The sequence below is a fragment of the Megasphaera massiliensis genome, assembly GCF_000455225.1.
Lineage (GTDB): Bacteria > Bacillota > Negativicutes > Veillonellales > Megasphaeraceae > Megasphaera > Megasphaera massiliensis.
Map to the genome: position 1 here is coordinate 34,023 of NZ_HF954558.1, position 45,480 is coordinate 79,502.

Below are 45,480 nucleotides of genomic sequence, written 5' to 3' on the forward strand. Positions count from 1 at the left end.
GAAAGGCCGTGGGATTTTTTTATGACTGAAGAATGAAATTACAAAAGAGACTGAGATTTTAAGCCTTTGCCAGAAATACCCTCAGCGCTTCTTGGGCAAATACAGCGTATCCTTCGGCATTGGGATGAACGCCGTCAGCATAGAGATTTGTCCCGGATGTTCCTTCGCCATCCTGCAAAGCCTGATAAAAGTCGATAGCCGCGCAGCCCGTATTGGCACTATAATCCAAAAGCCACTGACGGTAGCGGCGGAGTATCTCATTGTGCCGATTCACATCGCCGGCATCCTGCCAGCCATAGTAGGCACTTTCCGGCTTCGTCAAAGGAGGAATGCCGATATACACCGGTTCCTCCTGGGATTTTAACAGCGAAACCATACTTTCTATATTGCGGCAGACGGAGGAAAAGTCCTTATCGAGGAGGATATCGTTGGACCCTCCCATGATGAAGAAGGCATCGTAGCCGACGATGTCGATCTGGTGCAGGCGAAAGACCATGCCGGCCGTCGTGTCGCCGCATTGTCCCCGGTTATCGATCTGAATCCTGCCGTCTGCAGCCACTAAGGTCGTCCACCGCTCTCCCGGAAGCACATCGTACCCATAGGTCAAACTATCGCCTAAACAGAGGATTTTCATGACCGGATCCCCTTTTGAACGGCTGCTACGGCCGTTTCTGCCGAAAGCCACGGCGCATCGAAGCGGCAGCCGGCTTTTTCAAGGTCCATCTGGCAGGTGAACATCTTGGGGATAGCACTGGCATAAATATTGTGGTCGTACATATAGCGCAGCGTCGTTTCGACGTCAGCATCGCTGAGGATGTGGCCGTGGTCGATGAGAACCAGTCGGTTAGCGTAAGGCAGAGCCGCTTCCAGCGTATGTTCGACGACGACAATCGTATGGCCGTAGGTTACATTCAAATCGTGAATCAATTCATAGAACTCGTGGGTCCCTTCCGGGTCCAAGGCCGACGTCGGTTCATCAAAGACCAGGATGTCGGGGTTAGTCGCCAAGACGTCGGCAATGACCAGACGCTGACGCTGGCCGCCGGACAGCTTGGTCAGGGGACGCTGGCGATAAGGCAGCATGTGGACTTTTTCCAGTGCTTCCGTGACGGCCTGATCGATTTTATCCGGAGCAACGCCCTGGTTTTCCAGGCTGAAGGCGATTTCTTCTTCAACGGTCATGGCGACCAACTGGCTGTCGTAATCATCGAGCATGGCTCCAACGCGGGTCGCGAGTTTTGAAATCGTCGTCTGCGTCGTCGCCTGTCCGTTGACATAGACCATGCCCTTCATGACACCGCCGAAATAATGAGGAATGGCGCCGGTCATGGCCATGCACAGCGAGCTCTTGCCGCTGCCGCTTTCGCCGGTAATGACCAGGAAGTCGCCTTCACGGACCGTCAGATTGACATCATCGAGGACCGGCGTCTTCTGTTTATTATAGATATAAGAAAGGTGTTCCATAGAAATGAGGCCTTCTTGAGCGGGCTTCAAGTCATACATGCTGTGATCGGAAGCCACTTCCTGTTCTTCGAGAGAATCGAGGATGCCTCGCGATACGAAGAGGCGCAGGGCCGGAAAATACATAATCGGCGTGACGATGGCATTCAAGGCACCGATGACGACGACTAAGGGCAGCATGGCTGTAAAATAGACGACGTTCGGAAGATCCATGACGAATTTTAAAATAGTGACGAAGGCACCGCCGCTCATGCAGGTAGCGGCAAAGCCGGTCAGGACAGGCAAGCAGGAATGGCCTTTCACTTTGATGAAGGCCAGGTTCTTGACGATAAAGGCACAGGTAAGGGCCCCGACGGGTTCACTGATAAGGTTGCCATAGGGAAAGCCCGATTTCGACGTCAGAACATTTACCAAGGCAGCGACAAGACCGATGCCGAGAGCCTGTTTATAACTGGGCTTGGTCAAACAAATGGCGACGCAGTAGGTAGCAATCGTCCAGTTCGGCGTAACGCCGCCGACGCTTGGCGATACGAGGTGCAAGATCGTACCGATAGCCAGCATCAGCGTCGTAATGGTAATCCAACGGAACTGACCGCCCTGACGGTGATGAAATTCTAATTTAGAAATATCTGCTACTTGTTTCATCGAGTTCCCCTCCTATACCATACCCTGCATCCGCAAGTAAACGATACCGCAGCTCAAGGCCAACATGACAAAAATAACGATGTAATCGCGTCCTTTGGGCTGAACGTTGCTCATAAAACTGTGTTCATGACTGCCAAAGCCGCGCAGTTCCAAGCTGAGAGCCATCGTTTCCGACCGGCCCAGGGACTTCAGCATGAGCGGCTGGACGACACTCATGTAGTTGATGACTTTCTTAAAAACATTGCCCTTCGTCGAAAGGCCCCGGCAGGCCTGGGCTTCCTGAACGGCCTGACTTTCGGCGATGAAGTCCGGCACGAAGCGCAGGGCCGCCGTAAACATGAAGGCGTATTCATAAGGGATCTTAATCTGCTTGACCAAGGCTGCCGTCAAATCCTGGAGGCGCGTCGTCGTCAGCAAGATGATGAAAACGATGGTCATGGCCAGCATGCGAAGGCCCGTGACGTAAGCCGATTCCATCGATCCGCCGCCTAGGAGCTGTACGACCGCCAAGAAGACGGCGAAAATGATCAGGCTGAATACGGCCTTGACATTGCGGGATAAGCTGCCGCACATGCCTAATAGAATGAGTTCAAGGACGACCAAACCGACTAAAGGAAGGGGCGTATGCATGACCAGAGCCCAAAAAGAAAAGGCAAAGGTACCGATTAATTTCGTAACGGGAACAAATTTTTTCATCATCATTTCGTACCTCCTATTCTTTCCAGCATGGCTGCCGTAAACTCTTTCATCGATTTACAATAAGGAAAATCCGGTGCCGCCATAGACAAGGCGACGGCGTCGGGCCGGCTCAGGCCCAAGTCATACAGGTCAGGGCGTTTCGTAAACAGTTCTTCCGGCGTCCCGTCAAAGGCCTTGGTATGATTGCCGATGACGATGACCCGTTGACAGTATTCTGCAAAAATATCCATATCATGACTGATGATGAGGATGGTCATGCCCTTTTGATGAAGTTCGCTCAAAAGTTCCATGAGCTGCTCCTTATCTTCGCTGTCCTGACCGCTCGTCGGTTCATCGAGGATGAGATACTGAGTATGCATGGCAATGGCCGAGGCGATGGCAACCCGCTGTTTTTCACCGCGATTGAGGTTGGGCGGATACGATTCGGCAAGCTCCGTCAGCTGCGTCGCCTTCAAGGCTTCCTCAACAGCTTCTTGGATTTCGGACTCACTCATGCCCAGCTGCTTTGGTCCATAGGCCACTTCTTCCCGAACCGTCGGCCGAAACATCTGTCGTTCCGGCCGCTGGAATACATAACCGATAAAATGGCTGCGAACGGAAGCATCGTCACCGTTTATGACCTTGCCGTTATATACGATTTCACCGGAAACGGGCTTTTCAAGACCCATGAGCAGGCGGGTCACCGTCGTTTTCCCGCAGCCGTTGCGGCCGCCGAGGCCGATGAACTCACCTTCACTGATTTGCACATTTACACCTTCCAATACGGGAACACCGCTACCGTAATTGAAACTGACATCCTTCATTTCCAGCATCTTTCTCTCCCCTTCTCTTTGAAGACAATAAAAAAACCTTTCCATCCCTATAAAGGGACGAAAGGTTCAGATTCTTCCGCGGTACCACCCAAATTGACTCAGTAAGTCCAGCTCTACATGTACGGCCTCACGGCGATACACGTTTCTTTGATAGCGGTGGAAATACACCGTCGCACCCTACTGGTCACCGTTCAGGCCGCATCTCCCGAATCCATTCTATCCGCCGGTCTGCGCCGAACTTCCACTGCCATCGGCTCGCTGTAGCTGCCACAATCGGATATACTCGTTTCGTTCATCGACAACATTTATGATTTGCTTTAGATTATATAATGGCAGTGGACTCTTGTCAAGATAGAAGAACCTCAAAACAGGTTCCTCGTTTAAAATATAATTTTTTCGCACCGTATCATTTCAAATTGACACTGATTATCGAGTATTTTCATATTGACAAATTGCCCATTCATGGTAAACTATTACACAAGACAATTGAAACGACATTTATCCAGAGCGGCGGAGGGACTGGCCCTATGAAGCCCGGCAACCGATAACACGGTGCTAATTCCTGCGGAAACTATTCCGAGAGATAAAGAACCAAGACCAAGCCTCTTTCTCTTTCGGGAAGAGGCTTTTTTCATGGATAATGGCGAAGCAAAAAGGTCTGACTATTCTATTAACAGGAGGTATAACTCATGAAAAACTTCAAAAAACTTTCCGTTCTCGCCGCTGCGGCCCTGATGGCCGTTGCATTCTTAGCCGCCGGCTGCGGCAGTGATTCCCAGACGACGGCTTCGTCCGACAAGAATGTCACCGTCACCGTCGGCGCAACCCCCGTTCCCCACGCGGAAATCCTCAACGAAATCAAACCGCTCTTGGCCAAAGAAGGGGTCGACCTCAAGGTCGTCGAATTCACGGACTACGTCAAACCGAACCTGGCTTTGAATGATAAGGAACTGGATGCCAACTTCTTCCAGCACACGCCGTACCTCGATAAATTCAACAGCGAACACGGTACCAAATTAAAAGCCATCGCCAAGATCCATGTCGAACCCATGGGCATTTACTCCCGCAAAATTAAAGATCTGAAAGATCTCGCTAACGGTGCAAAAGTCGCCATCCCTAACGACCCGACCAACGGCGGCCGCGCCCTCCTCATCCTTCAGAGCGCCGGTCTCATCACCCTTAAAGACGGCGGCAACATCACCTCCACCGTCCAGGATGTCGTAAAGAACGATAAAAACCTCCAGTTCGTCGAACTCGAAGCTGCTCAGATTCCCCGCTCCATCGACGACGTCGACATCGCCCTCATCAACACCAACTTCGCTATGGAAGCCGGCCTCAATCCTTTGAAGGACGCCCTCTTCCTGGAACCGAAGGATTCGCCTTACGCTAACGTCCTCGTCGTCCGTGACGGCGACGAAAACCGTCCGGAAATCCAGAAGCTCGTCAAAGCCCTCCAGTCTCCGGAAGTCAAGAAATTCATCGAAGACAAGTACCAAGGCGCTATCTTACCGAGTTTCTAATAGACAGGCAACAAAATCTTCAATATAATAAAGATATAGAAAAGAGGCTGCCTCTATGGGGCAGCCCTTTATCTTCTTATGATCTGAGGGGGAAATTAATGTATGCATACTCATGAGCTTTTTGCAAAAAAGACGGTCTTTTCATTCGAAGTTTTCCCGCCAAAGCGAGATACGCCCATCGAAACCGTCTACCCGACGCTCGATGAACTGAGCAAGATCCATCCGGACTTCATCAGCGTGACCTGTGGAGCCGGCGGCAACGGCGGCAACCGCACGACGGAAGTCGCAACATATATAAAAAACCTGGGCTGTGAAACAGTAGCCCACATGCCCTGCATCTATCTGACCGAAGAAGATGCACTTAAAACATTGCAGGAGCTGAAGGCTCGAGGCATCGAAAACATCCTGGCCCTTCGCGGCGACGAAACGCCGGGAAGAGAACGAACGCACCGCTTCGAACACGCCAGCGACCTCATCGCCTTTATTAAAGAAAAGGCTCCGGAGTTCAACATCATCGGTGCCTGCTATCCCGAAGGCCATGCTGAGGCCAAGACCGTCGCCGCCGACATCCGCAACTTAAAGACCAAGGTCGATGCCGGGGCCAGCGAACTGATTTCTCAGATGTTTTTTGACAATGCCGTATTTTACCGCTTCCTAGAACGCTGTGAAATCGCCGGCATCAAGGTTCCCATCGAAGCCGGCATCATGCCCGTCACCAATAAGCGCCAAATCGAAAACATGATTGCCATGTGCGGCGCCACCCTGCCCATCAAATTCCAGCGTGCCATTGCCAAATACGGCGATAAACCAGACGCCATGTACGATATCGGCATCACCTATGCCATCGACCAAATCGCCGACCTTCTGGCCAACGGCGTCGACGGTATCCACGTCTATACCATGAACAATCCGGACATCGCCAAACGGATCTCCGATGCCGTCAAAAACCTCTTGTAAGATAATCAATCAAAAACACGATTTCTCCTGCTAAAGGAAGAAATCGTGTTTTTTCATGTACAAGCTTATTCTTTTAGGACGTAACCATAGGCGTGGATGCAGCCGTCATCTTCTTTTTCCAAATAGACGCCTTGAATTTCCGAGGCAAACCCGGGCAGTTCGTTCAAACCTTCTTCGAGGGCCTTGAAATACTGAACAGCCGTCTTTGACCAGCGTTCACCCGGGACGACACAGAGGACGCCCGGCGGATACGGAAGGGCCCCTTCAAGGGCGATGCGGCCTTCGATGTTGTCGAGGGATACCAATTCGCCCTGCCCGCGGACGAAGGCATGATGAGCTTCTTGGGGACTCATGACGTATTCCGGGAAGTATTCCCGACGGAACAATTTTTTCTGTAAATCTTTTACATGATGGGATTTATAAAAATCGTGCATTTCCTGGCAAAGGCGTCGTATCGTATAGCCGGCATAGCGTTCAGGATGGGAATTGTAGACGCCGAGGAGGACTTCCTGCATGGGGACGTCGTGGTCGACGAAGCGTTCGAAGCGGACCAATTGGGATACGAGGAGGCGCATCTTGTTCTTATTTTCTGCCGGTGTCAAAAGGAACAAGATCGAGTTCAAGTCGCATTTTTCCGGGATGACGCCATTTCCCCGAAGGTACGTCGCCAGAATATTGGCATGGATTCCGAAATCTTCATATTCTCCCGATTCAGCATCGATCCCGGGTGTCGTAAGTAAGAGCTTGCACGGGTCGACCAGGTACTGCCCCGGTCCATAGCCTTCAAAGGCATGCCACGTGGCTCCGGGCTCAAAGGTAAAGTACGCCAAGTCATGTGTCATCTCATCCGTATCCCCCTCCTGCCAGGGCTTTCCGTGAACGGCAGGTGCGACGAAGGGCCGGATATAATGGCAGCGGCGCAGGATATCTTTTCGGGCATCGATGCCCAGTTTCACGCAGTCCAGCCACATCTTTCGGCCGGCGGCACCGGCGTGGATTTTGGCGTTGACGGCAATGGTAGCAAACATGGGATAAAAAGGACTCGTCGAGGCATTGGCCATAAAGGAATTGTTAAAGACCTTATGGTTACAGTACCGAGCCTGGTTGTGGATGTGATTATCCTTTTTATGGATTTGCGAAGCCTGAGAAAAACCGGCCTGCTGTTTATGTACCGACTGGACGACGAGGATGCCCGGATCGTCGTCATGCAAGTCGAGGAGGAGGGGCGAGCAGTCCTTGAGCATGGGAATGAACTGTTCATAGCCGGCCCAAGCCGAATCAAAGAGGATATAATCACAGAGGTGGCCGATGCGGTCGACGACGTACCGGGCGTTGTACAGCGTGCCGTCATAGGTATCGAGTTGGATGACGGCCAAGCGGAAGGGCCGTTTGGATTTTGCCTTTTCGGGGTTCCGTTCGGCTGCCAGCTGGCGCAGATATCCTTCATCAAAGCAGTGGTCATCGATGCCGCCGATGAAGCCATAAGGGTTTCTGGCAGTCTCCAAATAGACCGGCTCGGCACCGGCCTGAATGAGGGCCCCGATGGCAACGGACTTGTGGTTATTGCGATCGTAAAGGACTAAGTCACCCGGTGCCAATAAGGCGTTGGCGACGACCTTATTGGCCGACGACGAGCCGTTTAGGACGAAATAGGTCTTATCGGCGTGGAAGACTTCGGCCGCAAAATCCTGGGCTTCCAGGGCCGGCCCTTCATGGATAAGAAGGTCGCCTAAGGTAACGTCAGCATTACAAATATCGGACTGGAAAATATGGGGGCCGTAAAAATCGTAGAGGTAGCGGCCGGCAGGATGCTTTTTGAAAAATAAGCCGTCTTGGTGGCCCGGGCAGTCAAAGGGTGTATTCTTTTCACTGACATAGTCGACGAGGTCGGCAAAAAACGGCGGCAGCACCGTCTGTTCATAGCGTCCGGCCAAGCGTTCAGCAGCGGCGATGCAGCGGCTCTTATTGACCATTTCTTCCGTAAGGACGACGTCGACCTTGTCGATATAAGGCTCCGGCAGCTTTTCGCCGCCAGGCATGATAACCATGATGGGGATTCCGAATCCCGTTTCATTAATGGTATCGATATAATCAAAATCCTGATCCGACAGGACGGCTACGGCCACATCGGTAAAATCCGTCTCTTCAATGGGTACGATGTCTCGGTCGCTGTCAACAAAATAATATTGTACGTCAAAACTGTAAGCTATCTTTAAATGTTTCATATATGGCCTTCCTTATTGACTTCAAAAACTACCCAATTACCGGTATAGCCATATTGTACGAAATTCACCGATCAATAGCAAGACGACGGCCCTATACAACAACGAGCCTTCCCAATATTCAGCAAAAAAGCAGCCCCGTCAGAGACTGCTTTACAAAAACGATGGATGTAATTATTTATCGATGACCTTCTTTACGATGGCAACGGCTTCTTTCAAGTCATCCCAAGGGATGTTGAGGGGCGGCAGGAGACGGACCAGCCCATTGGCCGTGAGGATCAGGACGCCTTTTTCGACGCAGCCTTCGACGACGTCGCTCAGGGCTTTATCCTTAAGGGCAATGCCGATCATGAGGCCCATGCCGGAGACGTGGTCGACGTGTTGGCACGGTTCCAGTTCTTCTTTGATATACTGACCTTTTTTCTGTACTTCTTCCATCAATTCCGGCGTCAGGCGGTCGATGATGGAAATGGCGCCGGCTGTGCAGATCGGGTTGCCGCCAAAGGTCGAGCCGTGGGTATGGTCGGTCAAGGTTTTCTCTGTCGAAGCGGCAAAGAGGGTGACGCCCAAGGGCAGGCCGCCGCCGATGGCCTTGGCCGTCGAGACGATATCCGGTTCAATGCCGTAGCCCATATAGGCATAGAGATAGCCCGTACGGCCGTTGCCGGTCTGGACTTCATCGACGACGATCAAGATGTCATGAGCCTTGGCATAGGCTGCGACCTCTTTGACAAAGTCCTTATCGAGAGGATGGACGCCGCCTTCGCCTTGAACCATTTCCATCATGATGGCGCAGACCTGATTCGTTTCGCACAAGTGTTTAACGTCGTCAAAATTGTCGGCTTCGGCATAGACGAAACCGTCGACGAAGGGACCGAAATCCTGATGAAGTGATTCCTGGCCGCAGGCCGTCAAGGTCGCTAAGGTACGGCCGTGGAAGCTGTTTTTCAAGGTGATGATCGTATGGCGGCCGTCACCGTATTTGTCATGAGAATATTTCCGAGCCGTCTTAATGGCACATTCGTTAGCTTCGGCACCGGAGTTTGAGAAGAATACCTTCTTCATGCCCGTCTTTTGGCAGAGTTTTTCCGCCAGGACGGTCTGCGGTTCCGTGTAGAAGACGTTTGAAATGTGACTCAATTTATGGAGCTGTGTTTCGACGGCCTGAATCCATTCATCGTCACAGACACCAAAAATATTGACGGCAATGCCGGCACTGAGGTCGATGTACTTTTTTCCGTCTACATCATATAAGGTGGCTCCTTTGCCATGATCGAGGACGGCACCGATCCGATTGTAGACGTTTACAATATATTCTTTATCAAGAGCTTTATAATCTTCTGCCATTGTTTTTATCTCCTTTTTACCCGAATCCGGGTTGACAACCTTTTTCCCCAACAGCCTTACTTTCCTAAGGAATAGTGGCCGACGAACATCGTCCCCAGACCTTCTTCGGTCAGCATTTCAATGAGGATGGCGTGCGGCACGGTGCCGTTGATGATGAACACTCGCTTGACGCCGGCTTTGATAGCGTCGGTGCAGCACTGAACTTTGGGAATCATACCGCCGGCGATGATGCCGTCCTGTTCTAACTGCCGCGACTGTTCGAGGGTGATTTCCGTCAACAGTGAATCGGGATCAGACGGGTCTTTGAGGACGCCGTCAATATTGGTCATGGACAGCATACATTCGGCATTGAGGGCCCCGGCAATCTGGGCAGCAGCCGTATCGGCATTGATGTTGTAAGCCTGCCCGTCCGTATCCGTCCCAATCGTCGAGATGACGGGAATGTATCCCTTGTCGAGGTTGTCTTGAATGATGGATACGTCGACGTTGGTAATGCGCCCGACATAGCCCAATTCATCGCTCTGTTTGCGGACCTTGATCATCTGGTCATCGATGCCGCAGAGGCCGATAGCCTTGCCGCCGATAGATCCGATGAGATTGACTAAATCCTTATTGACCTGGCCGGCCAGGACCATTTGGACAACCTTCATGGTCGCTTCGTCGGTCACCCGAAGACCGTTGATGAACTTCGATTCAATGCCGAGTTGATCCAAGGCCGACTTGATATGCGGGCCGCCGCCGTGAACGAGAACCACTTTGACGCCGATGAGATTCAACAAAACGATATCGCCCATGACCGACCGTTTCAAATCTTCATTGATCATGGCATTGCCGCCGTACTTGACGACGACTGTTTTTCCGCTGTATTTCTTGATATATGGCAGGGCATTCATCAAAATCTGTGCCTTTTGAGCATTGGTCACAGCTTTTACATCTTCCGATACGAGATCACTTCTTTTAAACATCTATTGTCTTCCCCCTATTTAACTGCACGCTTTCAAAGCATGTTGAAAGCCTAATTTTACCAGTAACGCTTCGATTCCCCCTGCCAAAGCATCATGGCCTACCGGCTGTGCGCCGGCTCCCCCATTGGCCATGACGATGAAGGTGAAATGTTCCGTATCCATATCGGCCTTGACCTGAATCAAGGCCTTTTCAATCATAGTCCCGTCGACAACAGCATCGGTCATGATGACGCATAAGCCGGCGCTGTCATCCGTCCCGTCGGCAGCGATGCCCTGTAAAGAACCGCAGTCTCCCCCAAGAGACACGGTCTGAGACGACACATCACCATAGTTATCGAGGACGGCTTCTAAGGGCTGAGTATCTGTATCGAGGCCAGCCGTCAAATTGTTCAAGCTGTGAATCAAGAGGGACGGGCGAAAATACTGCCCCTTGACTCCATTGGCAACGAGGGCTACCGAATCCGGAGCTTCACCAACACAGGTACTGACAGCTTGACAGACTTCTTTTGAAATCTCAAGACCGCGCATGCCTTCAGGAAGGGCCGTCCCATTGTGCAGGACCAGGATTTTTCCGGAACGAGCCGTCATCCCCTGCGCTGTATCGGTCACGATGGAGCAGTCTCGTCGGCTTACGATCATAGCGACGTCCAATTTTACACGGCTGCTGCATAATCCGCTGTACGTACCGGCAGCCTGAAATCCTTGCGGTACGCCAAAGTTATCATAAACCTGACTCATACTGACTCCACCTTTCTAATGTTTTAACTGTAATCCTGTGGCCTCGTCGATGCCCATCATGAGGTTCATATTCTGGATGGCTGCACCGGAAGCGCCTTTGCCCAGGTTATCGAATAAAGAAGTGACCATGATGCGCTGGTCGTTGCCGGTTACAACGATTTCCATATCATCGTAGCCGCTCATGTCATTAGCACTGATAAAACCGCCCTTGTCGGCCCCAAAGTCGAGGACGTGGATGAAGGGGCAGCATTCATAATGTTTGGCTAAAATCTCCCAGACATCTTTGGCCGTGACCTTCTTCGTCAACAGCTGGCTGAAGAAAGGAATCATCACTTCCATGCCGCTGTAATAATCGTCGACGATGGGCGTAAAGACCGGTTCCTGTGCCAAGTGGCAGATGGAAACGATTTCCTTCAAATGTTTGTGCTGCTGGCCCAGACCGTATTGGCGCGGTGCGAATAGATCATCACTTTTATCCCCTTCGTATTGGCCAATCATCTTCTTGCCGCCGCCGCTGTAGCCGGTCAGAGAAAAGGCCGTCACCGGATAATCGGCCGGTACCAAACCTGCCGCCGTCAAGGGCTGTAAAATAGAGATGGCGCCACTGGCGTGGCAGCCGGGATTGCCGACGAAATCGCTTGCAGCAATGGCTTTGGCCTGTTCCTTAGAGAGTTCCGGAAAACCGTAGGTCCACCCCGGGGCGACCCGCCGCCCGGTCGACGTATCGATGAGGCGAACCTTACAGCCTTCTGCCAGTTTGACGGCTTCGGCAGCCGCATCATCGGGAAGGCAGAGGAAGGCGATGTCGGCGGCTTTCATGCAGGCACGGATGGCATCGGGGTCTTTTCTTTTTTCGTCAGCGATGGGAATCAATTCGATATCCTGACGCTGGCTCAGGCGTTCATGAATCCGAAGACCTGTCGTCCCTTCATGCCCATCTATAAATACTTTCGTCTTCACAATGCATCACTCCCAGAAAAAACAATCTATACTTCAAAATAGCTTATACCTTCATGTTTTATTGAATTTTAATTCATTATAGTTGAATTAAAATGTTTTGTCAATAAAATATGCATTGTTTTTACATAATTATTATTATAACTTTTCGTCACGGTCCTTCATTCTTGAAAAGATAATGAGGCTTTCGTCCCATTGGCTTCAAGATAGGCCGTAATTCCATAAGGGATAAAGGCCTTATCGGCAGTATGGCCGACAGGCAGTCCCTTGACAGCCGGCACCCGGGCCAGATGAGCATAATAATCCAGCACTTCATCGGTCGTAAAGTCACCGTCATCGTGGGAGGATGCCGTAAAATCACCATATACAATGGCCGACACACGGGACAAGAGACCGCTCTGCCAGAGCTGATTCATCATCCGGTCGATGCGGTATGAGCTTTCGCCCGTATCTTCGAGCACCAAAATACACCCCGTGCCGTCGAGGGCATAGGGTGTACCGACGAGGGATGCAAGAATCGTCAAATTACCGCCTACAATAGGACCTTTGGCCGTTCCCTCAGTGATGGTCGTAAGTTTTCGTCCGGGCGGCAGTGCCAAGACTCCGCGCCATGATTCTCGTTTTAATCCGTCAAAGAATTGATTCGCTGTATAATCATTCGAACCGCCTAAGGTAACCATCAAAGGACCGTTAGCCGTGATAAGGCGGCTCTTTTCCCATAAGGCTATCTGAAGGGCCGTAATATCACTGAATCCGACGACCCATTTCGGATGGGACGCCATATAGTCATAATCGAGCTTATCGAGGATACGAGCCGAGCCGTAGCCGCCATTGAGGCAGACGATGGCCTTTACGTCATCGTCATGGAATAAGTCATTCATATCCCGAGCCCGCGCTTCATCAGTTCCGGAAAAGAAACCGTAGGAACCGGACGCCGTCGGCATGACCTTGACCCGATAGCCGGCCTGCTCCAGACGGGCAACCGCCCTTGAAATATCCTGCCCCTCTCCATGCGTGGCCGGCGCAGCCACGCCGATATAGTCACCGGCTTTCAGCGGTGCCGGGATGTGAACGGCCTTTTCCGTTACTACTCCCCCTTGTAGTAGCGCTCCATTCCCTGAGCATAGCCGTAGTCATCGTTTAAATACTGGCCCGTCTTCTGGCGGTAGCAGAGGTTGACCGTCACGAAGTCGGCAATGTCCTTATGCTTCAGCTGTTTCTTCCGCATGGGAATTTCCAGCCAGGTATTGGTGGAGTCATTGTAGATCCAGGCCTGTCCGCGGAAAATTTTATAGGTCAAGGGATAGGTTCCTTCGATGCGTCCCGAATCTTCCGGCGAACGGAAGAGGTTGACCTTGAAAATCCAGCCTTGTCCATTATCTTTGATCGTTTCAAGGGAGCTGAGGTCGACGTACATTTCATAGCCCATGCCGAAGTTGATGGGCCGGTAATTGCTGTTGGCCGCTAAGGGGCTGTTAAAAAAGGCTTGAGAGCCAAAAGCACTGCCGAAGGTCAAGGCGGCACCCAAGGCCGCTGTCAATAAGCTGTGTTTTACGTTCATGATTATCATCCTTTCTGTCATTATGTTTATTATAGCATAATTCATGCGGATAAAACCGTCTCCGGCAGCGCCTTATCCATATCAAAACTGCCGGCAAAAAAAGAAGTCTCCCATATTCATGAGAGACTTCTGTATCATCAGACGGTGTCTGTGAAAAGTTTATTCCATATCGTAATCCTGAAGGGCTGCGACGTGATGATAGCCGTCGTTCTTACCTTTATTGGCAAAGACGCGCAGGACTTCGCGAGCCGTGTCCAGAGAGGTCAGGCAGGGAACGGCTAATTCAACAGCCATGCGGCGGAGGTTGAAGCCGTCGCGTTCCGGATGTTTGCCATAGGTCAGGGTATTGAGGACCAAATCAATTTTGCCGTTGCGGATCATGGTCGCGATATTCTGACCGCCTTCATGGATCTTGCGAACGATATCGACGGGCATGCCGTGATCGTTGAAGTAGGATCCGGTACCTTCGGTGGCAATGATGTGATAGCCGAGTTCCTTAAAGCCTTCTGCCAGATGCAGGGCTTCAGCCTTATCGCGGTCGGCGACGGTAACCAAAATCGTGCCGCCGGCAGGAATCTTCATCTTGGCGCCGTTGACGGCCTTATACAAGGCTTCCGAGTAAGAATGACCGATACCCATGACTTCGCCTGTCGATTTCATTTCAGGTCCGAGGGCGATTTCAGCCAGGCCGATCTTGCTGAAGGAGAATACCGGAGCCTTGGCAGCAACGTGTTTCTTCGCCGGCATGAGGCCACTGTGGATGCCCATATCCTTCAAGGTTTCACCAAGGGCGATGCGGGTTGCGATTTCAACGATTGGGAAGTGCGTTACCTTGCTGAGGAAGGGGACGGTACGGCTCGAACGGGGATTGACTTCGATGATGTACAATTTGCCCCGCGATACGACGAACTGAATGTTGACCGAGCCTTTAACCTGGAGTTCCAGAGAAATGCGGGTCGTATAGTCGACGATCTGGGCGATCATATCGTCGTCGAGGTGCTGCGGCGGGTAGACGGCAATGGAGTCACCGGAGTGGACGCCGGCTCGTTCTACCTGTTCCATGATGCCCGGAATGTAGACGTCAGTTCCGTCGGCGACGGCGTCGACTTCGACTTCACGGCCTACCATGTATTCGTCGATGAGGATCGGATGGTCCGGCGAAGCGATGACGGCTTCGCGGAGATAGCGTTCTAATTCCTTTTCATTATAGACGATTTCCATAGCCCGGCCGCCGAGGACGTAAGACGGGCGGACGATGAGGGGGAATTCCAATTCCGAAGCGACCTTCATGGCTTCTTTATCGCTGGTCGCAATGCGGCCGTCCGGACGAGGAATATTGAGTTTAGCCAGGACTTCATCAAAGCGTTCCCGGTCTTCTGCCCGGTCCATGCCGTCGACAGAGGTGCCGAGGACGGTGACGCCGCGCTTAGCCAAGGGCGCTGCCAAGTTGATGGCCGTCTGGCCGCCGAACTGGCAGATGACGCCGACGGGCTTTTCTTTTTCGACGACAGCCATGACGTCTTCGACCATGAGGGGTTCAAAGTACAGGCTGTCCGACGTATCGAAGTCGGTGCTGACCGTTTCCGGGTTATTGTTGATGATAATGCTGTTCATGCCGGCCTTGCGCAGAGCCCAGGCAGAATGGACGGAGCAGTAGTCAAATTCAATGCCCTGGCCGATGCGGATCGGGCCGGAGCCGAGGACGATGACGCTCTTCTTGCCGAGGGGCTTGACTTCATCTTCCGTCGCATAGCAGGAATAGTAGTACGGCGTAGCCGCTTCAAATTCAGCGGCGCAGGTGTCGACCATCTTAAACGTCGGTGTAATGCCGTGGTCGACGCGGAACTGACGGACTTCTTCTTCCGTCTTCTTCGTAAATCCGGCGATGACGGCATCGGGCATGCTGTAGCGTTTGGCCAAACGAACGTTGTCGATGGTCAAGTTATTGCGCTGGAGGTCGAATTCCACATCGATGATGTTTTTAATCTTGTGGAGGAACCACAGGTCGTAACCGGTGATGTAGTGGATCTTTTCTTCACTGATACCGAGGCGCAGGGCCTGAGCGACGACAAAGAGCCGTTCATCATCCTGCTTCTGCAGGAGTTCGACGATATCGATGAGGGACTTGCTTTCCAGCTTCTTCATGGAAATGTAGTTGACCCCGATTTCCAAGGAGCGGACGGCTTTGAGCAGGGCCCCTTCAAAGCAGCGGTCAAGGGACATGACTTCACCGGTTGCCTTCATCTGGGTGCCTAAGGATTTATCGGCCAAGGCGAATTTTTCAAAGGGCCAGCGCGGGAACTTGACGACGCAGTAGTCGAGAGTCGGTTCGAAGCAGGCCGTCGTCTTACCCGTAACGGCGTTAGTAATCTGATCCAGGGTTAGACCCGTTGCGACTTTAGCGGCAACTTTGGCGATGGGATAGCCCGTCGCTTTCGAAGCCAGGGCCGACGAACGGCTGACACGGGGATTGACTTCGATGACGTAGTACTGATTGCTGTTCGGGTCGAGGGCATACTGGACGTTGCAGCCGCCTTCGATTTTCAAGCGGCGGATGATATCAAGGGATGCCGTGCGCAGCATCTGATACTGCAAATCGTTCAAGGTCTGGCTCGGAGCGACGACGATAGAGTCGCCCGTATGGATGCCGACGGGGTCGACATTTTCCATGTTGCAGACGATGATGCAGTTATCGGCCTTATCGCGCATGACTTCGTATTCGATTTCTTTCCAACCGGCAACGGAGCGTTCGACGAGGATCTGATTGATCGGGCTGAGTTTGATGCCGCGGGTGGCAATCATGAACAGTTCGTCTTCGTCGTGGGCGATGCCGCCGCCGGTACCGCCGAGGGTAAAGGCCGGACGGACAATGATCGGATAGCCGATTTTATCGGCAAATTCAATGGCCGACGGAACGTCTTCGAAGATATCACTTTCCGGAACGGGCTGGTTGATATCGTTCATGGCCTTTTTAAATAATTCACGGTCTTCCGCTTCTTCGATAGCGGACAGGCGCGTACCGAGAAGCTGGACGTTATATTTTTCAAGGACGCCGGCATTGGCCAACTGAACGGCCATATTGAGGCCGACCTGACCGCCGAGGGTAGCCAAGAGGCCGTCGGGCCGTTCTTTTTCAATGACTTCCGTAACGTAGTCGAGGGAAATCGGTTCGACATAGACGCGGTCGGCAATGTCTTCGTCAGTCATGATCGTCGCCGGGTTGCTGTTGATGAGGACGACTTCCAACCCTTCTTCTTTCAAGGCACGGCAGGCCTGGGTACCGGCATAGTCAAATTCGGCGGCCTGCCCGATGATAATAGGGCCGGAACCGATAACGAGTACTTTCTTCAATCCTTCTACCATGTTATTTTTCCTCCATCATCTTGACGAATTGGGTAAACAGATACAGATTGTCCGTCGGTCCCGGCGAGGCTTCCGGATGGTACTGGACGCACATGATATTACGGGACGGAACTTCAAAACCTTCAAGAGTATTGTCATGGAGGTTGCGGTGAGTGATGACGACTTCATCCTTCGGAAGGGAGTCTTCATCGATGATGTAGCCGTGATTCTGAGACGTGATATAGACCCGGCCCGTGCGGATATCCTTGACCGGATGGTTGGAACCGCGATGACCGAAAGTCAATTTGCGGCTCTTGCCGCCGAGGGCCAAACCGATGAGCTGCAGTCCCAGGCAGATGCCGAAAATCGGTTTCTTGCCCATGAGCTGTTTAACCGTATCGATGATATCGGGAATATCCTTCGGGTCGCCAGGGCCGTTGCTGAGGAAGATGCCGTCAGGATTGACAGCCAATACGTCTTCAGCCTTGGTCGTGGCCGGGAAGATAGTCAGGCGGCAGTCGTTGTTGACCAGTTCGCGCAGGATATTGCCCTTGGCGCCGTAATCCATAACGGCTACGTGATAGCGGCCGTCGCCCATGTGCTTGATGTCCCGCGTTGAAACTTTTTTTACGAACTGCGTTTCAAGGGGCGTATCAAAGAGTTCTTTAATGGCGCTTTCTTCCATCGTTTCCGGTACGATGACACCCTTCATGACCCCCTGGCTGCGGATAGCCCGGGTAATGGCACGCGTATCAACGCCGTAGAGGCAGGGGATGTGGTGTGTCATAATAAAGGTAGACAGCTGGCCTTCATTCTGCCAGTTGCTCGGTTCTTCACAAAGTTCACTGACGATGAAGCCGGCAGCATAAGGACGATCGGCCTGTTCGATTTCGTGGAACAAGCCGTAATTGCCGATAATCGGATAGGTTAGCGTAATGATCTGACCGGCATAGGACGGGTCCGTAAAGGTTTCCTGATACCCTGTCATGCCGGTATTGAAGACGACTTCGCCGACAGCCGGTTCATCCATCAGCATATTGCCGTAAAATTTCTGTCCGTTCTCTAATATGAGGACACCTTTCATTATAAAACCTCCCCGTTTTTCATCACAAATTTACCATTGACGATGGCAGCTGCCGCCTTCCCTTTGAAGATCATTTCATCAAAAGGAGTCGACTTTCCCTTGGAATAGAATTTCGAGGAATCGACTGTCCATTCTTTATCGAGATCAAGGATCGTTAAATCGGCATCTTTACCCGGTGCAATGACGCCGGCATCGAGGCCGAGTATTTTGGCCTGGGCCGTCGACATGACATTGACCAGGCTCATGAGATCGATGATGCCCGTATGATACAAATGCGTCAGCATGGCGCCGACACTCGTTTCAAGGCCGACAAAGCCGCTGGGCGCCAAATTGAATTCTTGGTCTTTTTCTTCCCATTCATGAGGAGCATGGTCGGTAACGACAGCATCGATAGTGCCGTCTACCAATCCTTCGACGCAGGCATCGCGGTGGATGTCCGAGCGAATGGGAGGATTCATTTTGTAGCGTGTTTCAAAGGTCCGCAGGGCTTCATCGGTAAAGATGAGGTGCTGCGGCGTGACTTCAGCCGTTACCTTAACGCCCCGCTTTTTAGCCTGGCGAACGAGGTCGACGGCGTTCTTGGTACTGATGTGGGCGATGTGGACCGGCGTCCCCGTCGCTTCAGCCAGGAAGATATCGCGGGCAACGGCGATGTCTTCGGCAACGGCCGGACGGCCCTTCATGCCCAGTTCGTTCGATACGACGCCTTCGTGCATATTGCCGCCTTCGATGAGGTTGTCATCTTCGCAGTGGTCGATGATGATCTTATGGAACATGCTGGCATATTCCATGGCTTTACGCATGAAGTCGGAATTTTCTACGTAATGACCGTCATCGGAAAAGGCGACGACTCCTTCTTTGGCCATAGAGCCCATAGCTGAGAGTTCCTGGCCCTGTTGGCCTTTGGAAATAGCGCCGATGATTTCTACCTTAACCTTAGCTTCATGTTCAATCTTATACTTCAAGCCGTCGACGACAATAGCCGAGTCGATGACAGGTTTCGTGTTAGGCATAGTGGCAACGCGGGTAATGCCGCCGGCAGCCGCTGCCTTAGTCCCTGTTTCGATCGTTTCCTTGCCCGACTGGCCCGGTTGACGGAGATGGACGTGCATATCGATGAAGCCCGGTGCTACGACGAGGCCCGAAGCATCGAAAACTTCTTCAGCGCTGTCCGCGGCTAAATTAGCTCCAACTTCTTTAATTTTTCCATTTTCAATGAGGATATCACAAATTTCGTCCTGCTGCATGGCCGGATTGATCACTCTGCCGCCTTTAACGAGTAATGTCAACGTCATCGCCTCCCATAATTGTCAGATATAATACGGCCATACGGACGGATACGCCGTTCATGACCTGTTCCTGAATCGAAGAATGTTCGCTGTAGCAAACGTCGGAATCAATTTCGATGCCCCGGTTCATCGGGCCCGGATGAAGGACGAGAACGTCGTCTTTCGCCCATTTGAGGCGGTCTTTCTTGATACCAAACAGCGAGTTATATTCACCGGCGCTGGGGAAGAATCCGATACCCTGGCGTTCCTTCTGGATACGCAGGACGTTGATGACGTCCGCATCCTTGAGGGCTTCCTTCAAGTCGTAATGAACGGTGACGCCCATGGCTTCCAATTCCGGCTGGAGCAGCGTCCGCGGACCGACGAGGTGTACGTCTGCCCCCATCGTCTTGAGGCCGTAAATGTTGGACCGTGCTACACGGCCGTGGTCGATGTCGCCGACGATGACGACCTTCAACCCTTCGATGCGGCCTTTTACTTCCTGAATGGTGAACATGTCGAGGAGTCCCTGCGTCGGATGTTCGTGAGCACCGTCACCGGCGTTGATGATGATCGGATCGACGCAGCGCTGAGCAAAGCTCGGCGAGCCTTCCTGCTTCTGACGCATGACGATGGCATCGACCCCCATGGCTGTCACCGTTAAGAGGGTGTCGCGGAAGCTTTCCCCTTTTTGAATGGAACTTCCCCGGGGCGTAAAATTGATGACGTCGGCTCCGAGATACTTGGCAGCCATTTCAAAAGAACCGCGGGTACGGGTACTCGGTTCCCAAAACATGTTGACCACCGACTTGCCTTTGAGCAAGGACAATTTCTTATTGTCACTCTTGACGACGGCCTTCATTTTCTTTGCAACCCGCAAGATCAATTCAATTTCTTCCCTCGGCACTCCCTGGAGTCCCAACAGGCTCTTGCCCTGTATATTAACCATCGAATCCTCCTTGAAAAAAAAGACCTCTGCCGCAAGGCAAAGGTCATATTCTAAGCATGGCAAAATATGTCCCTTTGTAGCCTCTCCGGACTATATTAAAGGTACAAGCTAGAAGTATAAGAATCACACAGCCTCACAGGACTGTCGTATATTCTCTATCTATTTTATCGGCCATGGCCTATAAAGTCAAGAATTTTTTCAGGGTCTTCCGTGGAACCGAATGTTTTTTAAACCTGGTCGGCCGGCGTAATCGTTACGTCCTGCGGAGAAATAGACACATTATTATAAAGGGCTTCAAAAAGCTGTGCCGGTACGTACATCGTGCCGTTGACATTGACCGGTCCCGTGCCATACTGGAAGATGCGGTTCAAATTAATCTTCTTAATCGTCCCGATGCGTTCGTACCAGTCTTCTCCGGGCTTGATGATGATATAGGCAATGTTCATTTCGACGCGGACACTCTGGTCAGTCGGATCCCAATTTACCGTATAACCTAACTGTTCGGCAACCTTACGCAGCGGAATCATGACCACATCGCCTTTTTGCAGGACGGCTCCGTCGGCGGGATCCATGACCTTTCCGGCAACGGTAAGCTTACACTGTTGGATTGCCGTCAATCCCGGTGCCGATACATAAGGGCCCATGACCGGACCTTCATTAAAAGCAAAAGCCGGACTCACTGCCAAGGCCGCCATAAACAGGGCCGCCATCATACACTTTTTCATAAGGGATTCCCCCTCCCATCTAAAAATAAGCGATAGATAATGACATATGCTTATATATTTCGACAAAGAAATATATTTTCCTGCTTTCGGACTGATCCAGTCCCATAAATTGCAAAGGAATTTACCATATCCCGAAATGGTCGCTTACAATACGGTCCAGCTGTTCTGCAATCTTCGGAAATTCCTGATTCAAGTCCAGTGTTTTTACAGAAATCTGATTCCCACTCATATGATAGACATTGTCCGGCACAATATCTTCCTCGGTCTTTGCATAAAGCAGCATTCCGGAAACTTGATGTCCCGTTCCGGCAACTGCTGCGTCTTTGTTCTTCACATACGTAAAAATCTGGTACAGATTCCCAGAATGAAGGGTCTCTACATCAAAACGTGACTGCCATATCCGCTCGTAATATTTGGCATCGATAATGAGGGTCTGACCTCCGTACGTCAACGTAATATCTGTCTGCATGATCGGAAGCCGGGCATCAAAGCCGTCGTCGAGCTGCCAAGGTATCTGCGACGCCCGGGCCGAGAACCCTTTTATCCGCTGTCCAAATTCCTGTGCATAATATTCGAGAATGAATTTTTCATACAACCGGCTCATCCGCTGCCCATCCAAAAATCCCATCAGACGGTACTCGCCCGGTTCTGTTGTCAGAAGTGAACCTTCTGTCAGAAGTTGGGAAATGGCAAGCAGCATCTGATATGTGCGGTTGTTGCGCTGAAAGCGAATATCCGAAAAGCGGACCTGTTTTAGATCAATCTCGGCTACATTCGAAAAAAACAGCATTTCCTTCTTGAGTTCTGCCTTGTACTTGTCCTGTACATCCTTCTGTTTCAACAGCAGGATGACCGTCGATTTTAGAATCTGATTGAGCCGATTGTCCTCGGAAAGTTCTCCATAGTCACAGGTAACAACCAGGCGGTGCTGCAAGCGGTTTCTCATCGTCCCGGGCATATTAATTTTCCCACGAACGACGTGCCGATTTTCCACGCGATGGGTATACTCTCGATAAAGGCCTTGCTTGAGCTGCCGTCCGATTCCTTTAGCCAGAATCGCCGCAAAGAGGTTATGGATATTATCAAAAGGCTCTTTCTCGATAGTCTCGTAGGTAGATTGTTTTAGTATGGTGAAGGCGTAGGACAACATATAATAGATGTTTTTTATGAATATGCTTCTATCCTTTGTCATTGAAACACTCCATGGAGGATATTATCCCAGTGCTGTATCTTGCTGTCCTCGTCAAACCAGTATTCCGAAATCATAGGCAGAATGTCATAATCTACAACAGCCTGCATCCAGTTATCGGTACAAGTATCTTTCGTCTTGCCGCAAAAATAGCTGTGTCCGATACAGAATCCTTTTCCGAGGGATTTATCTCGCCGGATCGATTCATTGAGTTCGATGACCTTGGAAATGAGTTCATCAAAGGTTTCGTTATCCATCGCAGCTTTATAGTCGCTGAACCCCTTGGACTCAAAACCCGGTTCGAGTTCAAAGAAGCTGAACCGCCGCCGCAAGGCATAATCAATCATGGCTAGGCTTCGGTCAGCCGTATTCATCATGCCGATGATATAAAGGTTCTCCGGAACGGAAAAAGGCATGCCATTGTAGGCCAAGGTCGCCGTCTTACCACGGTAGTCTTTTTCAATCAGCATCAACAGCTCCCCAAAAATTTGACTCAGATTGCCGCGGTTGATCTCATCAATGATAAAGAAGAATTTTTTATCCCGTTGATTGGCAGCCTTCTGACAGAACCGGTAAAATACACCGGTTTTCAACGTAAAACCGCCCGATTCATTCGGCTTGTACCCCATCATGAAATCTTCATAGGAATAACTCTGATGGAACTGAATGAATTCAATTTGACTTTCGTTCTTTTCCCCCATCAGAGAATACGCCAACCTCTTGGCACAGAATGTCTTTCCGACGCCGGGCGCCCCCTGCAGGATGACATTTTTCTTATTAAGCAGCACTTCTGTCAGACGATCATAGTCCTCCTCGGTCAAATAGACTTCCGACAGAAAATCATCCTTTGTATACCGAGTCGGTGCCACGTCCGGATGCAGCGGGTTCTCATCGCGAATCATATCCATGATGAATTCATACTCATCCTTGGTTAACCTAAAAAGTTGCCATTCGGATTCCGGAAAAATTCCATCTCCTTTAATTCCGGACTGGCCTTGAGTATCTGGTAGTCGATAGGAGATGACAAGCCTTCGGTCTTTTCAAAAAATATCTTCTTTCCATCATTTTCTGCTTTAACCCGGACAAGGGCAACAATCTGCTTTACCGGATTCGCTTCGTATCCGATGACGAGATCACCGGCCTTGGCATCGATAAAATTCTGGAATATTCTTCGCTTATGGCCGTTTTCGTTATATAGTGTATAGGCCTCCACTTCGCCGACTGAGAGGTCAGAAAAACTCCAGATTTTTGGATTGGCCTTCATCCACCAGTAGGAAGGTTCAGCCATTTCATCATCAGACGCTGCGAAGAGATCGACGCCGCTCAAATCAATGTGATCAAGTGCCTTAGAAAGGGGTTCCCGAAGTTTCCATATAAAACCGCCTCCATCCTTCTTGGATGCGTATTTTCCGACATACAGAACAGGCCACCATTTGGAGTCTCTGGAATTGCGATCCGGCGGCAGGGGACAACCGATCTTTTCCGCGACTCGCCTTGCCAAGGCAGATGAATTCGTATTATAGAAATTCTTTGATTCTCCGTATTTACTAGAAAGCTCGGTGCAGGTAGCTTCTCCGCCAGAATCTTTGAGCCGTTTCATAATTTGGAGGCAACTTTCGTTAAAGACCTCCTTATCCTGCAAGAGCATCACCCATTCCTCTTCCGTCAATCCCGGATCATACTCCGAGGCTTTCGGCCACCACCCATCATGTTCATTCCTATCGTCTTTGGAATAGTCCCGACTGATATAGAAGCCGACATCGAAGGTCAGTGTTTTCAACTCCGGATCCGGATAGCAGTCATCGGTAAGATGATTTCGAAAGAGCTCCACCAGCTCCGTATCTTGCTTCAGTTCCGCACAGATTTCATCATAGAGTTTGTAAAAATGTTGAAGGTTATCCCTATAGGCTCCCTTCTTAAACCGATAATCACCGTTTAAGACATCAGCTACTTTTTTTACCTCGCTGAGCTTATAAATATAGTATGTATCCGGATACCGCAGCCAAAGATAGGTTGTTATAGCGTTTTCATTTTGATAGTGCTGTTTAGCTCCGTTGCCGTATGTATCGAGAAGAACAGAAGACTGTTTCTTAAAGGCAGCAATGCGATCATAGACTTCTTTACTCTCATCAAAGAGGTCCCTATACATGGAGCGAACTTTCTCGGGAGCATTCTTGGCAAATCCGGTAATCATACCTTTGGGAAAGTTATTCCTAGAAGTAAGCAGATTATCGGTCTTGGCCAGGGATTTTTCCAGCATGGCGGCAAAATCAGCCGCCTCTGCATCCCAGTTGTCTTGAAAACATTTAACCGCTTCCCATTTGTATTTTTCCCTTTCCCAGCGCTTAGGCAAGAAATCTTTCTTGTATCGAACCAGAACGTCCGCTAACTTAGATTTATCGAACATCAATCGTACCTCCTCAGACCTTGCAAAGTATTATATATTTTCCAAGTAACATACGGTAATCAAAAGTTCATCTCCACGCGCACTTGTAAAAGATGATCTTCTCCGGTTTCGATTCGACAGAACCGAACGCCTCCTTGGCCGCCACGATTGCTGCCGGATTCATAAAATCGCCTTATGCTCTCTATCTTTATTATATTCGTTCGCTAAGGTCCCATATCCTGTCTCCCTTGTAAATATTTATGACAACAGCTCTCTAGCTTCTAACTACACTTTTCTAAAAAATATCCCCTTACGTTAATCCTTAAATCTAACGTAAGGGGATGGCACATTATTATGATATTTACGGATGGCTCATACCTAATGCAAGGAGAACTCATCAAGACGATGCATCCTCACTCATTTAAAAGCTAAAGAAACCTGTTTCATCAGCCATAGGCACGATGGGGAATCCGTGGGGTACAGGCTGGACGATCATGAATACTAAGGCTGTCAAGACGGCGACTCCCAGGGTGAGGTACGAGAAGCTGCCCTTACCGGAATGTTCATATAGACCGAACAGGCGAATGCCGACAGCCGTACCGATGGTGGCAAATAAGGCACCGATTGAAAAATAACGGTACATGGCGTAAGAAGCCACCAGGGCAATCAACATGGCCCCATTGATGACGATGGGGAAGCATTTAGACAGGACCGATTCAGGATTGCGGCGCATAGCCGTAATCCAATCCGTCCCATCGATGCCGCTGAGGCCGGTAAGCAAAGCCGACAGGTAGAGCCATTTGTCCCACCAAGCCGTACCCTTACGCCGATCGCCCATGCGCCACATGATGGCAGCATACAGCAAAATGGCAACGCCGCCGACGATATAGTAATAATTTTCCGGAATGAACTGAACTGCAGCCGCGCCTATCGTCACTAAGATACCGGCAGGAATGACCATCTGGACGATCTGCCACTTCGAAGGCCGTGACTTGGGATTCATTTCCCGGTAAATCTTGGCAAAGATTTCCAGCAGGAACACGAGGATAAAGAAGGCGATACCGACAAAGGGATTCAGTGCTGCCACGCCGACGGTAATCAAGATGGGAATGGCCAGCCGCACGCCGGGGAAAAAGGCAAAGCTTTTGATCCGCATGACGTGAAGCTGCGAATAGACGGTAAAATACGTAAAGACATTAAACATCAACATAGCCGAGATAGCTTCGACCGGTTTGGCTCCCATATACAAAAACAGGAGGAGGACACACATGCTCATATTCATTCCCGTAAACCGGGCAAATATGGTCCCCATCAAACCGGCCACAAAAAACGGGGCGATGGCCGATAACATTTCCATGGATAAAACAACTCCTGACCCAGATTATTTTAAATGATGGCTTCCCCGTTCTGTCATGGGGATACTCTGTTTGCACAGAGGGCATTCTTCCGGCTTGTACGTCGGCACCGTCAAGTGAAGCAGGGCCTGTACCTTGTCTTTCGGCACGCCGAATTCAGCCTTGCCGCCGCTGCGGTCGACGAGGAGGCCGACACCGACGATGACGCCGCCGGCTTTTTTAACGACATCGACGACTTCCTGAACCGATCCGCCGGTGGTTACGATATCTTCGACGATAAGGACCCGTTCACCCGGTTCGATATGGAACCCGCGGCGCAAAGTCATGACGCCCTTTTCCCGTTCCGTAAAGATAGCCCGCGTTCCGAGAGCTTTGCCGACTTCATGAGCCAAGAGGATGCCGCCGGTCATGGGTCCCATAACGGTCTGTACATTCTGATCCTTAAAGCGTTCAGCCAGTTCCTTACAAAGCTTTTCCGTATATTCCGGATGCTGAAGGACATTAAACTTTTCGACATACAGCGGGCTGTGAAGTCCCGATGTCAAGAGAAAATGACCTTCCAATACGGCCTTGGTTTCGACTAATAACTGTCTTACTTCTTCTTCTGTCAACATAATAAGTTATACCCCCTGAATTTCTGCTAAAATCTTTGCGGCTGCCTCTTTCGGATCGTCCGCTTTGGTAATCGGCCTGCCGATAACTAAATGGGAAGCTCCGTCGCGCAGTGCCTGAGACGGTGTCGTGAAGCGCTTTTGGTCATTGGCAACGGCAAAAGTCGGCCGAATACCCGGCGTGACGATGAGGAAGTCCGGCCCGTTCATCGAACGGATTTCCTTGGCTTCATACGGCGACGATACGGTACCATCGATACCGGCTTCTTTGGCAATTTTCGCTAAATTCTTTACCGAATCAGCAATGCAGTCTCGACCGCCGATCTCTTTCCAAGCGTCTTCATCGATGCTGGTCAATACCGTAACTGCCAGCAAACGCGGCCGTTCGATGCCTAATTTTTCCGCTTCATCATGGACGGCTTCGGCTGCCGCTTCCATCATGGCCCGGCCGCCGGTCCCGTGAAGGGTCATGAAATCTGCGCCAAGGCGAGTCAAAGCGCGAATGCTCTGCCCGACAGTATTGGGAATGTCGTGTACTTTCAAATCGAGGAAAACGTGTTTTCCCTGATCCTTTAAGTACCGCACCGCATCGGGTCCGGCGCTGTAAAACAGTTCCATGCCGACTTTATAAAAAGAAACACGGTCGCCCAGTGTTTCTACGAGCTTCTTCAGGTCTTCCAGTGAATGGACATCCAAAGCCACAATGATTCTATCATCTGCCATGAGCTCTCCTCCTGTATACTTATATAGGCATATCTAATTAATTGTGTCATGTTTTACCATACCTGTCAAGGCGATGCCCCTCACTTAGCAGCGGCACGGCAGTACCACTCGTAGGTGCGGCGAATCCCTTCGGCAAGATCCGTCGGAGGCACAAAGGAAAGGAGCGATTCCAAAGCCTTATTACTTAAGACCGACCGCAGGATATCGCCGGTACGGGCTTCCTTATAGTCAACAGAAACGGCATGACCCACGGCTTTTTCAAAGCTTTCGATCAGTTCGTTGATGCTGGTTTCAGTTCCGGTCGAGACGTTTATCGTATGATAGCCCGTAAGAGGCAGGGACCGGATAATAGCTTGGGCAATATCACCGGCATAGACGAAATCCCGCGTCTGATTGCCGTCACCATAGACGGTAATCCCTTGATTTTCCGATAAGAGTTTACAGAAAATGCTGACGACACCGCCTTCGCCTTTTTCCCCCTGCCGTTCACCATAGACATTGGCAAAGCGAAACACCGTAGCGTCCAACCCATACAGCTCATGATATACTCTCAAGTAGTGTTCCGTCGTCATCTTGGTAACACCGTAAGGCGACGTCGGCACCAAGCGCTCTCCTTCATCCAGAGGAATATTTAAATTATCCCCATAAACGGCAGCACTCGATGAAAAAAGAATGTGTGGGACCTTGTATTTTCGGCATCCTTCCAAGACCTGAAGGACGCCTTCTAAATTAATCCGGCAATCGACAATCGGCTGCGATACAGAGAACGGAACCATCGTCTGGGCCGCCAAATGGATGACAGCCGCAAAGGAATGATTTCTGAATACGGTATCCAGCCCTTCCTGATCGCAGACATCCCCTTCAATCAGCTCCATCCCGGCCGGTACATGTTCGCGGGACCCGCCGGATAAATTGTCGAAAACGACGACCTTTATATCCGGCCGCCCCTGTAAAGCTTCCAAGATATGCGATCCAATAAACCCGGCACCGCCAGTAATCAAAATTTCCACGTTGATAGGCCCTCCATTACGTATTGATAGGATCCGACATCGAGATGCCGGAAAAATTCAGTCGCCTTGGATGAGGAAGCGTATTTCATTCAATTTCGCCTCACTGTCCGGATTTTGTGAATGAAAACGGAGAAGCTCTGCGAAATACCCCTGCTCCCTGGCCAGTTTCCGGCTCTCATCATAGACGAGGTCAAAATAAAAACAAAGGGTACCGACATAAAAATCCATAAAAGTCTTTTTCACCTGGGTCGGAACGAGTTTTTTCTGCCGGGCTTCTTTCATGACTGCCTCTGAAATAGGCTGGTTTTCAACGTCGCTGTCATCGACACGCCACACATTCTGACCTTTACGCAGGCCATCGGCACAGACTTTAAAGATATCAAGCTTGTCGGCATCGCGGATGAGCTGACAAAACAGTCGCTGCCGCGGAGATAAGTCATCGGCCAGTCGATACACATTATGCTGAGAAATAGCGGCTTCCATGACAGCATCTTGACTGTCATCCTGCCAAAAATCACGGATATGACCATCCTGAAATAGATACCGTGCCCCATATTTCGCATGATCCATAGACTGATAATCGATGAACGTATGGTACTCCCGCAGTTGTTCAAACCGCCCGATATCATGAAGGACACCGATAATCCAAGCTAAATCCACGTCATCCTGCGAAAGGTGTAAGGCCCTTGCCAGTCTTTCACACCAAGCGCTGACCCGCAAAGAATGGGCGAATTTCAGCGAAATTCCCTCATCGACAGCGTCAAAATTTGCCACATAGCTTTTAAATTGTGAAATCACGAAATCACGATTCATTCCGGTCTGCCGCCTTTCAGCCAAAAACTAATCTTCGAGCCGCTGCGGATAAAAGGGCTGAAGTTCCATATCCTGAACGGTTTCTCCATCGGGAGCAAAGGTAATGATGCCCTTCACACAGTCTTCTTTTAGTACCATGGGAACCCAGGTCCGGTCGCCCTTCCACATCTCGTCGTACGGAAAGTCATGAGGTGCAAACCAGCGGGGCTCCATTTCTTCGCTTTCACAGACTGCCCCCTGCCAGTGGCGCAGGATGTAGACGTAGCCGATATGATCCAGTTCAGGTGCAGCACTAAAATGGAAGTCCAGGAAGCCGACCAATTCAAAATCTCCTTCATCGGCCATTAAACCCGTTTCTTCCCGAAGTTCTCTTACAGCGCACTGCAAAAAAGTTTCTCCGCCTTCTATTTTACCGCCGAAACCGTTCCACTTACGGACGCCAAAGCCGCGTTTCTTTCGGCCTAACAAAACTTTCCCGTCCGATCGAACGGGAAAGCAAAGTGTCGTTGGACGCATAGTCCTTACCTCTTTTTATGGAAATATTCGTGCTCTTTCGAAAGCTCCTGCAAAATCGTTTCAATGGTCCAAGAAATGTTATTGGGTGTCAGCATGGCTTTTAAAGGTACGTTTTTCAAACGGCCTCGGCGAATGCTGTCCAAGAGGAGATTGACGACTTTATTGTCGAAACCACAGAGAATGAGGGCTTCTTTCGTAACCGGCGGCAGGTTTTCATCTTCATTCATCTTTTCATGAACTCTCGCTTCTTCCGTGTCCTGTCGCATAGCCGAGATTTCGGCGATTTCTTCATCGGTCAGCCCCAGCACTTTGCCGACGGTTTCTCCCTTTTCTTCATCCGTTACGGCCTTGATTTTCGATTTCGTAAGCAAGGCCAACAGTTTAACTTGTTCCAGTCTTTCCGGGGTGAAATTTACGGCTAACATCATACGATACGGCATAGTATCACTCCTTTTCCAGAAAATGGCGCCCTTTCCGGAACCTCCGGATGAGCATATACAAAAAGGAGCTGTCTCAGGACAGCTCCTTCTCATTCATACGTTTATACTAACTCGATGATTACCATCGGAGCAGCATCGCCCTGACGAACGCCAGTCTTAATGATGCGAGTATAACCGCCCTGACGGTCGGTGTATTTCGGTGCAATTTCGTCAAACAGTTTTTTGACAACATCTTCATCCATCACGTATGCCAAAACCTGACGGCGAGCGTGGAGATCACCGCGTTTTGCGAGGGTAAGCATCTTATCAGCGACTTTGCGAAGTTCTTTTGCCTTTGCTTCCGTCGTTTCAATGCGTTCATGCTGGAATAAAGAGGTGACAATGCTGCGCAGCAATGCTTTACGTGCGGAGCTGTCTCGTCCCAACTTTCTATAAGCCATTGTTCATCCTCCTCGAACTATTCTTCATTACTCGATTTTAAGTAGTAGTTGTGCATTTCTAACTTTTCAATAATTTCATCGACAGATTTCTTGCCGAGATTGCGAATCTTCGACAAGTCATCTTCCGTCCGTTCGGTGAGATCACCAATGGTGTAAATATTTGCACGTTTCAGGCAATTCGAAGCGCGGACAGACAGGTCAAGAATTTCAATCTTGATTTTGCCCTTATCGGGTTCGGTCGATTCTTCCACGGGTTCGCCATCGTCGTCAGTGAAGATAGCTTTTTCATCGTTTACCTTTGCATCGGTAGCGATGTTCTGGAAGTAGTTTAAGTAGCTGATCATAATCGATGCAGCCTTAGCAACGGCATTTTCAGTCGTGATGCTGCCATCTGTCGTTACTTCAAGGGTCAACGAATCATAGTCCATTTCGTTGCCTACCCGGATATTGCCAACGCTGTAGTTCGTGCGCACAATGGGAGAGAAGATGGAATCGATGGGAATAACGCCGATCATATCCGTTTCTTTCTTGTTCTGCGTGGACGGAACATAGCCCTTACCGCGTTCGATATGGCACTGCATGTGGATGTCAGCTTCCGTATCGAGGGTTGCGATATGGAGATCCGGGTTTAAAATTTCAATGTCTGAGTTTACGTTAAGATCGTTTGCAGTGAATTCACATTCACCAGAGATATCGATAGTGATGTCAACTTCATCTACATCATCATCCAGGAATTTAATCCGAACCTGCTTGAGGTTAAGGATGATTTCCGAAACGTCTTCCCGAACACCGGGAATAGTCGAAAATTCATGAAGAACACCATCGATTTTAATCGAAGTGATTGCTACGCCATCCAGTGATGCCAGGAGGACACGCCGCAAACTATTACCCAATGTGATTCCGTAACCCCGATCCAGAGGTTCGCATACGAATTTTCCATAGGTACCGCCGTCGTTGACTTCGACGGTTTTAACTTTAAATTTGTTATCTTCGCTCATCAGGAAAATCCTCCTATTTCAGAATCAAAACACCTTGGTTAATCATCGATTATACGCGTCTCCGTTTAGGCGGACGGCAACCGTTATGCGGAATAGGCGTTACGTCTTTGATGGAGTTTACTTCGAGACCAGCTGCCTGCAATGCGCGGATAGCAGCTTCACGACCCGAGCCCGGACCTTTTACGAAGACTTCTACCTGACGAAGGCCATGTTCCATAGCTGCTTTTGCAGCCTGTTCAGCAGCCATCTGTGCAGCAAACGGAGTGCTCTTACGGGAACCGCGGAAACCGAGGCCGCCGGCACTTGCCCAAGACAGTGCATTGCCTTTTGTATCACTAATCGTAACGATTGTATTGTTGAATGTAGAACGAATATGAGCTGCACCCGATTCTACATGTTTCTTTTCTTTTCTTTTATTGCTTCTGACATTCTTAGCCAAAATCGTTTCCCTCCTTACTTAAAGAATCTTATTTCTTCTTACCTGCTACAGCTTTTCTCGGACCTTTACGCGTACGTGCATTGGTCTTGGTGCGCTGACCGCGAACGGGAAGACCTGCGCGATGACGTTTGCCGCGATACGAATTAACTTCGATCAGGCGTTTGATGTTGAGTGCTGTGTCGCGGCGAAGATCGCCTTCAACTTTATAATCAGAACCGATGACTTCACGAATTTTCTGTACTTCGTCTTCCGTCAAATCGCGAACGCGGGTATCCGGGTTTACGCCAGTCTTCGCCAGAATCTGCTGGGAAGAAGAAAGACCAATACCTAAAATGTAAGTCAAACCAATTTCAACTCGTTTATCACATGGTAAATCCACACCGGCTATACGTGCCATCTATTCATTCACCTCCTGCTTATTAACCCTGTTTCTGTTTATGTTTCGGATTTTCGCAAATGACCATGACACGGCCTTTACGTTTAATGATTTTGCATTTTTCGCAAATCTTCTTTACTGACGGTTTTACCTTCATTATTAACCTCCTGCGTAATACTCTTACTTAAAGCGGTATGTAATGCGACCGCGATTCAGATCATACGGTGTCAATTCAAGTGTGACCCGGTCGCCCGGAAGGATACGAATGAAATTCATACGCATTTTACCGGAGACATGAGCCAACACGATGTGTTCATTTTCAAGTTTGACTTTGAACATGGCGTTTGGTAAGGCTTCAACGACGACGCCTTCTACTTCAATGACATCTACCTTCGACATAGTAACCTCCCTGGTCAATTCTTCATAGCCCGGTTTAAGACGGACCGTATCCATTCATTGCTGATTCTCACGGGACCAGCGCTTCCTTCAGATACGCTCGTTCCCAATATCCGGAGATGCCGGCAGTTCTTTTTCTTCGGCTTATCCAGGTTGTACTTTCTACCGTCAGCAATCCATACGTAGGGATAAGCCAAACTGCCGACAACAACATACAAGCAGCCTTTATCCTTGCCTGCCAGGCATTCTACGACCGTGCAGACAGGTATCATCGGAGTTCGTTCCATCATTCATCCGGTAAGGTCAGAATTTCAGGGCCGTTTTCCGTAATCGCTACTGTATGTTCGAAGTGGGCTGCCGGTTTGCCGTCTTGTGTGACGACGGTCCAGCCATTTTTCAACTGGCGGACCTTTTCCGTACCCATATTGATCATCGGTTCCAGAGCCAGGACCATGCCCGGTTCCAACAATTCGCCGTGACCGGGCATACCGTAATTCGGTACTTCCGGATCTTCGTGCATATCCGTGCCAATGCCGTGTCCGACGTAATCTCGGACGACGCTGTACCCAAAGGATTCAGCGTAGGCTTGGACGGCATGACCGATATCGCCAAGGTGATTGCCGGCTACAGCCTGTTCAATGCCCTTATAAAGGCATTCTTCAGTAACCTTCAGTAATTTGAGGGTTGCCGGGTTCACGTGGCCGACAGGAATCGTTACCGTCGAATCGCCATGGTAGCCATTTTTATTTACAACTAAATCAACGCTGATTATATCGCCATCTTTAAGCTTACGATGGCCAGGAATCCCATGGACGACTTCTTCATTTACGCTGGCGCAAATAGTTGCCGGGAATCCATAATAACCTTTACAGCTCGGAAAAGCGCCGCAACTGCGGATATAGTCTTCACAGCGCTGGTCGAGCTCACCCGTCGTAATGCCGGGCTTTGCCAGCTTCTTCATGAGAGCTAAGGCATTGGCCGTAATACGGCCAGCGTCGCGAATATATTCAATTTCCCGTTTTGATTTTAAGATGATCATGCTTATTTACTCTTTTCAAGACTAGCGATGATGTCTTTGTATACATCATCCATATTCTGTTCTCCATCAATTTCAATATAGAGATTGGAATTTTTATAGTAGTCAATGAGCGGTTTCGTCTGTGCAGCGTATACACTCAGACGCTTTTTGACGGTTTCAACTTTATCGTCGTCGCGCTGGTATAATTCACCGCCGCATTTATCGCAAACGTTCTTTACCTTGGACGGTTTGAATGTGACATGGTATGTCGTACCGCAAGAGCGGCAGATCTGACGGCCCGTCGTCCGCTTGATGAGTTCTTCATCGGGAACGGCGATGTTGATGACGCCATCGAGTTTGATGCCGAGATCCCGAAGGATGGCATCGAGGGATACAGCCTGGCTGGTCGTACGCGGGAAGCCGTCGAGGATAAAGCCTTTTTTGCAGTCGTCTTTAGAAAGACGTTCCTTGACAATTCCTACGGTAACAGCATCGGGTACGAGCTGGCCGTTGTCCATATACTTTTTGGCTTCAAGACCGAGCGGAGTCTGTTCTTTTACAGCTGCCCGGAACATATCGCCTGTCGAAATCTGGGGAATACCATATTTGTCAATCAATCGTTCAGCCTGGGTACCTTTACCGGCGCCCGGAGGGCCCATTAAAAGAATATACACTCAAACTACCCCCTTATTATTTCATAAATCCTTGATATTGTCTATTCAAAACTAAGGATTCTGCCTGCTTCATCGTATCGATGGCAACACCGACGACGATGAGGATGGCTGTACCGCCGAAGTAAACCCCTTCAATGCCAGTAATCCAACCGATAAAGTTCGGTAGGATGGCGATGAATGCTAAGAAGAAGGCACCGGCGAGGGTAATTCTCGTCATGATGCGATCGATATACAGGGCAGTCGGCTGACCCGGACGGATGCCCGGAATGAAGCCGCCATACTTCTGCATATTTTCCGTAAGCTGAGGGATGTTCAGCGAAATAGCCGTGTAGAAATATGTGAAGAACATAATCAGAACGGCGTACATGACCGTATTGGTAACGGTGCCCCATGCAAAGTAGCTGGCAATCCATTGGACTGTGTCATTCTGTACGAACTGTGCGATCGTAATCGGGAACATCAGTACAGACGATGCAAAGATGATGGGGATAACGCCGGCCTGGTTGACTTTCAGCGGAATGTGTGTCGAGTGGCCGCCATACATCTTACGACCGACAATGCGTTTTGCATATTGTACCGCAACGCGCCGCTGTCCCTGCGTAACTTCGATGACCACAATGATCATGAACAAAGCGATAACGACAAAAAGTAAGGCCTGGAAGATATTAATCGAACCGGCCTGAATATACTGATAAATCGTCATGACGCCTTGGGGGAAACGCGCTACGATACCGGCGAAGATGATCAGCGAAATGCCGTTGCCGATGCCGCCGGCTGTGATCTGGTCACCGAGCCACATGAGGAAACAAGTCCCTGCCGTAAGAATCAGTGATACCATGACGACCATAGCCCAGCTGTCGACGATGAGCGCACCGTTGACTTTCAGTGCATAGCTCATGGCAAAGGCCTGAATCAATGCCAGGACAACCGTACCGTACCGCGTGACCTTTTGGATCTTATCGCGGCCTTCTTGATTATCCTTGGCCCATTGTTCAAACGTTGGAACGACGGCGGTCAGCAGCTGCATGATAATCGACGCGTTGATGTACGGCGTGATGCTCATGGCCAGGATGGAGAACTTACTCAGTGCCCCACCGGCAAACAAGTCGAGTAATCCGAACAAGTTGCCGCTGCTGAAGAGGTTTTCAATGACCGACGAGTCGACACCCGGTACGGGGATGTGTACACCCAGTCTGAAAACGACGAACATAATAAGAGTGAAGACCGCCCGTTTCCGGAATTCCGGAACGTTAAGTACGTTTTGGATGTTCTCTAACATCGCAAATCACCCCTACTGTTCTGCTACCGGTTCTTCTCCCGGTACTACAACCTTACCACCTGCAGCTTCAATCTTTTCTTTAGCAGATTTCGTGAAACCATTGGCTACGACGGTCAGTTTCTTTTCGAGTTCGCCATTGCCGAGGATGCGGATGCCGTCGCGGACATTCTTAACGATGCCAGCTTCGACTAAAGCAACGGGATCGACAGTCGTGCCGTCTTCAAAGCGGTTGAGTACAGAAACATTAACTTCTGCATATTCTTTACCCCAAATGTTGGTGAAACCACGTTTCGGGAGCAAACGATACAGCGGCATCTGGCCACCTTCGAAGCCCGGGCGCTTACCGCCACCGCTACGAGAAAGCTGACCTTTCATACCTTTACCGGCCGTTTTGCCGTTACCGGAACCGATACCACGGCCGACGCGGTTACGTTTTTTCTTGGAACCAGGAACAATACTCATTTCATGAAGTTTCAATTCAGCGCACCTCCTTCTATATTAAATTTCTTCTACTTTTACCAAGTGTTCTACTTTATGAAGCATCCCTTTGATCTGGGGGGTTACTTCTTTTACTACGCTGGAGTTCGTCTTGTGGAGACCGAGGGCAACGATGGTTGCGCGCTGATCGCCAGGACGGCCAGCCAAACTCTTTACGAGTGTAACTTTAACCTGAGCCATCTTGTTATATCCTCCTTATTAACCGTAAATTTCTTCTACAGTTTTGCCACGGAGTTCAGCAACTTTATTGACATCCTTCAAGCTGCTCAAACCTTCGAGCGTAGCCTGAACCATGTTGTTCGGGTTGGAAGAACCGATCGATTTGGTGAGGATGTTGCGGACGCCAGCCAGTTCCAATACGGCACGAACCGGGCCGCCGGCAATGACGCCAGTACCTTCAGCAGCCGGTTTCAGGAATACCTGGCCTGCGCCGAAAATACCCGTAACTTTATGGGGAATGGAACCGTTTTTCAACGGAACGGAAATCATATGTTTCTTAGCGTCTTCGACGCCTTTACGGATTGCTTCAGGAACTTCACCGGCTTTACCTAAACCTGCGCCAACACGGCCATTGCCGTCACCGACAACAACGAGGGCACTGAAGGAAAAACGACGGCCGCCTTTAACTACCTTAGCAACACGGTTGATGAATACTACATTTTCCTGTAATTCGAGACCTGCATGGTCAACTTTTGCCATGTGTTATTTCCTCCTTGATTAGAATTTCAAGCCAGCTTCACGAGCTGCTTCAGCGAGAGCTGCAACACGGCCGTGATAGATGTAACCGCCACGGTCGAAAACGACAGTCGTAATACCTTTTTCAACAGCTCGTTTAGCAACCAAAGCACCTACCAATTTTGCGCCTTCAGCGTTGCCGCCGGTGACGTTCTGATCTTTCAGTTCTTTGTCCAAAGAGCTTGCTGCAACCAAGGTTACGCCGTTTACGTCGTCGATGACCTGGGCATAAATATTGTTAAGGCTGCGGAAAACGTTGAGACGCGGACGTTCTGCCGTGCCGTTGATGTTCTTGCGTAAACGCCAATGCCGTTTCAAACGGATTGTGTTTTTACTCTTATTCAAGGAATTCACTCCTTTCTAATTAAATCTTATTTCTTAGTACCAGCTTTACCGGCTTTACGACGGACATGTTCGCCAACATAACGGATACCTTTGCCCTTATACGGTTCAGGGAGACGGTAGCCGCGAACTTTAGCAGCGAATTCACCGACAACTTCGTTGTCTGCACCGGAAATGTGGATCTGCGTAGCACTCGGGCATTCGATGGTAACACCGGCCGGGGCGTCGAGTTCGAGGGGATGGGAGAAACCAAGAGTCAAGGCAAGTTTCTTACCTTTCATCTGTGCTCTGTAACCAACACCGACGATTTCCAATTCCTTTTTGAAGCCTTCCGAAACACCTTTAACCATGTTGGCTACGAGTGCGCGGGTGAGGCCGTGCAGTGCACGGTGATTTTTATCGTCAGACGGACGTTCTACAGTGATAACGTTGTCATTAATTGTGACTTTCATATCCTGGTGAAGCGTACGTGTGAGTTCGCCTTTCGGGCCTTTTACGGTAATTACGTGGCCATCGAGGTTTACATTTACGCCTGCCGGAATATCAATAGGCATTCTACCTACTCGGGACATATTGACACCTCCAAAATTTACCAGACGTAAGCGAGAACTTCGCCGCCCAAGCCGAGTTTACGAGCCTGTTTGTCGCTCATAACACCTTGAGACGTAGAAATTACAGCGATCCCCAAACCACCGAGAACGCGCGGGAGTTCTTCTTTGCCAGCGTATACGCGCAGGCCCGGTTTGGAAATTCTCTTGATGCCGGTAATTACTTTTTCTTTATTAGAACCATATTTCAACGTAACTTTCAGCGTTTTGCCTTCGTTTACGGATTCGTAGTTTTTGACGAAACCTTCTTCTTTGAGGATGTCGAGCATTGCTGCTTTAATCTTCGAAGCAGGGATTTCTACTTTTTCGTGATATGCCGAGTTAGCATTACGGATTCTTGTGAGCATATCCGCAATCGGATCGGTCATTGCCATAATCTAAAAACCTCCCTCCATGGAATACGTGTTACCAGCTGGCTTTTTTAACGCCAGGGATCTGACCTTTATAAGCCAGTTCACGGAATGTGATGCGGCAGATGCCAAATTTACGCATATAACCGTGAGGACGGCCGGTTATTTTGCAGCGGTTGTGCAGACGAACCGGAGATGCGTTAGCCGGCAGCTGAGAAAGTGCTTCATAGTCGCCTTTTGCTTTGAGTTCAGCACGAAGCTTAGCGTATTTGGCAACCATTTTTTCACGTTTCTTTTCACGTTCAAGCATCGATTTCTTTGCCATGTATGTTATCCTCCTCTATTACTTTTCAAAAGGCATGCCCATCAGTTTCAACATGTCGCGACCTTCTTCGTCGGTCGCAGCCGTCGTAACGATGGTGATATCCATGCCGCGAGCTTTATCAACCTTATCATATTCGATTTCCGGGAAGATAAGCTGTTCCTTCAGGCCGAGGGTGTAGTTGCCGCGGCCGTCGAAGCCGGTTGCACTGACACCATGGAAGTCACGGACACGGGGAAGCGTCAAGTTCATCAATTTATCGAGGAACTCATACATGCGTTCGCCGCGAAGCGTAACTTTGCAGCCGAGGTTCATGCCTTCACGGATTTTGAAAGCTGCGATAGATTTCTTAGCTTTCGTGATGATCGGTTTCTGACCGGAAATGATGGTCATATCGCTAACAGCAGCATCCAAGGCTTTGGAGTTGGTAACAGCTTCGCCAACGGCCATGTTGATAACAACTTTGGTAACCTTCGGAATCTGCATTACATTTTTATAACTGTATTTTTCCTGTAAACCTTTCACAACTTCGGAAAGGTATTTGTCTTTTAATCTGGACACTCTCAAGGGCCTCCCTTCTTATTAGATAGCTTTACCGCTCTTTACGGCTGTACGAACTTTAGTGCCGTCGGCCTGCTGGACCATTTTGACACGAGTCGGTTTGCCGCTTTCAGGATCTACGAGCATTACGTTGGAAACATGGATAGCAGCTTCCTTGGTGATAATGCCGCCTTGAGGATTGTTCTGACTCGGTTTCGTGTGGCGCTTAACCTGGTTAAGGCCTTCAACTACGACGCGGTCTTTTTTCGGATACGTTGCGATGACCTTGCCTTTTTTGCCTTTTTCTTTACCGGCAATGACAATGACCGTATCGCCTGTTTTAACGTGCATTTTACCCATTGAGAACACCCCCTCCTTATAATACTTCCGGAGCCAGGGAGATAATCTTCATGAAATCTTTTTCACGCAGTTCTCTGGCAACGGGCCCAAAAATACGAGTACCTTTCGGACTTTTATCATTGTTGTTGATTACGACAGCGGCGTTTTCGTCGAAACGGATATAGGAACCGTCAGCACGGCGCAAACCCTTTTTAGAACGGACGATAACAGCTTTGACTACATCGCCCTTCTTGACAACGCCACCGGGTGATGCATCTTTAACAGATGCTGTAATGATATCACCAATGTTGCCATATTTACGATACGAGCCACCCATGACCTGGATGCACAAAATTTTCTTGGCACCAGTATTGTCGGCAACATTCAACATAGTTTCTTGCTGAATCATGGCTTAACCTCCTAATTAATGAAGCTTATTTAGCTTTTTCTACGATCGTCACGACTCTCCAGTGTTTCTGTTTGGACAGCGGACGGGTTTCTTCAATACGAACGACGTCGCCAATGTGGCATTCGTTGTTTTCATCGTGGGCTTTAAATTTAACCGTCGAGATGATCGGCTTTTTATACAGCTTATGCTGTGTCTTATATTCTACAGCAACGACAATTGTTTTGTCCATTTTATCGCTGACTACTTTACCTACGCGAATTTTACGTTCATTTCTTTCCATCTGTGCTTGTGACCTCCTTTTAGATTCCAATTATGGACGTTCTTACGCCTGCGCTTTCAGTTCTGCTTCACGCTGTACCGTTTTGATGCGAGCGATTGTCTTCTTAACTTCGCGGATACGCATTGGATTTTCTAATTGGCCGGTCGCATGTTGAAAACGGAGGTTAAACAATTCTTCTTTCAGGCTAACCACTTTTTCATCCATTTCGGCAGCGCTCAGCGCACGGATTTCTTTAACCTTCATTTTATTCACCACCTAATTCCTGACCTTTAACAACAAACTTCGTTTTAATCGGCAGCTTATGGCCAGCGAGACGCATTGCTTCACGAGCAACTTCTGCGCTTACGCCACCCATTTCAAAGAGTACGCGGCCCGGTTTTGCAACAGCAACCCAGTATTCCGGAGCACCTTTACCGGAACCCATACGAGTACCAGCCGGTTTTGCCGTAACCGGTTTGTCCGGGAAAATCTTGATCCAAACTTTACCGCCACGTTTGATGTAACGTGTCATAGCGATACGGGCAGCTTCGATCTGACGGTTCGTAATCCACGACGGTTCGAGAGCGACGAGACCATATTCACCATGAGCGACTTTATTACCACGATGTGCCTGGCCTTTCATACGGCCACGGAACTGTTTACGATATTTGACACGTTTTGGAATTAACATTACGCTTCACTCCCTTCGTGCTTTTTCGGAGCTTTTTTAGCTTCCGGGAGGATTTCACCTTTGTAAATCCAGCATTTAATGCCGATGCAGCCATACGTCGTATGAGCTTCAGCAAAGCCATAGTCGATGTCAGCGCGGAGCGTGTGCAAGGGAATAGAACCATCGCGGAGGCTTTCGCTGCGAGCGATTTCAGCACCGCCAAGACGGCCGGAGCACATGATTTTGATACCCTTAGCGCCCATACGCATCGTGCGGCCAACGCACTGTTTCATAGCGCGGCGGAAGCCGATACGGCGTTCGAGCTGGCTGGCAACGTTTTCAGCAACCAAGGTTGCATCCATTTCGGCCTGTTTGATTTCAGCAATGTTTACGTCGACAGTCTTCGTCGTGAAGGCTTTCAACGCTTTTTTAATATCTTCAATACCTGCGCCGCCACGGCCGATGACCATGCCCGGTTTAGCAGTATGGATAACCAATTTGATACGTTTTGCAGAGCGTTCGATTTCAATGCGGGAAACACCTGCAATGTATAACTGTTTCTTTAAGAATTCACGGATCTTAACGTCTTCATTTAAGAGTGCAGCGTAATCTTTTTCTGCATACCATTTTGCGTCCCATGGTTTGGAAACGCCGACGCGGAATCCATGGGCATTAACTTTCTGACCCACTACATTTCCCTCCTTATGCTTTTTCGTCAACAACAACCGTCAAATGACTGGAATGCTTGAGAATTTTGAAAGCCTGTCCACGGCTGCGCGGATGAATACGTTTCATCGTGGAATCCTGGTCAACAAAAATTTCAGAAATGAACAATTTTGCAACGTCCATATCGTTATTGTGTTCCGCATTAGCAACGGCACTGCGCAAAGTCTTTTCAACTACACGAGAACCCACTTTCGGAGTGAATTTCAAGATAGAGATAGCTTCGCCGACGTTTTTACCCCGAACCAAGTCAGCAACAATCCGAATTTTACGGGGAGCAATGCGAATGTGTTTCGTAACAGCTTTTACTGCCATTTATGTTACCCCCTTCTTATCTGGTTACTTTTTCGGCTTTAGCATGACCCTTGAATGTACGAGTCGGTGCAAATTCGCCCAATTTATGACCTACCATATCTTCCGTGATATAGACAGGTACATGTTTCCGGCCGTCGTGAACAGCAATCGTGTGGCCGACGAAGTTCGGCAGGATCATCGATGCACGGGACCAGGTTTTGATGACTTTCTTTTCGTTGGCTTCGTTCATAGCGTCGATTTTCTTCAAGAGATGATGTGCTACGAATGGGCCCTTTTTAATGGATCTGGACACTTAGTTATCTCCTTTCCTCAACACTTATTTACGTCTCTTCACAATAAACTTATTGGAAGCTTTTTTAGAGTCGCGAGTCTTGACGCCATAAGCAGGTTTACCCCAAGGAGTAACCGGGCGTTTACGACCAACAGGAGCCTTACCTTCACCACCGCCATGAGGATGATCGCACGGGTTCATGACGACACCACGGTTGCCCGGGCGAACGCCCAACCAGCGGGAACGGCCGGCTTTACCGATCGTGATGTTTTCATAATCCGTATTGCTTACGACACCGATGGTAGCGCGGCAGCGGATGTGTACCTGACGAAGTTCGCCCGACGGCAGACGAAGAAGTGCATAGTTGCCTTCTTTAGCCATGAGCTGTGCCGATTCACCGGCGGAACGAACCATCTGGCCGCCCTTGCCGATTTTCATTTCAACGTTGTGTACGAGGGTACCGAGGGGGATGTTCTGGAGCGGCAAAGCATTGCCAACCTTGATATCCGATTCGGGACCGCTGTAAACGACGTCGCCAACTTTAAGACCGTTCGGAGCGATGATGTATTTCTTTTCGCCATCTGCATAGAACAGAAGGGCGATATTGGCAGAGCGGTTCGGATCGTATTCGATCGTCGCAACTTTTGCCGGGATGTTGTCTTTAATACGTTTGAAGTCGATCAAACGGTAACGGCGTTTGTGACCGCCGCCCTGATGACGGACAGTCATACGGCCGCTGTTATTACGACCGCCCTTATTGGTTACTTTGACCAATAAGGATTTTTCCGGTTTAGACGCCGTAATGTCTTCGAATGTCGAAACAGTCATGAAACGGCGGCTAGCGGAGTACGGTTTAAATGATTTAATGGCCATTGTAGTGCCTCCTCCTTATTCGTTAAATGCTTAAGCTCCTTCGAAGAATTCGATGGTTTCGCCTTCCTGAAGGGTTACGATGGCTTTTTTGTAATCCGGGCGCTTGCCGATGTATTTGCCCATGCGCTTGAATTTACCCATCGTGCGAAGTGTTGCTACGCTTTTAACTTTGACGCCGAAAATGGCTTCAACAGCTTTACGAATTTCAACTTTGTTAGCATGGAGCGGTACTTTAAATGTATATTTGCCATCAGACATCATCATCGTCGTTTTTTCGGTGATGACCGGTTTTAACAAGAGATCATGCATGTTCATTATGCGAGCACCTCCTCAATCTTAGCGACAGCGCTCTTCGTAACGAACAATTTCGTGTAGTGGAGCAGATCAAAGATGTTTACGCCAGTCGTAGAAATGGCTTTAACGCCTTTGATGTTGCGTGCGCAGCGTTCTACAACTTCATCGTTGTCGGTGATGAAAAGAACTTTTTCACCGGCGAATTTGAAGTTATTGATGAGCGTAACAACTTCTTTCGTTTTCGGAGCTGCGAGATTGATTTCGTCGAGGACGAACAATTCATTAGTATTGACTTTATCGCTCAAAGCGGATTTAACAGCCAGACGGCGAGCTTTACGAGGCATTTTCTGTTCGTAAGAGCGCGGATGGGGACCCCAAATGGTGCCGCCACCAACCCACAACGGGCTGCGGTTACTGCCTACACGGGCCCGGTCGGTTCCTTTCTGTTTCCAAGGCTTTCTGCCACCGCCGCGAACGAGGCCGCGAGTTTTAGTGGAATGTGTGCCTAAGCGCTGGTTGGCGAGCTGACGGAGAACGGCCTGACGCATAACGGCTTCGTTCACTTCAACGCCAAATACGCTATCGTTCAATTCGATTTCACCGGTCTGTGCACCGGCAATATTATACGTGCTTACTTTTGGCATTATATTTTATCCTCCTTCCTGTAGACAACTATTAGCGGGGTTTTACGGTATCGCGAATCATAACCAAGCTGCCTTTAGCGCCCGGGATGCCGCCTTTAACCAAGATGAGGTTCTTATCCATATCGACTTTAACGATCGAAAGATGAAGAACGGTTGCCTGGTTGCCACCCATTTGTCCAGGAAGTTTTTTACCCTTGACGACTTTACCGCCGCCACCACTGGTCATAGGTCCGAGAGAACCGGGTTCACGATGAGATTTAGAGCCGTGACCCATCGGTCCGCGGTGGAAACCGTGACGTTTGATAGTACCTGCAAACCCTTTACCTTTGCTGGTGCCAATTACGTCGACGAGATCGCCGCTTGCGAAAATATCAGCTGCCAGAGTTTGGCCTGCCGTATATTCCGGCGTATCTGTCAAACGGAATTCGCGAAGATACTTAACAGGAGCAACGCCTGCTTTGTCGAATTGACCCTTAACGGGTTTCGTCAGATGTTTTTCTTTGATTTCACCATAGCCGAGCTGAATGGAGTTGTATCCGTCCGTATCAACGGTCTTGACGCGTACAACTACGTTCGGGGAAGCTTCGACGACGGTTACAGGGACGACTGCGCCTTCTTCGGTGAAGACCTGAGTCATACCTAATTTTTTACCCAAAATAGCTTTAGACATAATCGCACCTCCTCCTATAATTTGATTTCGATGTCTACGCCAGCCGGCAGATCGAGACGGGTCAAGGCATCAACGGTTTTGTTCGATGCTTCGAGGATATCGATCAAGCGTTTGTGCGTACGGAGTTCGAACTGTTCACGAGAGTCTTTGTTAACATGGGGAGAACGAAGAATCGTGAAGATGTTCTTTTCTGTCGGAAGCGGAATCGGTCCGGATACCATTGCACCGGTACGTTTCGCCGTGTCGACGATTTTCGCCGCGCTCTGATCAAGCGTTTTGTGATCGTAAGCTTTAAGGCGAATACGAATTCTTTCCTGTTTTGCCATTACTTAATTCCTCCTAACGTCTATTTCGTTGAATAGACTGCTCCATAAGAGTTTCCCCGCGGTGCGGGCAACATCTTATATCATAGTTTAGCGCGTTTAGAGAGTATTTCCCTGTTGTCGCGTACCTACCTAGTTTACTACAAAAAGCGGCATGACGCAAGGATTTTTCAAGTCATTTCAAAATTTTTCTGACCGATTTAACATACATTACATGTCTCTCTATCATGCTAAAGAAAAAGACGAACTGCTACATAGTAACAGTTCGTCCTTATAACAGCAGAAGCAATCTGCTGCAGGTGTATTTTAGCCTTCGATTTCGGAAACGACGCCGGCACCAACGGTACGGCCGCCTTCACGAATAGCGAAGCGGAGACCAG

Annotated in this window: 60 protein-coding genes, 1 riboswitch and 1 other annotated feature; of the genes, 2 read left to right on the plus strand and 58 right to left on the minus strand. The window is 49.6% G+C overall.

Translation table 11 applies throughout. From position 1 onward, the window contains the following. Positions 1–58: 58 nt before the first annotated feature. From TX77_RS10940 to TX77_RS10955, 4 genes are read right to left on the minus strand one after another with little or no spacing between them, the layout of a single operon-like run. Complete coding sequence (locus TX77_RS10940; RefSeq protein ID WP_044505127.1) at positions 59–634, minus strand: GDSL-type esterase/lipase family protein; 576 nt, start codon at positions 632–634, stop codon at positions 59–61. Continuing rightward, positions 631–2,106, minus strand: coding sequence for a tryptophan transporter (locus tag TX77_RS10945; RefSeq protein ID WP_044505128.1), 1,476 nt, complete (start codon positions 2,104–2,106; stop codon positions 631–633). Before TX77_RS10945 ends, TX77_RS10940 begins: the two co-directional genes overlap by 4 nt. Positions 2,107–2,118: 12 nt before the next feature. Continuing rightward, positions 2,119–2,802, minus strand: a complete 684-nt coding sequence (locus TX77_RS10950) for an energy-coupling factor transporter transmembrane component T family protein (protein WP_044505227.1) — start codon at positions 2,800–2,802, stop codon at positions 2,119–2,121. Between the two features lie 2 nt (positions 2,803–2,804). Continuing rightward, positions 2,805–3,617 (minus strand): energy-coupling factor ABC transporter ATP-binding protein, encoded by an 813-nt coding sequence (locus tag TX77_RS10955; RefSeq protein WP_044505129.1) that lies wholly within the window; start codon positions 3,615–3,617, stop codon positions 2,805–2,807. A 50-nt stretch (positions 3,618–3,667) separates the two neighbouring features. Then, positions 3,668–3,922: a binding site (T-box leader), on the minus strand. Between the two features lie 190 nt (positions 3,923–4,112). Continuing rightward, a riboswitch (SAM riboswitch) is annotated at positions 4,113–4,207 on the plus strand. Between the two features lie 99 nt (positions 4,208–4,306). On the opposite strand from TX77_RS10955, the gene TX77_RS10960 reads away from it, so the two are divergent. Then, positions 4,307–5,137: a MetQ/NlpA family ABC transporter substrate-binding protein gene (locus TX77_RS10960; RefSeq protein WP_044505130.1), complete on the plus strand. Its 831-nt coding sequence runs from the start codon at positions 4,307–4,309 to the stop codon at positions 5,135–5,137. 102 nt (positions 5,138–5,239) lie between these two features. Further along, positions 5,240–6,094, plus strand: coding sequence for a methylenetetrahydrofolate reductase [NAD(P)H] (gene metF, locus TX77_RS10965; protein WP_044505131.1), 855 nt, complete (start codon positions 5,240–5,242; stop codon positions 6,092–6,094). Between the two features lie 65 nt (positions 6,095–6,159). On the opposite strand, the gene speC is transcribed toward metF, so the two are convergent. From speC to TX77_RS14400, 54 genes are all read right to left on the minus strand, one after another. Next, positions 6,160–8,319 (minus strand): ornithine decarboxylase, encoded by a 2,160-nt coding sequence (gene speC / locus TX77_RS10970; RefSeq protein WP_044505132.1) that lies wholly within the window; start codon positions 8,317–8,319, stop codon positions 6,160–6,162. Positions 8,320–8,490: 171 nt separating this feature from the next. Beyond that, positions 8,491–9,663: an acetylornithine/succinylornithine family transaminase gene (locus TX77_RS10975; RefSeq protein WP_044505133.1), complete on the minus strand. Its 1,173-nt coding sequence runs from the start codon at positions 9,661–9,663 to the stop codon at positions 8,491–8,493. Between the two features lie 56 nt (positions 9,664–9,719). Continuing rightward, positions 9,720–10,628: an acetylglutamate kinase gene (gene argB / locus TX77_RS10980; RefSeq protein WP_044505134.1), complete on the minus strand. Its 909-nt coding sequence runs from the start codon at positions 10,626–10,628 to the stop codon at positions 9,720–9,722. 18 nt (positions 10,629–10,646) lie between these two features. Further along, complete coding sequence (locus tag TX77_RS10985) at positions 10,647–11,366, minus strand: arginine biosynthesis protein ArgJ (protein ID WP_044505135.1); 720 nt, start codon at positions 11,364–11,366, stop codon at positions 10,647–10,649. Positions 11,367–11,381: 15 nt separating this feature from the next. Continuing rightward, positions 11,382–12,326, minus strand: coding sequence for an N-acetyl-gamma-glutamyl-phosphate reductase (gene argC / locus TX77_RS10990; RefSeq protein WP_044505136.1), 945 nt, complete (start codon positions 12,324–12,326; stop codon positions 11,382–11,384). Positions 12,327–12,484: 158 nt separating this feature from the next. Continuing rightward, positions 12,485–13,354 carry a S66 peptidase family protein gene (locus tag TX77_RS10995; protein WP_081651746.1) on the minus strand — a complete coding sequence of 290 codons (870 nt, stop codon included), beginning with the start codon at positions 13,352–13,354 and terminating at the stop codon, positions 12,485–12,487. A 56-nt stretch (positions 13,355–13,410) separates the two neighbouring features. Then, complete coding sequence (locus tag TX77_RS11000) at positions 13,411–13,884, minus strand: hypothetical protein (protein WP_225070081.1); 474 nt, start codon at positions 13,882–13,884, stop codon at positions 13,411–13,413. A gap of 159 nt (positions 13,885–14,043) precedes the next feature. After that, on the minus strand, positions 14,044–17,247 hold the full coding sequence (gene carB / locus TX77_RS11005; protein ID WP_044505137.1) for a carbamoyl-phosphate synthase large subunit: 3,204 nt from the start codon (positions 17,245–17,247) through the stop codon (positions 14,044–14,046). 1 nt (position 17,248) lies between these two features. After that, complete coding sequence (locus tag TX77_RS11010) at positions 17,249–18,310, minus strand: carbamoyl phosphate synthase small subunit (protein WP_044505138.1); 1,062 nt, start codon at positions 18,308–18,310, stop codon at positions 17,249–17,251. Further along, positions 18,310–19,599, minus strand: coding sequence for a dihydroorotase (locus TX77_RS11015; protein ID WP_044505139.1), 1,290 nt, complete (start codon positions 19,597–19,599; stop codon positions 18,310–18,312). Before TX77_RS11015 ends, TX77_RS11010 begins: the two co-directional genes overlap by 1 nt. Further along, on the minus strand, positions 19,583–20,527 hold the full coding sequence (locus tag TX77_RS11020) for an aspartate carbamoyltransferase catalytic subunit (RefSeq protein ID WP_044505140.1): 945 nt from the start codon (positions 20,525–20,527) through the stop codon (positions 19,583–19,585). Before TX77_RS11020 ends, TX77_RS11015 begins: the two co-directional genes overlap by 17 nt. Positions 20,528–20,754: 227 nt before the next feature. Then, on the minus strand, positions 20,755–21,252 hold the full coding sequence (locus TX77_RS11025) for a copper amine oxidase N-terminal domain-containing protein (RefSeq protein ID WP_044505141.1): 498 nt from the start codon (positions 21,250–21,252) through the stop codon (positions 20,755–20,757). A 121-nt stretch (positions 21,253–21,373) separates the two neighbouring features. Next, complete coding sequence (mcrC, locus tag TX77_RS11030; RefSeq protein WP_044505142.1) at positions 21,374–22,444, minus strand: 5-methylcytosine-specific restriction endonuclease system specificity protein McrC; 1,071 nt, start codon at positions 22,442–22,444, stop codon at positions 21,374–21,376. Beyond that, positions 22,441–23,349, minus strand: a complete 909-nt coding sequence (locus TX77_RS14195; protein ID WP_230198133.1) for an AAA family ATPase — start codon at positions 23,347–23,349, stop codon at positions 22,441–22,443. The genes mcrC and TX77_RS14195 overlap by 4 nt, the downstream gene beginning before the upstream one ends. A 23-nt stretch (positions 23,350–23,372) precedes the next feature. After that, entirely contained in the window at positions 23,373–24,848 is a 1,476-nt protein-coding gene (locus tag TX77_RS14200) for an EVE domain-containing protein (protein ID WP_230198134.1), read from the minus strand. Between the two features lie 400 nt (positions 24,849–25,248). Continuing rightward, positions 25,249–26,184 carry a type II secretion system F family protein gene (locus TX77_RS11040; protein WP_044505143.1) on the minus strand — a complete coding sequence of 312 codons (936 nt, stop codon included), beginning with the start codon at positions 26,182–26,184 and terminating at the stop codon, positions 25,249–25,251. A gap of 24 nt (positions 26,185–26,208) precedes the next feature. Beyond that, entirely contained in the window at positions 26,209–26,796 is a 588-nt protein-coding gene (pyrE, locus tag TX77_RS11045; protein ID WP_044505144.1) for an orotate phosphoribosyltransferase, read from the minus strand. Between the two features lie 6 nt (positions 26,797–26,802). Then, positions 26,803–27,516 carry an orotidine-5'-phosphate decarboxylase gene (pyrF, locus tag TX77_RS11050; RefSeq protein ID WP_044505145.1) on the minus strand — a complete coding sequence of 238 codons (714 nt, stop codon included), beginning with the start codon at positions 27,514–27,516 and terminating at the stop codon, positions 26,803–26,805. Between the two features lie 80 nt (positions 27,517–27,596). Continuing rightward, positions 27,597–28,526: an NAD-dependent epimerase/dehydratase family protein gene (locus tag TX77_RS11055; RefSeq protein ID WP_044505146.1), complete on the minus strand. Its 930-nt coding sequence runs from the start codon at positions 28,524–28,526 to the stop codon at positions 27,597–27,599. A 57-nt stretch (positions 28,527–28,583) separates the two neighbouring features. Then, positions 28,584–29,339 (minus strand): HD domain-containing protein, encoded by a 756-nt coding sequence (locus tag TX77_RS11060; protein WP_044505147.1) that lies wholly within the window; start codon positions 29,337–29,339, stop codon positions 28,584–28,586. A 27-nt stretch (positions 29,340–29,366) separates the two neighbouring features. Then, positions 29,367–29,855 (minus strand): 8-oxo-dGTP diphosphatase, encoded by a 489-nt coding sequence (locus TX77_RS11065; protein ID WP_044505148.1) that lies wholly within the window; start codon positions 29,853–29,855, stop codon positions 29,367–29,369. Positions 29,856–29,860: 5 nt separating this feature from the next. Then, positions 29,861–30,295, minus strand: a complete 435-nt coding sequence (locus tag TX77_RS11070) for a DUF3783 domain-containing protein (protein WP_230198135.1) — start codon at positions 30,293–30,295, stop codon at positions 29,861–29,863. Positions 30,296–30,396: 101 nt separating this feature from the next. After that, complete coding sequence (rplQ, locus tag TX77_RS11075; protein WP_044505149.1) at positions 30,397–30,735, minus strand: 50S ribosomal protein L17; 339 nt, start codon at positions 30,733–30,735, stop codon at positions 30,397–30,399. Positions 30,736–30,752: 17 nt separating this feature from the next. Further along, entirely contained in the window at positions 30,753–31,733 is a 981-nt protein-coding gene (locus tag TX77_RS11080) for a DNA-directed RNA polymerase subunit alpha (RefSeq protein ID WP_044505150.1), read from the minus strand. Between the two features lie 49 nt (positions 31,734–31,782). Next, positions 31,783–32,172, minus strand: coding sequence for a 30S ribosomal protein S11 (gene rpsK / locus TX77_RS11085; RefSeq protein ID WP_044505151.1), 390 nt, complete (start codon positions 32,170–32,172; stop codon positions 31,783–31,785). 28 nt (positions 32,173–32,200) lie between these two features. Then, on the minus strand, positions 32,201–32,569 hold the full coding sequence (rpsM, locus tag TX77_RS11090; protein ID WP_044505152.1) for a 30S ribosomal protein S13: 369 nt from the start codon (positions 32,567–32,569) through the stop codon (positions 32,201–32,203). A gap of 22 nt (positions 32,570–32,591) precedes the next feature. Continuing rightward, positions 32,592–32,705, minus strand: a complete 114-nt coding sequence (gene rpmJ / locus TX77_RS11095; RefSeq protein ID WP_007391661.1) for a 50S ribosomal protein L36 — start codon at positions 32,703–32,705, stop codon at positions 32,592–32,594. A 23-nt stretch (positions 32,706–32,728) separates the two neighbouring features. Then, the gene (gene infA, locus TX77_RS11100; protein WP_044505153.1) at positions 32,729–32,947 is read right to left on the minus strand and encodes a translation initiation factor IF-1; all 219 of its coding nucleotides are present in this window, start codon (positions 32,945–32,947) and stop codon (positions 32,729–32,731) included. A gap of 14 nt (positions 32,948–32,961) precedes the next feature. Further along, positions 32,962–33,234 carry a KOW domain-containing RNA-binding protein gene (locus TX77_RS11105; RefSeq protein WP_225070094.1) on the minus strand — a complete coding sequence of 91 codons (273 nt, stop codon included), beginning with the start codon at positions 33,232–33,234 and terminating at the stop codon, positions 32,962–32,964. Continuing rightward, positions 33,231–33,983 (minus strand): type I methionyl aminopeptidase, encoded by a 753-nt coding sequence (gene map / locus TX77_RS11110; protein WP_044505155.1) that lies wholly within the window; start codon positions 33,981–33,983, stop codon positions 33,231–33,233. The genes TX77_RS11105 and map overlap by 4 nt, the downstream gene beginning before the upstream one ends. Before the next feature lie 2 nt (positions 33,984–33,985). After that, entirely contained in the window at positions 33,986–34,636 is a 651-nt protein-coding gene (locus TX77_RS11115) for an adenylate kinase (RefSeq protein ID WP_044505156.1), read from the minus strand. 16 nt (positions 34,637–34,652) lie between these two features. Further along, the gene (secY, locus tag TX77_RS11120) at positions 34,653–35,915 is read right to left on the minus strand and encodes a preprotein translocase subunit SecY (RefSeq protein ID WP_044505157.1); all 1,263 of its coding nucleotides are present in this window, start codon (positions 35,913–35,915) and stop codon (positions 34,653–34,655) included. A 12-nt stretch (positions 35,916–35,927) separates the two neighbouring features. After that, complete coding sequence (rplO, locus tag TX77_RS11125) at positions 35,928–36,392, minus strand: 50S ribosomal protein L15 (protein WP_044505158.1); 465 nt, start codon at positions 36,390–36,392, stop codon at positions 35,928–35,930. Between the two features lie 21 nt (positions 36,393–36,413). After that, positions 36,414–36,593: a 50S ribosomal protein L30 gene (gene rpmD / locus TX77_RS13430; RefSeq protein WP_014015753.1), complete on the minus strand. Its 180-nt coding sequence runs from the start codon at positions 36,591–36,593 to the stop codon at positions 36,414–36,416. Between the two features lie 18 nt (positions 36,594–36,611). Continuing rightward, positions 36,612–37,112: a 30S ribosomal protein S5 gene (rpsE, locus tag TX77_RS11135; RefSeq protein WP_044505159.1), complete on the minus strand. Its 501-nt coding sequence runs from the start codon at positions 37,110–37,112 to the stop codon at positions 36,612–36,614. A gap of 18 nt (positions 37,113–37,130) precedes the next feature. Continuing rightward, a complete protein-coding gene (rplR, locus tag TX77_RS11140; RefSeq protein WP_081651747.1) occupies positions 37,131–37,493 on the minus strand; it encodes a 50S ribosomal protein L18 in 363 nt (120 codons plus the stop codon). Positions 37,494–37,519: 26 nt separating this feature from the next. After that, positions 37,520–38,062: a 50S ribosomal protein L6 gene (gene rplF / locus TX77_RS11145; RefSeq protein ID WP_044505161.1), complete on the minus strand. Its 543-nt coding sequence runs from the start codon at positions 38,060–38,062 to the stop codon at positions 37,520–37,522. Between the two features lie 17 nt (positions 38,063–38,079). Next, complete coding sequence (gene rpsH, locus TX77_RS11150) at positions 38,080–38,472, minus strand: 30S ribosomal protein S8 (RefSeq protein ID WP_044505162.1); 393 nt, start codon at positions 38,470–38,472, stop codon at positions 38,080–38,082. Between the two features lie 31 nt (positions 38,473–38,503). After that, positions 38,504–38,773: a 30S ribosomal protein S14 gene (rpsN, locus tag TX77_RS11155; RefSeq protein WP_044505163.1), complete on the minus strand. Its 270-nt coding sequence runs from the start codon at positions 38,771–38,773 to the stop codon at positions 38,504–38,506. An 18-nt stretch (positions 38,774–38,791) separates the two neighbouring features. Beyond that, on the minus strand, positions 38,792–39,331 hold the full coding sequence (gene rplE, locus TX77_RS13435) for a 50S ribosomal protein L5 (protein ID WP_044505164.1): 540 nt from the start codon (positions 39,329–39,331) through the stop codon (positions 38,792–38,794). 21 nt (positions 39,332–39,352) lie between these two features. After that, positions 39,353–39,670 carry a 50S ribosomal protein L24 gene (rplX, locus tag TX77_RS13440; protein ID WP_044505165.1) on the minus strand — a complete coding sequence of 106 codons (318 nt, stop codon included), beginning with the start codon at positions 39,668–39,670 and terminating at the stop codon, positions 39,353–39,355. Between the two features lie 16 nt (positions 39,671–39,686). Next, entirely contained in the window at positions 39,687–40,058 is a 372-nt protein-coding gene (gene rplN / locus TX77_RS11170) for a 50S ribosomal protein L14 (RefSeq protein ID WP_044505166.1), read from the minus strand. 25 nt (positions 40,059–40,083) lie between these two features. Further along, positions 40,084–40,338: a 30S ribosomal protein S17 gene (rpsQ, locus tag TX77_RS13445; RefSeq protein ID WP_044505167.1), complete on the minus strand. Its 255-nt coding sequence runs from the start codon at positions 40,336–40,338 to the stop codon at positions 40,084–40,086. Positions 40,339–40,380: 42 nt separating this feature from the next. Continuing rightward, positions 40,381–40,581, minus strand: a complete 201-nt coding sequence (rpmC, locus tag TX77_RS13450; protein WP_014015743.1) for a 50S ribosomal protein L29 — start codon at positions 40,579–40,581, stop codon at positions 40,381–40,383. Between the two features lies 1 nt (position 40,582). After that, positions 40,583–41,008: a 50S ribosomal protein L16 gene (gene rplP / locus TX77_RS11185; RefSeq protein ID WP_044505168.1), complete on the minus strand. Its 426-nt coding sequence runs from the start codon at positions 41,006–41,008 to the stop codon at positions 40,583–40,585. Further along, positions 41,008–41,676: a 30S ribosomal protein S3 gene (gene rpsC / locus TX77_RS11190; RefSeq protein ID WP_044505169.1), complete on the minus strand. Its 669-nt coding sequence runs from the start codon at positions 41,674–41,676 to the stop codon at positions 41,008–41,010. The genes rplP and rpsC overlap by 1 nt, the downstream gene beginning before the upstream one ends. A 13-nt stretch (positions 41,677–41,689) precedes the next feature. Further along, positions 41,690–42,025 carry a 50S ribosomal protein L22 gene (gene rplV / locus TX77_RS11195; protein WP_044505170.1) on the minus strand — a complete coding sequence of 112 codons (336 nt, stop codon included), beginning with the start codon at positions 42,023–42,025 and terminating at the stop codon, positions 41,690–41,692. Between the two features lie 16 nt (positions 42,026–42,041). Next, on the minus strand, positions 42,042–42,317 hold the full coding sequence (gene rpsS / locus TX77_RS11200) for a 30S ribosomal protein S19 (RefSeq protein ID WP_044505171.1): 276 nt from the start codon (positions 42,315–42,317) through the stop codon (positions 42,042–42,044). A gap of 24 nt (positions 42,318–42,341) precedes the next feature. Next, positions 42,342–43,169, minus strand: a complete 828-nt coding sequence (gene rplB / locus TX77_RS11205; RefSeq protein WP_044505172.1) for a 50S ribosomal protein L2 — start codon at positions 43,167–43,169, stop codon at positions 42,342–42,344. Between the two features lie 30 nt (positions 43,170–43,199). Further along, the gene (gene rplW, locus TX77_RS11210; RefSeq protein ID WP_044505173.1) at positions 43,200–43,484 is read right to left on the minus strand and encodes a 50S ribosomal protein L23; all 285 of its coding nucleotides are present in this window, start codon (positions 43,482–43,484) and stop codon (positions 43,200–43,202) included. Further along, the gene (rplD, locus tag TX77_RS11215; RefSeq protein ID WP_044505174.1) at positions 43,484–44,107 is read right to left on the minus strand and encodes a 50S ribosomal protein L4; all 624 of its coding nucleotides are present in this window, start codon (positions 44,105–44,107) and stop codon (positions 43,484–43,486) included. Before rplD ends, rplW begins: the two co-directional genes overlap by 1 nt. A 31-nt stretch (positions 44,108–44,138) precedes the next feature. After that, positions 44,139–44,777, minus strand: coding sequence for a 50S ribosomal protein L3 (gene rplC, locus TX77_RS11220; protein WP_044505175.1), 639 nt, complete (start codon positions 44,775–44,777; stop codon positions 44,139–44,141). A 14-nt stretch (positions 44,778–44,791) separates the two neighbouring features. Then, a complete protein-coding gene (gene rpsJ / locus TX77_RS11225) occupies positions 44,792–45,103 on the minus strand; it encodes a 30S ribosomal protein S10 (protein ID WP_014015734.1) in 312 nt (103 codons plus the stop codon). Positions 45,104–45,406: 303 nt separating this feature from the next. Then, positions 45,407–45,480, minus strand: a 74-nt coding sequence (locus tag TX77_RS14400; protein WP_154862476.1) for an EF-Tu C-terminal domain-related protein, incomplete at its 5' end; no start/stop codon positions are given.

Bases quoted from the DNA above. Each gene is read 5' to 3' on its own strand.
- rplC (WP_044505175.1), bottom strand. From the start codon at position 44,777: ATGTCTAAAGCTATTTTGGGTAAAAAATTAGGTATGACTCAGGTCTTC.
- metF (WP_044505131.1), top strand. From the start codon at position 5,240: ATGCATACTCATGAGCTTTTTGCAAAAAAGACGGTCTTTTCATTCGAA.
- rplN (WP_044505166.1), bottom strand. From the start codon at position 40,058: ATGATTCAGCAAGAAACTATGTTGAATGTTGCCGACAATACTGGTGCC.
- rpsH (WP_044505162.1), bottom strand. From the start codon at position 38,472: ATGGCAATGACCGATCCGATTGCGGATATGCTCACAAGAATCCGTAAT.
- rplF (WP_044505161.1), bottom strand. From the start codon at position 38,062: ATGTCCCGAGTAGGTAGAATGCCTATTGATATTCCGGCAGGCGTAAAT.
- mcrC (WP_044505142.1), bottom strand. From the start codon at position 22,444: ATGACAAAGGATAGAAGCATATTCATAAAAAACATCTATTATATGTTG.
- TX77_RS10975 (WP_044505133.1), bottom strand. From the start codon at position 9,663: ATGGCAGAAGATTATAAAGCTCTTGATAAAGAATATATTGTAAACGTC.
- TX77_RS10960 (WP_044505130.1), top strand. From the start codon at position 4,307: ATGAAAAACTTCAAAAAACTTTCCGTTCTCGCCGCTGCGGCCCTGATG.
- TX77_RS14200 (WP_230198134.1), bottom strand. From the start codon at position 24,848: ATGTTCGATAAATCTAAGTTAGCGGACGTTCTGGTTCGATACAAGAAA.
- TX77_RS14195 (WP_230198133.1), bottom strand. From the start codon at position 23,349: ATGGATATGATTCGCGATGAGAACCCGCTGCATCCGGACGTGGCACCG.
- TX77_RS10985 (WP_044505135.1), bottom strand. From the start codon at position 11,366: ATGAGTCAGGTTTATGATAACTTTGGCGTACCGCAAGGATTTCAGGCT.
- rplP (WP_044505168.1), bottom strand. From the start codon at position 41,008: ATGTTAATTCCAAAACGTGTCAAATATCGTAAACAGTTCCGTGGCCGT.
- rpmC (WP_014015743.1), bottom strand. From the start codon at position 40,581: ATGAAGGTTAAAGAAATCCGTGCGCTGAGCGCTGCCGAAATGGATGAA.
- TX77_RS11080 (WP_044505150.1), bottom strand. From the start codon at position 31,733: ATGAGCGAAGATAACAAATTTAAAGTTAAAACCGTCGAAGTCAACGAC.
- rpsE (WP_044505159.1), bottom strand. From the start codon at position 37,112: ATGGCAAAAGTTGACCATGCAGGTCTCGAATTACAGGAAAATGTAGTA.
- rpsM (WP_044505152.1), bottom strand. From the start codon at position 32,569: ATGGCACGTATAGCCGGTGTGGATTTACCATGTGATAAACGAGTTGAA.
- TX77_RS10950 (WP_044505227.1), bottom strand. From the start codon at position 2,802: ATGAAAAAATTTGTTCCCGTTACGAAATTAATCGGTACCTTTGCCTTT.
- pyrE (WP_044505144.1), bottom strand. From the start codon at position 26,796: ATGTTGACAGAAGAAGAAGTAAGACAGTTATTAGTCGAAACCAAGGCC.
- speC (WP_044505132.1), bottom strand. From the start codon at position 8,319: ATGAAACATTTAAAGATAGCTTACAGTTTTGACGTACAATATTATTTT.
- TX77_RS11000 (WP_225070081.1), bottom strand. From the start codon at position 13,884: ATGAACGTAAAACACAGCTTATTGACAGCGGCCTTGGGTGCCGCCTTG.
- TX77_RS11070 (WP_230198135.1), bottom strand. From the start codon at position 30,295: ATGCCGTATCGTATGATGTTAGCCGTAAATTTCACCCCGGAAAGACTG.
- TX77_RS11060 (WP_044505147.1), bottom strand. From the start codon at position 29,339: ATGAATCGTGATTTCGTGATTTCACAATTTAAAAGCTATGTGGCAAAT.
- TX77_RS11040 (WP_044505143.1), bottom strand. From the start codon at position 26,184: ATGGAAATGTTATCGGCCATCGCCCCGTTTTTTGTGGCCGGTTTGATG.
- rplW (WP_044505173.1), bottom strand. From the start codon at position 43,484: ATGAACATGCATGATCTCTTGTTAAAACCGGTCATCACCGAAAAAACG.
- infA (WP_044505153.1), bottom strand. From the start codon at position 32,947: ATGTCGAAGGTAGATGTCATTGAAGTAGAAGGCGTCGTCGTTGAAGCC.
- secY (WP_044505157.1), bottom strand. From the start codon at position 35,915: ATGTTAGAGAACATCCAAAACGTACTTAACGTTCCGGAATTCCGGAAA.
- carB (WP_044505137.1), bottom strand. From the start codon at position 17,247: ATGGTAGAAGGATTGAAGAAAGTACTCGTTATCGGTTCCGGCCCTATT.
- rpmJ (WP_007391661.1), bottom strand. From the start codon at position 32,705: ATGAAGGTAAAACCGTCAGTAAAGAAGATTTGCGAAAAATGCAAAATC.
- TX77_RS11025 (WP_044505141.1), bottom strand. From the start codon at position 21,252: ATGAAAAAGTGTATGATGGCGGCCCTGTTTATGGCGGCCTTGGCAGTG.
- rpsJ (WP_014015734.1), bottom strand. From the start codon at position 45,103: ATGGCAAAACAGGAAAGAATTCGTATTCGCCTTAAAGCTTACGATCAC.
- TX77_RS10940 (WP_044505127.1), bottom strand. From the start codon at position 634: ATGAAAATCCTCTGTTTAGGCGATAGTTTGACCTATGGGTACGATGTG.
- rplD (WP_044505174.1), bottom strand. From the start codon at position 44,107: ATGCCAAAAGTAAGCACGTATAATATTGCCGGTGCACAGACCGGTGAA.
- TX77_RS10955 (WP_044505129.1), bottom strand. From the start codon at position 3,617: ATGCTGGAAATGAAGGATGTCAGTTTCAATTACGGTAGCGGTGTTCCC.
- rplQ (WP_044505149.1), bottom strand. From the start codon at position 30,735: ATGGCTTATAGAAAGTTGGGACGAGACAGCTCCGCACGTAAAGCATTG.
- TX77_RS11010 (WP_044505138.1), bottom strand. From the start codon at position 18,310: ATGAAAGGTGTCCTCATATTAGAGAACGGACAGAAATTTTACGGCAAT.
- TX77_RS11020 (WP_044505140.1), bottom strand. From the start codon at position 20,527: ATGGTTAATATACAGGGCAAGAGCCTGTTGGGACTCCAGGGAGTGCCG.
- TX77_RS11105 (WP_225070094.1), bottom strand. From the start codon at position 33,234: ATGATGGAACGAACTCCGATGATACCTGTCTGCACGGTCGTAGAATGC.
- rplB (WP_044505172.1), bottom strand. From the start codon at position 43,169: ATGGCCATTAAATCATTTAAACCGTACTCCGCTAGCCGCCGTTTCATG.
- rpsN (WP_044505163.1), bottom strand. From the start codon at position 38,773: ATGGCAAAGAAATCGATGCTTGAACGTGAAAAGAAACGTGAAAAAATG.
- map (WP_044505155.1), bottom strand. From the start codon at position 33,983: ATGATCATCTTAAAATCAAAACGGGAAATTGAATATATTCGCGACGCT.
- TX77_RS10945 (WP_044505128.1), bottom strand. From the start codon at position 2,106: ATGAAACAAGTAGCAGATATTTCTAAATTAGAATTTCATCACCGTCAG.
- pyrF (WP_044505145.1), bottom strand. From the start codon at position 27,516: ATGGCAGATGATAGAATCATTGTGGCTTTGGATGTCCATTCACTGGAA.
- rplX (WP_044505165.1), bottom strand. From the start codon at position 39,670: ATGGGTAAAATGCACGTTAAAACAGGCGATACGGTCATTGTCATTGCC.
- TX77_RS11065 (WP_044505148.1), bottom strand. From the start codon at position 29,855: ATGCGTCCAACGACACTTTGCTTTCCCGTTCGATCGGACGGGAAAGTT.
- rplV (WP_044505170.1), bottom strand. From the start codon at position 42,025: ATGGCAGTAAAAGCTGTTACGAAACACATTCGCATTGCTCCCCGTAAA.
- rpsQ (WP_044505167.1), bottom strand. From the start codon at position 40,338: ATGGAAAGAAATGAACGTAAAATTCGCGTAGGTAAAGTAGTCAGCGAT.
- rpmD (WP_014015753.1), bottom strand. From the start codon at position 36,593: ATGGCTCAGGTTAAAGTTACACTCGTAAAGAGTTTGGCTGGCCGTCCT.
- argB (WP_044505134.1), bottom strand. From the start codon at position 10,628: ATGTTTAAAAGAAGTGATCTCGTATCGGAAGATGTAAAAGCTGTGACC.